Below are 56,531 nucleotides of genomic sequence, written 5' to 3'. Positions count from 1 at the left end.
GTTCGTGGGCGGGGTGTGCGCCACGGACGCCGTACGCGCGCAGGGCCTTCGCCTGCTCGGCACCGGCCGGGCCACGCTGCTGCGCATCACGCCCGAGGCGGAGGAGCCGCACGAGGAGGAGGGGCTGGTCGCGGTGGGCCAGCCGTGCCTGTCCGGCGGCACGCTGGAGATCTTCCTGGAGGCGGTGCTGCCGCCGGTGCTCGTCCAGGTGCACGGCGACAGCCCCATCGCGCGGGCCCTCGCCGCCGTCGGCCGGGCCATGGGCTACCAGGTGGAGGCGGGCGGCGACCCGGCGGCGCCGATCGCCGACGGCGCCGACGCCGTGCTCGTGGCCAGCCACGGCGCCGGCGAGGAGCCGGTGCTGCGGGCGGCGCTGGCCAGGGGCGTGCCGTACGTGGCGCTGATCGCCAGCCGGGCGCGCGGCGCGGCCGTCCTCGCCCGGGTGGAGGGCGGCGAACGGGTACGGGTCCCGGCAGGTCTGGACATCGGGGCCAGAACGCCGGGGGAGGTGGCCGTCTCGGTCTACGCCGAGCTCATCAAATTACGCTGACCTGGGTATTTGGAGACGCGGCCACCGGGGTAGGCCAAGGAGGGTCAAGCCGCAGTCTCGGGGAAGCCCCCTCTTGCTCGCGGAGAGCGAAGGGACATTCATGCTCACGCAAACGGCCGGCCAGGAGCCACCGCTCGCCGACGACCGCCCGGTGTCGCAGCCGGGGAGCCTGGAGAGGGGGATCGACATCCTCCTCGCGCTGAGCGGGGCGTCGCGGCCGGTCAGCCTCGCGCAGCTCTGCCGCAGCACCGGCCTGCCCAAGTCCACCGCCCACCGCATACTCGGCGTGCTGTGCGGGCGGGGGCTGGCCAGGCGGGCGGGCACCGGCTACCTGCCGGGCGACCTGCTGGAGGTGCTCGCGGGCGGGCCGGCGCGCGGGCCCGGAGCGCGGCGGGCGGTGCTGCCCTACCTGCTCTACCTGTACGAGACCACCCGGCAGACGGTGAACCTGGCGGTGCCCTCCGGCCTGGAGGTCCGCTACGTCGAGCGGCTGTACGGCCACGACCGGGTCGTCTCCCCCTCCGACGCCACGGACCGCGCGCCGCTGCACTGCACGGCGACCGGCAAGACACTGCTGGCCTTCGACGCCGGGCTGCGGCAGGAGTTCCTGGCGCGCGGCGCGTTCGAGCGGCTGACCGGCCGCACCGTCACCACGCTGGCGGGGCTGGAGCGGGAGCTGGCCCAGGTGCGGCGGCACGGGGTGGCGTACGCGCGGGAGGAGTTCGCCGAGGGCGTGTCGTGCGTGGCCGCCCCGGTGTTCGGGCCGGCGTTCGGCTCGCCGGGCGGACGGATCCGCATGGCCGTGGGCGTGGCCGCGCCCGCGTACGGCGTGCCTCTGGGGCGGCTCGCCATCGCGGTGCGCGGGGCGGCGCAGGCGATCTCGGCGGCGCTGCTCGGCGAGCAGACGTCCCGTTGACCGGAACGCCGCGGGGCCCCGCGGCCCGAAGCGTTCCACTGACCGAGACCCCGCGTTGCGGCGGGCCGGGCGGCGCGATCACATGAGCGGCATGGACCTCCTTCCCGCTCCGGCCACCCCGGAGGCGCCCGCGGTCCGCCGGGCACGAGCCCGCACGGCCCCGGACCCGCGGGCGCCGGTGGAACGTTCCACCGGACGGGAGGGCGCGCGTGCCTAGGGGGCTGCCCAGGGCGGGCGCGCTGCAGAGCCTGCGGCTCTCGGCCGCGCTCGTCCCGCCGTGGGCGCCGCACACACTCCCCGGACGCGACCTGCTGCGGGCCCGTCCCCTGCTGGCCGGTCTGGAGTCCCGCTACGGCGGCCGTCCCGTGCTCGTCCGCGGCCGGCGCGGCCCCGCCCTGCTGGTGCTGTCCAGGCGCGACGCGCTGCGCGTGCTGGACGAGGAGCGCGACGTCTACGCCGCCGGCGTGGAGGCCGGGCTGGAGGCCTGCATGGAGGAGCGGCCCTTCGGGCTGCCCGCCGACGTGCTGCGCCCGGCGTTCATCGAGATCGCCCGCGGCGAGGCGGCCGAGCTGACCAGCGGCGTGGTGGACTTCGCCCGGCTCGACGCGCGCTGGCAGCGCGTGGCCCGCCGCTGCGTCTACGGCGACGGCGCGGCCGGCGACGAGGAGCTGACCCGGCTGCTGACCGGCCTCACGCGGGCCGGCCGGCGGCGCGCCAGGCGGCGCAGGGAGCTGCTGTCCGGCCGCTACGACACCCGCATCCTCGACCATCTGCGCAGGGGCGAGCCCGGCAGCCTCGCCGGGCTGATCGCCGAGACCTCCGGCGAGGCCGAGTCGCGGGGGCTCATGCAGGCCGCCTACTGGCTGATGGGGCTCGGCGTCGTCTCGGCGGCGCTGATGCAGACGCTCGCGCTGCTGTCCACGCACCCGGCGCACCGCAAGGCGGCCCGCGCCGACCCCGAGCACCTGCGGGCCTGCCTGCGCGAGGCGCTGCGCCTGTGGCCGCCGGTGCCGGCGCTGTCCCGCGTCACCGCCGCCGCGACCCACTGGTACGGCACCACCCTGCCCGCCGGCACCCCCGTGCTCGTCCCGCTGGCGGTGCACCAGCGCAGCGCGCGGCTGCCGTACGCCGACTCCTTCGCGCCGGAGATCTGGCTCAACGGCACCGCCGCCGACGAGTGGTGGGCCCGTCCCGGCTGCGACGCCATGCACCTGACGCTGGCCGTCGGCACCGCGTTCCTGGCCGCCGTGCTGCGGGAGGCCAAACCCAAGCCGATCGGGCGGCTGTTGTCCCCGCACCGCCCGATCCCCCACTCCGTCGACCTCGCCCGGCTGCGCGTACGGATGCGCCAGACGCGCCGCAAGCCCGGCCGCTCCTGAGGCCATGCCTGCTCAGCGCCAGTGGCCTACGGAGGGCCCCTTCCTCCGTTAGAGTCTGGGGTACGAAACGGCATGCCGGGCGGAGGTTCGGTTCGGTTTGGGACGGGATGACCACGGCGAGAGGACGGCGACTTTGGGGCGCTCCGCAGGCACTCCGCTGAAGCCGGAAGACCCGCCGGCGATCGGTTCCTACGAGCTGGTCAGCCGTCTCGGCTCCGGCGGCATGGGGGTCGTCTACCTCGCCAAGGCCGCCGACGGCTCCAGGGTGGCGCTCAAGGCCATCCGGCGCGACTACACCGCCGACCCGGTCTACCGGGCGCGCTTCCACGAAGAGGTGTCCAACGCGCGCAAGGTGGCCTCGTTCTGCACGGCGCGGGTGCTCGACCACGGCGAGGACCGCGGCGTGCTCTACCTCGTCACCGAGTTCATCGACGGCATCTCGCTGGAGGACCACCTCATCGAGCACGGCGCGCTGTCGCCGTCGGTGCTGCACGCCGCCGCCGTCGGCGTCGCCGCCGCGCTCACCGCCATCCACGCCGCCGGGCTCGTGCACCGCGACCTCAAACCGGCCAACGTCATGCTGACCCTGGCCGGGCCGCGCGTCATCGACTTCGGGCTGGCCCGCTCGACGCACGTCAACGCCCGGCACACCAACGCCGGCATGGTCATGGGCACGCCCGGCTGGATCGCTCCCGAGCAGGTCTTCGAGGGCCGGACCAGCCCGGCGGGCGACGTGTTCGCGTGGGGGTCGCTGATCGCGTACGCGGGGCTGGGCGGGCATCCGTTCGGCGAGGGGGACGCCTACGTGATGGCGGCGCGGGCCCGTACCGCGCCGCCCGACCTGCGGGGCCTGCCCGCGCCGCTCGACCGGCTGGTGGCGGCGGCCATCCACCCCGACCCGTCGCGGCGGCCGACGGCTCGGCAACTGCTGCTGGAGCTGGTGGAGGCCGCCGACGAGCCCGCCGCGCAGCTCGCGGCCACCAAGCACCTGACGAACGCCTGGAACGCCTCGGAGTTCGCTCCCCTCACCCAGCCCCCCGGCCCCCAGGGACCTGGCGGGCAAGGGCCCGGCGTCGTGCCGCCGGCGGAACGCACCGGGCCGACGCCTGGCATGCAGCCGCCGCCCGCCGAGCGCACCGGGCCCACTCCCGGAAGCAGCCGGGGGCCCCACGTGCCTCCTCAGGGCGCTCCGATCCCCCAGAACGCCCAGATCCCGCCGCAGGGATCCCCGATGCAGCAGAGGCCGCCGGCGGGTTCGCCGCACCCCGGCGCCGCCATGCCGCCCGGGGCGCCCGCACACCCCGGCGCGTCCGCGCACCCTGGGGCCGCCGTGCCGCCGGTGCCGCCGGCTGAGCGGAGCGGGCCGGTGCCCGGGGGGATGGTGCCGCCGCATCAGACGGGGCAGATGCCGCTCCCCCGTCATCCCCGTGGCAACCCGGGGCCGCCACCGCATCACGCGACCACCGGGCAGGGGCCGTTGCCGGGATACCCGCCACCCCGCAGGAAGCGGAGCCTCGCCACCGGCTGCCTGACCGCGCTGGTGGTGGCGGCCGTCCTGGTGGTGCTGGTCCTGGCCGCTCTCGCGTGGCTGTTCCGCGGCCCGGACGCCGGCGCCGACGGTCAGGTGCAGGACGGCAAGCTGCGCTTCTCCGTGACCGGCACGACGTGCCAGAAACCGGCGAAGGCGGCCACGAAGCGCACCTGCCGGGTCGGCGTCCAGGTGGCCAACGTGGGCCCCGACGCCCGCGTCCTCTACCCGGGCCAGCAGAAGCTGGTCGCCGAGGACGACGACCTGCACGGCGGGGTCAAGCTGCTCGACGCCGCAGGCAAGGAGATCACCCCGATCCGGATCGAGTCGGGCGGGGCGTTCACCGGGACGCTGGTGTTCGACCTGCCGAAGAAGAGCAAGCCCGTCGGCCTGGAGGTCCACGACTCGGGCCTCAGCTCCGGCGCCCGCATCACGCTCGTCTGAGAGGCGGTCAGAACCCCTCGGACGGGGAGACCCGACCCTCCAGGGGGGCGCCTTCGGCGAAGCGGCGCACGTTGTCCTCGACCCGCTCGGCCAGCCCGCGCCAGTAGGCGGCGCGCGGGTTCGCGGTGTGCGGCGTGATGAGGACGTTGTCCAGCGTCCAGAGCGGGTGCCCGTCGGGCAGCGGCTCGGGGTCGGTGACGTCGAGTGCGGCCCCGCCGATGCGGCCCTCGCGGAGCGCGTCCACCAGGTCGGCGGTGACGACGAGGCCGCCGCGGGCGACGTTCACCAGCCAGGCGCCGGGGCGCATGAGCGCGAACTCGCGCGCCCCGAACATGCCGCGGGTGCGGGGCGTGAGCGGCGCGGCGACCACAACGTAGTCGGCTTCGGGCAGCGCCTCACGGAAGCGGTCGCGGGGCAGGATCCGGGCCGCGCCGGGCGCGTCGCCGCGGTCGGTGACGGCGATCACCGGGCAGCCGAACGGCTCCAGCAGCCGCACGAGCGCCCGCCCGATGCCGCCGTGGCCGACGATGGCGACGGTCGAGCCGGCGAACACCGCCGAGCCGTTCGGGCTCCAGCTCGTGGCCCTCGCGTACCGGGGCAGCTCGCGGGCGGCGGCCAGCATGAGCGCGAGCGCGTGCTCGGCGACCTGGGGGCCGTACGAGCCGGTGGCGGCGGTGAAGACCGGCTCGTCGGTGATCACCCCGGCGGCGGCCAGCCGCTCGACGCCCGCGCTCGGCAGCTGCACCCAGCGGATGCGCTCGCCGAGCATGCCGCGCAGCTCGCCGGGGTCGCCGCTGCCGTAGTAGACGAGCGCCTCGGCCTCCTCCAGCGGCACGACGCGACCGCCGCCGCGGCGGACGGCCTCGACGAGTGCGGGCACGGGCTCGGGGCCGACGTGGACGGCGACGGTCATCGGAATACCTCCTGGTCGTACGCGGACGGGCTCAGCGGTGCACGGTCTCGCCCGAGGCGGCGAACGCGGCCAGCGCCCGGTCCAGGCCCTCCCGGTCGGGCAGCCCGGAGTTGTCGTCGGCGCACTGCACGACCAGCGCCGCCACGGCCGCCGCCTCGCGCAGGCACACCTCGTACGGCTCCCCGTGCAGCAGCCCCGACAGGAACCCGGCCGCGAACGCGTCCCCGGCCCCGACCGGATCGGTGACGGGCACCGGGAACGCCTCCTGCCGCAGCCCGGCGCAGCTCGCCGACTTGTCGCGGTGCTTGACCACGACCAGTCCCGGCAGCGCGGCGGGGTCCACGCCGAGCAGCTCCAGCTCGTCCTCGCCGGCGAACACCACGTCGGCGCGGGCCAGGAGCGGCGCGACGCGCTCGCGCCACCGTTCGGGCGGGCCGAGCTTGAGCCGTACGTTCGGGTCGAAGGAGACCGTGGCGCCCGCCTCGCGGGCCAGGTCGAGCAGGCGGAGCGTGGCCAGGTGCGCCGAGCCGGACAACATCGGCGTGATGCCGGTGACGTGGACGAGCCGAGCGCCGCTCACCATCTCGGGCGTCAGCTCGCCGGGGTCGAGGCGGGAGGCGGCCGAGCCCGCGCGGTAGTAGTGGACGTCGATGGCCCTGGCCGGATGGCTGTCGCGCAGCAGCAGCCCGGTGGGGGCTTCGGGGTCGACGACGGCGTGCCGGGTGTCGATGCCCTCGGCGCGCAGCATGGCCAGCACCGACCTGCCGGCCGGGTCCGCGCCGACCCGGCCGAGCCAGCGGACCTCGTGGCCGAGCCTGGCCAGCCCGGCCGCGACGTTGGACTCGGCGCCGGCGATCGAGCGGCGGAAGGAGGTGGCGCGCTCCAGGGGGATGCCGGGCTCGGCCAGCATGAGCAGCATCGCCTCGCCGCAGACCACGACGCTCACGGGTGGGCCCGCGCGGATGACCGGTGAATCATGCGTCCCAATCGTAGTACGAAATCACTTTTGCCCAATCGGGTAAGCCTGTCATCCAGATTGCTCCGTCGCCCGTCTACCCTGAGCAACTTTCGGGTCGGGAACGGGGCTAGAGCGCGTGAGGCGTCCATTCATCATTCTGCTGGCCGCCAACGCCCTCTCCGTCACCGGGACCATGCTGTGCGTCCTCGCCGTGCCGTGGTTCGTGCTGGAGACCACGGGCAGCGCGGCGCTCACCGGGCTGGCGGCGTTCTCGACCACGCTGCCCGTGGTGGTCGCGGCGGCGTTCGGCGGGACGCTGGTGGACCGGCTGGGGTTCCACCGGTCGAGCATGCTGTCGGACCTGATCAGCGGGCTGGTCGTGCTGGCCGTGCCGCTGCTGGCGCAGGGGTCCGGGCTGTCGTACCCGCTGCTGCTGGCGCTGCTGTTCCTGCGCTGGCTGACGGCCACGCCGGGCGAGACCGCGCGCAAGGCGATGCTGCCGGAGCTGGCGGCGCTGGGGCAGGTGCGGATCGAACGGGCGGCGGCGGCCTACGACGGGGTCTACCGAGGGGCCGCGATGGTGGGCGCGCCGCTCGCCGGGGTGCTGATCCTCTGGCTCGGCACGCACGCGCTGCTCGTCGTGGACGGTGTCACGTTCCTGCTGTCGGCGGCCCTGGTGGGCATGCTGCCACGGGCCGTTCCCGGCGGCCAGGCACGGCCCGGCGGCGGCGAGGGGTATCTGCGGGGGCTGCGGACCGGGCTCGCCTTCCTGTGGCGTGACCGGCTGCAGCTCAGCGCCACCGGCATGCTCGTGGTGGTGAACATGCTGGACACGGGCGTCACGCAGGTGCTGCTGGCGCTCTACGCCAGGGACGTGGCGGGCGATCCGCGAGCTTTTGGCCTGCTGGCCGGGTCGGTGGCGGCGGGCGCGCTGGCCGGGACCGTCGCCTACGCTGCCGCCGGCGACCGGCTGCCCCGGCGGCTGACGTACGGGGTGGCGTTCTTGCTGGCCGGGGTGCCACGGGTGCTGGTGCTGGCGCTGGACGTGCCGTTCCCGGTCGCCGTCGGGGTGGCGCTGGCCTCGGGCTTCGCGGCGGGGGCGATCAACCCCATCCTGGGCGTGCTGCAGTACGACCGGATCCCGCCCGTGCTGCGGGCCCGGGTCATCGGGGCGATGACCGCCGCCGCCTACGCGGCCATGCCGGTGGGCGGGCTGCTGGCCGGGGCGCTGACGGAGCTGGCCGGGCTCCGCGCCGCCCTGCTCGCCTTCGCCTGCGTCTATCTGCTGATCTCGCTGCCGCCGTTCGTCGGCAGGGCCTGGCGCGAGCTCGGCTGACCCGGACGCGGGCCGGTCGCCGCCGCCCGCTCCAGCAGCAGTCTCTCGGTGATCGGCGACTCGTGGGTGCCGGGCACGGCGCACGCGTGCGCCCCCGCGACGGCCCCGAGCCTGACGCACTCCTCCAGCGGCCGGCCGCGCAGCGTGCCGTACAGGAAGCCGGAGACGAACGCGTCGCCCGCGCCGTTGCTGTCGGCGACCGGCCCCGGCAGCGGCTCGGCGGGGAAGGCCCGCACCTCGCCGGAGTCGCGGGTCAGCACGAGGCAGCCGTCGGCGCCGCGGGTGCAGACGACGGTGCGGGCGCGGCCCCCGGCCAGGATGCCGCGCATCGCCGCCGCCGGGTCGGGCAGCGCCACGGCCGACAGGAACACCAGGTCGGAGCGGAGGGCGAAGTCCTTGTGGTAGTCGTCGGCGCCGTTCCAGTCGTGCAGGTCGGTGGAGATCGGCACGCCGTGGAGGTCGTCGTAGACGTGGCGGCAGAAGTCGGTGATGGAGACGTGCACGTGGCGGGCGCGCACGCCGGCGTAGGTCTCCTTCGGCAGGCGCTCCCCCGGCGTGTCCTTGGGGTCGAAGAAGGAGGTGCGCCGGCCGTCGGGGCCGACGAGCAGCACGCTCCTGCGGGTGCCGGCCTCGGCCGTGCCGTAGGAGCAGGCGAGCTCGCGCAGCGCGTGCCGGACCAGCGCGCCCTGCGGGTCGTCGCCGATCAGGTCGGCGAAGGCGACGTCGAGGCCGAGGGCGTGGCAGCCGAGCGCCACGCCCGCCCCGGTGTTGCCGATGCGGTCGACGACCGGCGGCACGTGGTAGGTGTCGCGGTAGGGAAGCGGCAGCTCCGGGACGTACACGGTGGTGTCGACGCCGGCGCCGCCCAGGACGAGGACGTCGCGCGTCACCGGTTGACCAGCGGGCCGGAGCCGGTGGAGCCGCGGACGACGAGCTCGGGCTGGAAGATCAGCTCGACGTGCTTGGCGGGCGCGCCGTTGACCTCCTCCAGCAGCGTCTGCACCGCCGCCGAGGCCATCGCTCCTATCGGTTTGCGCACCGTCGTCAGCGGCGGGTCGGTGAACGCGATGAGCGGCGAGTCGTCGAACCCGACCACCGACACCTCGCCGGGCACCGCCAGCCCCTTCTCCCTGCAGGCGCGGATCGCGCCCAGTGCCATGAGGTCGCTGGCGCACACGATGCCGGTGCAGCCGCGCGCCAGCAGTTGCGTGGCCGCCGCCTGCCCGCCCTCCACCGAGAACAGCGAGTGCGCGATCAGGTCGTCGACGTCGGTCGCGCCGAGAAGCTGGGCCATCGTCTGCTTGTAACCCTCGATCTTCCTGATGACCGGCACGAACCTGCGCGGGCCGAGCGCCAGCCCGATGCGCTCGTGCCCGAGGTCGACCAGGTGCTGCACGGACAGCCGGACCGCCATGCGGTCGTCGGGCGAGATGAAGGGCGCGTCGATGTGCTCGCTGTAGCCGTCGACCAGCACGATCGGCAGGCCGCGGTCGGTGAGGCGGGTGTAGCGGTCCATCCTCGCGGTGGCGTCGGCGTGCAGCCCGGAGACGAACACGATGCCGCTCACCCCGCGGTCGACCAGCAGCTCGGTGAACTCGTCCTCGGGCGCGCCGCCGGGGAGCTGGGTGCACAGCACCGGCGTGTAGGCGTGCTGGGTCAGCGCCTTCTCGATGGCCTGCGCGAACGCGGGGAAGATCGGGTTGTCCAGCTCGGGCGTGACCAGGCCGACCAGCCCGTTGCTGCGCTGGCGCAGGCGGGGCGGGCGTTCGTAGCCCATGAGGTCGAGGGCGGTCATGACCGCCTGGCGGGTGGTCGCGGAGACCCCTGGCTTGCCGTTGAGCACCCGGCTGACGGTGGCCTCGCTCACCCCGGCCTGGGCGGCGATGTCGGCAAGGCGAGCGTGACCATTCATGTGAACTACTTTACTTTCCACCCTGCCGCCGAATCCGCTGCTCCGGGGACACGCGAGACGGGCGCGCACCCGTCTCCCCCCTGCGTCCCGACCATGAAAGCCGTTTCCGCAACTTTACGCAAGTCCTTTGCAGGCACCAGCAATCCGGAAATCTCGGCCTTCGGACGCCCAAAACCCCCGACCAAAACGCCCCTGAAGGAGATTCTTTATGTCAAGGGTGGACATCTAGCGTTAAGGCGCGATGTACTACCTCATCAATCCGTCTCGTCACAGGTGACACGCGCGCAAGGTGCAGGCCCATGAGCTCGGTCGTTCTCGACAGCGTGACCAAGGTGTATCCGGGCGACTACCTGGCCGTCGACCGGCTGAACCTACGGGCCGAAGACGGTGAGTTCCTCGTCCTGCTGGGCCCGTCGGGCTGCGGCAAGTCCACGCTGTTACGGATGATCGCCGGCCTGGAGGCCATCACCGAAGGGGATCTGTGGCTGGACGGCCAGCTCGCCAACCACCTGCCACCGCGTGACCGCGACGTCGCCATGGTCTTCCAGAACGGCGCCCTCTACCCCCACCGCACCGTACGCGGCAACATGGCCTTCCCCCTGGAGATCGCCAAGTCCGACCCGGCCCTCGTGCGCGAGCGCGTGACGGAGCTGTCGAAGGTGCTGCACATCAACGAGACGCTGGACCGCCGCCCCGGCACCCTGTCCGGCGGCCAGCGGCAGCGCGTAGCGATGGGCCGGGCGATCGTCCGGCAGCCGAAGTTGTTCCTCATGGACGAGCCGCTGTCCAACCTGGACGCGGGCATGCGCACCGAGCTGCGCATGGAGATCTCCGCGCTGGTCAGGTCGCTCGGCGTCACCACCATCTACGTGACCCACGACCAGGTGGAGGCCCTGACGCTGGCCGACCGCATCGCGATCCTGAATCGCGGCGTCCTGCAGGACGTCGGAACCCCGGCCCAGATTTACAACGATCCAGCCACCGCCTTCGTGGCCGCCTTCCTCAACTCCCAGCAGTTGAACCTGTTGGCGGCCACTGTCAGGACGCCCCAGAACCAGTATGTGCTGCTCGACTTCGGCCCGCACCGGCTCACGATGCCCTGGAGCGATCCCAGGGCGTACGCCATCTCGCAGCACACCGGCGGGCACGTCCTGGTCGGCATGCGGCCCGACGGGCTCGCGCCGGTGCCGGAGTCGTACGAGGGGCCGTCGTTCTTCGGGCGGGTGCGGGCGCTGGAGTATCACGGGCACGAGTGGCTGGCGTACCTGGAGTGCGGCATGCCCGCCGTGCCGGTGCCCGAGCCGCCGGACCCCAGGCGGCGGGCCCCGGGCGCCAAGAACGGCTCCGGCGGGCTGTCGGGCCTGATGCGCCGCATGTTCGCCCCCGTGCAGGAGGAGGAGCCCCAGGAGCAGGAGCGCGTCGGCAGCGGCATCCACCGCCGCGCGGACCTCATCGTCCGCCTCGGCAACCGCCCGGTCTGGCGCGCGGGCGACGCCGCCAAGGTCGCGGTGGACCTCTCCCGCATCATGATCTTCCGGCCGGACGGCGCCCGCATCGACCCGCCCCGCCGCTGACGCCGCCAGGTCCGCCGGGTCAGAGGCTCCAGCGAGGGCCGTCCGGGGTGTCCTCGATCTGTACGCCGCCGGCCCGCATGGCCTCGCGCAGCGCGTCGGCGACGTCGTAGCGGCCCTGCTCGCGCAGCGCGGCGCGGAGCGCGAGCAGCGACTCCACCAGGTGACCGAGGCTCGTCGAGCGGCGGCCGGAGTCGGCGGCCAGCTCGCCGAGGCGGGCGATGAGCAGCCGCATCAGCTCGCGCGCCTGGTCGACGCCGCCGGCGTCCTCCTCGGTGTCGGCGGCCCACTTGACGATCTCGGCCTCCAGGTCGAGGACCACCTGCGCGGCCGCCACGAGGTCGGGCTCCGCCTCCGCCGCGCGGAAGCGCTCCTCGCCGGTGCGGATCGTCTCCTCCAGCGTCACCTCGGCGGGCACGGCGGCCCGCTCGGCGGGAGCGGGCGGCAGGGGGGCGCCCCCCACGCCCGAGGCCAGCCGGCGGAGCTCGGCGAGGTCGGTGCGGGTGCCCGCCGGCAGCACCGCCGCCGACCCCGGCAGCCGCACGGTGAGCCCGCCCCGCCCGGCGACGCGCACGCTCCCGCTCTCCAGATCGATGACGAGCGCGGTGTGCTCGTCGAGGCCGAGCACGGCGGTGCCCTCGGGCAGCTCGCGCTCCATCCGCGACAGCCGCCGCTCGCCGAGGTAGCAGTAGCGGGTGTCGTGGGTGCCGCCCTCGGCGTTGTCGAAGTGCGGGATGACGACGGCTCGCAGCCCGAGCGGCTCCAGCAGGTCGATGCCCTCGCGCCAGTGGGGCTCGGCGCCCACCTTGTAGATCTCGTAGACGGGGACGGTGGCCAGGCCCGCCGTGCAGGCCGCCGCCGAGGCGAGCACGGTCACCCCCTGCCGGGCGCGCACCCGTGCCCGCAGGTCGCCGGCCACGCCGGACTCGGCCCAGCGCTCCAGCGCGTAGGTCGGGCTCCCCGGCCCCGAGAACACCCAGTCGGCCCCCGCGATGCCCGTGCCCACCTCGACCTGAAGCCCCACGCTGTGGGCGAAGTAGCGGCGGGCGCGGGCGGAGATGTCCGCGCGATTCTCCTGGAAGGCGTAGGGGGTGTCGAGCAGCACCGCCCGCGCCCCGGGGCGCAGCTCCCGCGTGGCGGCGCGGTGGACCTCGACCATGGTCGGGCTCGTCTCGCCCGACCCCATCAGCACCAGCACACCTGGCATGGTTGTTCGGCCCCTCTCTGTCGCACGCCCCTTCGACTACAGCCGGGCTCGCCGCGCGGTTCAAGAGCGAACGCCACCTGCGTGCCGCCCGTAGTTGCGCATGGATTGCAGTAAGTTGGTGGCGATGACGGCAGGACACGTGGTCTCGGTTGAGACGCTCATGCTACGCGTGGGCACCGACAATCGCTGGTCGTACCGGCACGCCATGACCAGCCCGCGCGCCGGGGAGACCCCCGACGAGGCGGCGCGGCGGCTGTCGGGGGTGCGCGGCGACGATCCCGGCGTCGTGCTGCACTCCACGAGCTGGCGCTACGAGCCGGACGGCCGGGTCGTGCTCACGTACGCGGTGTGCCCGGATCCCGCCCCCTGGCTGCCCGCCGAACGCGTGCCCGCCCTGGAGATCGCCCGGGGCGCCGCGCCCGCGACGCCGTCGCCGGAGCGTCTCGCACTGGTCAACGTGGTCGCGCACGCCATCAGGCACCTGGCCTTCCTCGCCGACGAGGATCCGGTGGTGGCCCGGACGCTGGCCCGCCATCCGCGCCTCGGACGGGCCCTATCCGGCCCGCCCGGCGGGGCCGCCGCCCCGGAGCCCGCCGCGACCGGCGCCTGAGACGGCCCGCGCGACCCGGCGGCCCCACGCCTGACCGGGCCGTTCGACGAAGTGGTAGGCGAGGGCGCTCGCCCCCAGCACCAGCACCAGGGCGAGCGCCGCCATCGCCGCCTGCCACGCCGGCTCGGCGTCCCGCAGATCGCCCGAGAGCTGCGTGAAGTACTTCAGCAGCGGATGGTGGACCAGGTAGAGCGAGTAGCTGACCAGGCCCAGCCAGACGAGCGGCCGGGGCAGCCGCCGCCCGCGCAGCGCCATGCCGCCCGCGAACGTGCCGCCCGCCAGCGCGATCGTCGTCACCCAGACGTCGGCCTCCACCCACCACCAGCCGGTCTCGATCGCCTGCAACGGCGCCAGCACGACCAGCGCCGTCGTCACCGCCACCGGCCACAGCGGGCCCGTGCCCTGCTCCCAGCGGCGGATCGCGGTCCCCGCGAACATGACCGCCACCACCGCCACGCCGAGCCACGGGATGCGGCTGCTCAGCACCAGCGCGGCCAGCGCGGTCACGGCCAGCACGCAGGCCGCCGCGGTACGGGCCCGCCCCCACAGCACGCACGCCAGCCCGGCCACGAACACGACGGCCGTGACGTACGCCGGCCAGCCGCCACGGAGCAGGGGCCCGCCGACCACCAGGCCCACGACGACGGCCCCCACGCCGAACACCATCGCGAGCGTCCCGCTCCCCCGGTGCGCGCCGGCCAGGAACAACGCGGTGACCACGAGGTAGAACACCATCTCGTACGACAGCGTCCACATGGTGTCGACCACCCCGCCCACGCCGACCACGTCGAGCAGCATCGTGGCGTGCGCCGCGACCGCGCTCCCGTCGCGCGGCACCTCGGCGCGCACCGGCACCCACCAGGCGAGCGCCAGCACGAGCGCGGTCACCGCCAGGTAGAGCGGGTAGAGGCGGAAGAACCGGCTGATCCAGAAGGCCCGCACGTCGCCGTGCCGCTCCAGCGACGTGGGGATGATGTAGCCGCTGACCAGGAAGAACACCAGGATGCCGTAGACGCCGAGACTGAACCAGAAGGGCCGCAGGTCCGGCAGGAACCACGGCAGCAGATGCTCGGCCACCACGGCCATCGCGCCGATGCCGCGCAGGGCGTCGAGCCAGGCCAGCCGGGCGCCGGGACCGGACGCGCCAGGGCCCGCAGGGCTGCCGGGGTCGCTGGGCACGAGGGGAGCGGTGGCTGCGGACACCCGCACCAACTTACCCGTACGGCCGCCGGTGATGCCGCCTCCTCTTCTCACTCGCTCCGGTGGCCGGTGAGCGAGGCGTGGTGGTCGGCGCCGTCCGGGCCGTAGGGGTCGGTGTGGACGGTCGCGGCGCGCAGGCGGGGCAGTTCGTGGATGAGGCGGTGCTCGGCCTCGACCGCCACCGCGTGCGCGTCCACGACCGACATGTCATGGGCGACCAGGATCTCCACCTCGGCGTGCAGGGCGTGGCCGATCCAGCGCAGCCGTACCGAGCCGACCTGCCGCACGCCGCGCACCCGGGCGAGGATGCCCTCCGCCGCGTCCACCAGCGCGGGGTCCACGGCGTCCATGAGGCGGTGGTAGATCTCGCGGGCGGCGTCGCGCAGGACGAAGCAGATGGCGACGGTGATCAGCAGGCCGACGACGGGGTCGGCGATCGGGAAGCCGAGCGCGGCGCCGCCCGCGCCGAGCAGCACGGCGAGCGAGGTGAAGCCGTCGGTCCTGGCGTGCAGGCCGTCGGCGACCAGGGCGGCCGAGCCGATCTCCCTGCCGACCCTGATCCGGTAGCGGGCCACCCACTCGTTGCCCGCGAAGCCGGCCACCGCGGCGGCGGCCACCCAGCCGAGGGCGCGGATGTCCTGGGGGTTGAGCAGGCGCTGGACGGCCTCGTACCCGGCGAGGGCGGCGGAGACGGCGATGACCACGACGATGACGATGCCCGCCAGGTCCTCGGCGCGGCCGTAGCCGTAGGTGAAGCGGCGGGTGGCGGCGCGGCGGCCGACCGAGAACGCGATGGCCAGCGGTACGGCGGTGAGGGCGTCGGCGAGGTTGTGCAGGGTGTCGCCGAGCAGCGCCACCGAGCCGGAGGCCACGACGATGACCGCCTGGACGGCGGCGGTGACCATCAGCACGGCGAAGGAGACGGCGAGGGCCCGCATGCCGCGGCTGCTGGTCTCCAGGGCGGTGTCGGTCCGGCCGGCGCTGTCGTGGCTGTGCGGCGTCACGACGTGCGCGATGCTCCTCGCCAGCCTCCTGATCCCGCCGCCGTGACCATGACCGTGACCATGCCCGTGGCCGTGGCCATGGTCATGGTCATTGTCATCGTCGTGGCCGGAGTTCCGCTGGTGAGCCATGGCATCCCTCGCTCGCGCAGGTCGTCCCTGGGCACCAGGATAGGTACCCGGCCCCGGCACGGCCGAGGCTCACCGCCGGGCGGTCACCAGCCGATGCTGCCCTTGCCCGACACCAGCGCGCGGGCGATCACCAGCCGCTGCACGTCGTTGGTGCCCTCGCCGATCGCCATCAGCGGCGCGTCCCGGTAGAGCCGTTCGACCACGAACTCCTGCGAGTAGCCGTAGCCGCCGTGGATGCGCATCGACTCCAGTGACGCCTTCAGCGCCACCTCGGAGGCGAAGTACTTCGCCATCCCGGCCTCCATGTCCACCCGCCGGCCGTCGTCGGCCCGGGACGCGGCCCAGTACGTCAGCAGCCGCGCCGCCTGGATCTCGGTGGCCAGGTCGGCGAGCTTGAGCTGGACGGCCTGGAAGTCGGCGATGGGCTGCCCGAACGCGGTGCGCTGCCGGGCGTAGCTCAGCGCGGCGTCGTAGGCGGCCTGCGCGACGCCGACGGCGCGGGCGGCGATGTTGACCCGGCCGATCTCGAGCCCGCCGAGCACCTGCTGCATGCCGCGCCCCTCGACGCCGCCGAGGAGGGCGGAGACCGGCACCCGTACCTCGTCGAGCACGACCTCGCAGGTCTCGGTGCCCTTGTAACCGAGCTTGGGCAGGTCGCGGCTGACGCTGAAGCCGGGCGACGACGGGTCCACGAGCAGCACCGACATGCCCTTGTGGGCGGGCTCGGTGATGGAGGTCTTGACGAGGACGGGCAGCGGGTCGGCGTGGCGGGCGTTGGTGATCCAGGTCTTGGTGCCGGTCACCACGTAGTGGTCGCCGTCGCGGACCGCGCGGGTCTGGATGCCCTGGAGGTCGGTGCCGGCGCCGGGCTCGGTGAGGGCGATGGCGGTGCGCCGGGCGCCGGTGGCGAGGTCCTTGAGGTAGAGCCGCCGCTGCTCCTCGGTGCCGTGCCGGTTGATCATCCAGCAGGCGAGCGAGTGGGAGCCGATGGTGCCGGCCACGCCCATCCAGCCGCGCGCGATCTCCTCGAAGACCAGCGCGAACGACACCATGTCGGCGCCCATGCCGCCGTACTCCTCGGGCACGGACAGGCCGAACAGGCCCATCTGCTTCATCTTGTCGACGATCTCGGCCGGGTATCTGCCGGAGTGCTCCCACTCGACGGCCACCGGCACGATCTCCTTGTCCACGAACGCGCGCAGCGTCTCGCGGAACGCCTTCTGCTCGTCGGTCAGCTCGAAATCCATGTGCCTCGATCCCCGGTCCGCTTGCTGATCAGGCAGCTCACGTTAATAAGGTGGCACTTACCGGGTCAATGTCCTACGAGACGGTCCGGGCGGCGAGCTTGGCGACGACGTCCACGATGCGGACGGCGCGTTCGATCTCCGCGCGGTGGAAGACCGGCCCTGCGGCGGCGCGCGCCACGACGAGGTGCACGCCGTGGTCGAGCACCGGCAGCAGCATCAGCCGCAGCTCGCGGGCGTCCACGGCGACGGCCCGGGGCGGCGGCGCCGGCAGCTCGAAGCTTTCGGGGGCGGCCAGCGAGGCGTGCCGCACCATGCCGTCCGCCACCGCCAGCGACCACTCCGCCCCGCACAGCCCCGGCAGCGCGTCCACCAGGGTGGCGAGGCCGCGGCCCGGCTCGGCCACGACGTGCGAGAGCAGGTCGTAGTCGAGCGCCGATCCCGGCACCTCCTTGGTGGTCCACACCCCTTCGACGCGCACTCCGGGCACCACCGACAGCCGCTCGCCGGCCTCGGCCGGGGTCACCTGCCCGGGCCAGGAGACGGTGAAGTCGTCCACGGCCCGCCCGGCCTCCCTTTCGAGCACGGTGACCTGCAGGATGTCGGCTCCGAGCGTGCCCAGTGCCTTGGCCACCCGGCCGAGCCCGCCCGGCCGGTCCGGCAGGGACACCCTCAGTCGCAGCAGCATGCCGCCCCCTTTCCCGAGCTCTCACAGTGCCGTGGAAAGGTTTCCAGCATGTTCCACGGAAATGTCGTACATGCTGCGGTTCTATCCCTAGATGCGGGTTTAAGTCCGGATTATCAACCACGGTCTGCCCATGGTGAGCTGGAGTTTTCGCAGATCGCGAACCAAGAAGGCAAGGTCAGGCGAACACGTCCTGCTGGTAACGGCCGTCCGCCTCCAGCCCGGCCAGCCAGCCGGCGCCGTCCGCGCCGGTGCGCTCCCGGTGCAGGTCCAGCAGGGCCTGCCGGACGGCGGGGGCCATCCGGAGGCCGTCGCCGCAGACGTACACGTGCGCACCCCGCTCCAGCAGCTCCCACACCTCCTCGCCGTGCGCGGCGAGCGCGTCCTGGACGTACCGGTACGGATGCCCGGCGACCGCCGAGAACGCGGTGTGCACGCTCACCTCCGGCCGCTCCGCCCAGGCCGCGAGCTCGTCCCGGTACAGCAGGTCGTGCTCGGGGTGCCGGCACCCGGCGAACACCAGGGCCCGGCCGGTGGCGGCCGACAGCGCCCGCTCCTCCAGGAAGCCGCGCAGCGGCGCGAAGCCGGTGCCGGGCCCCACGAGGATCACCGGCGTGGCCGGGTCGGCGGGCAGCCGGAACGCGGGCGCGGGCACCCGTACGTAGCCGTAGAAGACCTCGCCCTCCCGCAGCCCGGCCAGGTAAGCCGAGCAGGTCCCCTGGTAGGTGCCGCTCCCCGACCAGGCGGGCCCCGCGACGAGCCCGACCGTGAGCCGCACCAGCGACGGGTCGGCCAGCGGCGAGGAGGAGACCGAGTAGTAGCGTGGCCTGATCGGCCCGGCCAGCTCCAGGAACACCGGCAGCGGCAGCTCGATCGCGGGGAAGCGGTCGAGCAGCGCCAGCGGCGACAGGCGCTTGGCGAGGACCTCCTCGGCGTAGTTCGCGGTCAGCTCGGCGAGCTGGCGGCTGGTGAACGGGCATGCGGTGTGGGCGGACAGCGCCTCCAGGTCGGCCCGGGTGGCGACCTCCTGCAGCTCGGCGAACTCGCTCAGCAGCAGCCCGGCGGTCACCGGCGTGTCCACGGGCAGGTGCGTGGCGCCGGAGGCGCGCAGCCGCAGGACCTGCTCGCGGGGGACGCGCAGGCAGCGCAGCGCCCATTCGACCAGCTCGGGGTCGTTCTTGGCGAAGACGGCCACATGGTCGCCCGCCTCGTACGTGACGCCCTCGGGCAGCCTCGCCACGATGGAGCGCACGCCGGGGCGGGGCGCCTCGGCCGAGAAGTCCCAGAGCCCGGTGGGGTCGCCGGTCAGCTCCTCGTTGGCGACGACGGTCAGCGGGACGGCCCGCTCGGAGACGACCGACGGCCGGACCTCGGCCTCGCTCAGCACCTCCATCGTGTAGCGGGGGCCGGTCGCGGCGGCGCCGGCGCCGTACTCCTCGGCGAGTGCCGCCCACAGCCGCGCGGTCCAGGCGGACACGTCGCCGTCGAAGTCGCCGTCGGTGTCGGCCTCGCCCCGCTCGACCAGCGGCGCCGCGCCGGCGGCGGTCAGCTTCTCGAAGGCGCGGCGCGGGAACGCCTGGTAGGTCGGCCACTGGGTGTTGCCGCAGCCGAGCACCGCGAGGCGCACCCCGGACAGGTCCGGCAGCGTGTCGAGGGCGTCGAAGCGCTGGGCGTTGTCGGGGGCCTTGCCGTTGTAGGAGGAGGCGACCACGATCAGCAGGCCCTCGCGCGGCGGGTCGAGCTCGTCGAGCGTGGTCAGTGTGGTGGCGAACCCGGCCCGCCCGGCCCGCTCGGCCAGCCGCTCGGCGAGGTCGGCGCTGGTGCCGAGGTTGGAGCCGTAGGCGACGGTGAGCGGCACCCCGGCGACCGCCACGTCCCGCTCCTCCTCGGGCGAGGCGTCGGCGGCGGCGTCGGGGAGCGCCACGACGGCCCGCTCGTGGGCGCGCCGCTCGCGCACCCGCAGGGTGAACCCGTCGGGCTTGAGGGTGAGGGTCTGCTTGATCTTCATCCGGTACGCGTCCGGGTCGGACAGCGCGAAGCGCCGCAGGATCATCGCCAGCGCCAGCCGGGCCTCGGTGAGCGCGAACTGACGGCCGATGCAGGCCCGCTCGCCGTTGCCGAACGGCTTGTAAGCGGCCGGGTGGTGGTTCCTGCGCTGCTCGGGCAGCCAGCGGTCGATGTCGAACTCGTCCGGCCGCTCCCACGCCCCGGGGTGGCGGTGCAGGACCGGCAGCAGCACGCCCACGCCCTGGTCCTTGGGGATCGGGTAGCCGCCGATCTCGGTGTCCTCGATCGCGCTCACGCCGAAGGCGGGGATCGGCGACCAGAGCCGCAGCGTCTCCTCCAGGATGCGGGGGATGACGTCGAGCTTCATGATCGTCTCGTAGGTGGGCGGCTCGTCGCCGGGCAGCAGCCGGTCCACCTCGTCGTACGCGCGGGCCAGCGCGTGGGGCTCGCGCAGCAGGTTGTACAGCGCGAAGGAGAGCAGGCCGCTGGTGGTCTCGTGGCCGGCGATGAGGAAGGTGAGCACCTGGTTGCGGATGTTCTCGTCGGACAGCCGGGCGCCGGTCCGCGGGTCGGCGGCCTCCAGCATGAGCCCGAGCAGGTCGCCGGACGCGCCGCCACCTCCGGCCCTGCGGGCCTTGATGACGTCGTCGACCAGGGCCCGCATGGTGGCGATGTCGCGCCGGTATGCCTCCTCGTGCCGGCGCTTGAGCCGGGTGACGAACGGGAGCTGCTGGTTGCGCAGCATGGCCTCGGTGAGCGCGCCGCCCATGGCCTGGAGGAACGGGTGCAGCTCGGGCGAGTTGAAGGAGTCGAAGCGGTGGCCGAACCCGGTGAGCGAGATCGTGTCGAGCGTGAGCCTGGTCATGTCGTCGGCGACGGGCAGGTCCTGGCCCTGCCGGGCCGCCCACGAGGCGACGAGCTGGTCCGCGACCTCCAGGAACTGCGGAAAGTACGCCTTCATCGAGCGCTGGCTGAAGGCGGGCAGCAGGATGCGGTGCGCCTGCCCCCAGACCGGCTCGTGCTGCTCGGCGGTGAACAGGCCGTCGCCGCCGAACTCGCGCACGATCGACAGCGGCGGCCTGATGCGCTTGACGAAGCGGCTCTCGTCGCACACCTCGGCCACCAGGTCGGGGTCGAAGACCATCACGATCGTCCGGCCGGCGACCTCCAGACGGAAGACGCCCTCGTCCTGGTAGCGGGCCGCCACCTCGACGAAGTGCTCGGTCGGCGCGTGCGCGGGGATCTGCAGCGTGTTGCCGAGGAGGGGCAGCCCTTGCGGGGCGGGGATCGTCCGTGCCATCACGTGCTCCAGAAGGTAGCCATACACCGTATGGCACACGCTACCATACGGTGTATGGCTGTGAGCGCGCGCAGAGGCACCCCGCTGAGCATCGACGAGATCAGCGCCGCGGCGCTGCGACTGGTGGACGCGGGCGGCGTCGAGGCGTTGTCCATGCGCAAGCTGGCCGCCGAGCTCGCCGTCAACCCGATGTCGCTCTACCACCACGTGGAGAGCAAGGACGCGCTGCTGGAGCTCGTCTGCGCCACGGCGGCGCGCCGGATGAGCCTGCCGACCGACGACGACCGGTCGTGGCAGGAGCAGCTGCGCGCCCTGGCGTTCGCCTACCACCGGCACGCGCGGGAGCACCCCGCCCTGTGGATCTACGTGCACGCCCATCCGCAGATGGTCGCCAACCGGCAGATGTCACTGTGGCAGCTGCTGGAGCGCATCCTGCGGCTGGCGGGAGTGCCCGAGGACGAGCTGCGGCGCACGAGCGACGTGTTGTACGCGTTCGTGTCGGGGATCATCCTGTCCGAGCTGCAGGGTCACCTGCCCGACGACCCAGAGGAGACCGGGCGCAGCCTGAACACCGCGATCGAGCTCATCGTCAGAGGGCTGGAAGGCGGCGCGGCGGGCTGATCAGCCGGCCGCCTCCCACACGGAGTCGAAGGCGGCCCCGGGGATCTCGGTGAGATCCCAGATCTCCAGCGGCTGGTCGGTGAGGAAGCCCTGCTCGTCCTGCAGGTGCTCCCACCAGTAGCGGCGGGCGGCGCGGTCGGGGCCGACCTCGACCTGCCGGATCGCCCACTGCTCGCCGTCGCCGCCCTCGACGCTCTCGAACAGCCACACCCGGCCGGCCTCGTCGGCGGTGTGCCAGTAGCGGCGCGGGCCCTCGGCCTCGGCGAGCTGCCGGACCAGCGGCCGGCGAAGATCAGGAGCTACCACTCGCCCATGCTAGCGGCCGTTCTGGTAGGCGCCCGCGTCCGGCGAGCCGTCCAGCTCGCGGCCCAGGAGGTCCTTGGGGCGGCCCGCGATGCCGCCGAACCAGGTGGTGGTGAGCGGCAGGGCGCGGCCGATGGCCGGGGAGCCGGGCTGCAGCCGCAGGTCGGTGCGGGAGACGAACTTGGGGTCGGCGACGACGGACTTCGGCCCGAGCTTGAACTTGGTGCGTCCCCGGTAGACGCTGCCGTCCTCGTCGGCGCCCTTGCCGTCCTCCCAGCCCGCCTGGCCGCCGACGGCGATGACGTTGTTGCGGAGCTTGAGAATCCCCGGCGAGCAGCCGTCGTGGCAGGACCAGCCGAGGGTGTCCTTGCCGGGCAGGTAGACCGAGTTGTGCACCGCGATGGTGCCCTTGACCGGGCCGACGACGTGGTGGGGGCCGCGGGTGACGAGGAAGGAGGCCCGGTTGTGGGAGGAGGTCACGACGTTGAAGGCGAAGACGTTGCCGGTGGCGGTCCTGCCCTTGCGCGCGCCGAGCTCGGTGAAGGTCTCGTTGTCGCGGGAGATGTTGTGGGTGATGAGGTTGCGGTCGCCGTTGTAGATCTCGACGGCGGCGCCGTCAGTGCCGTAGTCGGCGCTCTTGGCGTAGCTGCCGGAGATGGTGTTGCCGGTGATGACGTTGTCGTCGCCGTTGAGCAGCACGCCGAAGGCGCCGGAGTCGTTGTCGCCGCCCGCGTCGTTGACGCTCATGCGGTTGTTGCCGCTGATCACGCTGTCGCGGACGGTGTTGCGCGAGCCGGTGATCTGCACGCCCGCGACGTTGTGCTCGGCCCGTACGCCGGAGAGCTGGTTGCCGCGGCCGGCGAGGCGGAAGCCGGCCCAGCGGCAGTGGGAGGCGCGCAGGTTGCTGACCCGCCAGTTGTCGCCGCTGATGATCACGCAGTCGTCCTCGGAGCCGGTGATCCTGGCGACCTTGCCCTTGCCGTAGGACTTGACGGAGATCGGCCGGGCCGCGGTGCCGTCGGCGGTCAGCCGGAGCGGGCCGTTGAAGGAGCTGCCGCGCTTGATCAGGACCGTGTCGCCGGGCTTGAGGTCGGCGACGTTGACCGCGTGGAGCGTCCTCCACGCGGTGCGCGCGCTGGTGCCCTCGGCCGAGTCGTCACCCGCTTTGGAGTCGACGTAGTAGGTGGTGCCCGCTTGGGCCGAGGCCGCCGTCGCGGGAAGGGCGGCAGGCAGGAGCGAGGCCATGACGGCTACGGACAGCAACCTCATTGGAGCACACCACTATCTAATTGAAACGGCAAGTAACAAACGCCACCGTAGCGTGTTCAGTGTGTGACACGCCACACGCTGAGTGACGGCGCGTCGCCGGGGATCTCGTCGCCGTCGGCCGCGTCGTGCACGCCCTCCATCCGTACGCCTACCGGCAGCGGCTCGCCGGGAGCCCGGCGCGCGGCCACCACCAGCGTCTCCTCCTCCGTCTCGCGGGCGAAGACCAGGCAGTCGGCGTCGGCGTGCAGCCAGCGCAGCCCGCCGTGGCGCAGCGCGGGCTCGGCGCGGCGCAGGCCGAGCAGCGCCCGGTATCCGGCGAGGGTGGAGAGGTCCTGGTCGGCGGGCCGGTTCCAGGGCATCGGGGTGCGCGAGTGCTCGCCGTTGACACCCGTCAGGCCGAACTCGCTGCCGGCGAAGACCATGGGCGTGCCGGGCAGCGTGGCCTGCAGGCCGAGGGCGAGCAGGTGGCGCTCGCGCGAGCCGGTGACGGTGCGGATGCGCGGCGAGTCGTGGGAGTCGAGCAGCTGCCAGGAGTGCACGAGCGAGCGCCACGACATGTGGGCGGCGAAGGTCGTGAAGGTGGCGAGCGTGGCGTGCCCGTCGCGCTCCGGCACGCCGCCCGGCACGCCGAGGAAGTGGTCGAGGTCCAGGTCGGGGCCGCGCAGCCAGGCCCAGACCGGGCGGGTGAAGCCGCCGTAGTTCATGGTGCCGTGCCAGCCGCCGCGGTCGAGGTCACCGCTCGCGTCGTGGTTGTGCTCGGCGATGAGGGCCGCGTCGGGGCCGAGCGCGGCCCGCAGGTACGCGGCGGCGTCGTGCGCGTGGTCGTCGGCGCCGCGCCGCCCGGTCATGTTGGCGACGTCCACGCGCCAGCCGTCGAGCGGGCCGAGCCAGCGGGTCAGGACCGCGGCCATCCCCTCGCGTACGCGCGGGCTGTTCCAGTTGAGCTTGGGCAGCGTCTTGACGCCCCACCAGGACTCGTAGTCGCCGGTGTCGGGGTCGAAGTAGAACATCTCGCGCTCGGGCGCGTCCACGTCGGAGACGGCGGCGGTGAACCACTCGTGGGTGTCGCCGCAGTGGTTGGTGGTGACGTCGCCGAGCAGGCGCATGCCGCGGGCGTGCAGCGCGTCCGCCAGGCGGTGCAGCGCCGCGTCGCCGCCGAGCAGCGGGTCGACCCGGTCGAAGGTGGCGGCGTCGTAGCGGTGGTTGGAGCGGGCCGGGAAGATCGGCGTCAGGTAGACGGTGTCGGCGCCGAGGCTCTCGACGTGGTCGAGCCGGCGTACGACGCCGTCGAGGTCACCGCCGTAGAACTGCTCGGCGGTGCCGGGTCCCGAGGGGATGACGGGGTCGGCGTCCCAGTCGCGTGGCAGCGCCCAATCGGGCAGGTCACGCGTCGGGCGGGAGCGCTCGAAGCGGTCGGGGAAGATCTGGTAGACGATCGAGTCCCGCATCCAGCGCGGCGGCGGCTCGTGGCAGACCAGCCGGAAGTCGGTGGCGTCGGTGACGTCGTGCCGGACGAGGCCGGCGGCGGTCAGCCACGCCTGGCCCCGCCCGGTGGCCAGCAGGAACCGGTAGGGCGTGACCGGGTTGACGGCGGTGATCTCGGCCCGCCACCAGACGTCACCGCGGCCGAGGCCGGGGACCCGCCTGGCGGCGGGCGCGGCCTCGGCGTAGCGGGGCTCGCCGTCGTGGACGGCCCGTACGCGCACGCCGGTGACGCCCGCGGCCCGCGGCGCGCGCAGCCAGAGCGTCACCCGCGCGCCGAGCGCGGGCTCCTGGTCGGGGACGTACAGGGCCGAGCCGTCGTGATGCGGCTCCTCGACGTAGCGCAATGCATCTATCCCTTGACTGCGCCGGCGGTCAGGCCGGAGACGATGTACTTCTGCAACCAGAGGAACACACCGACGGTCGGAATGGCGGTGAGCAGCGTGCCCGCGGCGAACATGCCGAAGTTCGCGTTGCGGTGGTCGCCGGCGATCATGCCGTACATGCCGACCGCGAGGGTCTTGCTGCCGGGGTCGCGCAGGAACACGTTGGCCATGAGGAACTCGCTCATCGTGCCGATGAAGGCCAGCAGCGCGGTGACCGCGAGGATCGGGGTGACCAGCGGCATGATGACGCGCCAGAAGATCTGCGCGTGCGTGGCGCCGTCCACGGTGGCGGCCTCGTCGAGCTCCTTCGGCACGGTGTCGAGGAAGCCCTTCATCAGCCAGGTGTTCACGCCGAGCGCGCCGCCCAGGTAGAGCAGCAGCAGGCCCCACGCGGTGTTGAAGCCGAACGCCGGGTAGAGCTCGGTGACCTCGGTGAAGATCATGAAGATCGTCACGATGGCCAGGAACTGCGGGAACATCTGGATGAGCAGCAGCGCCAGCAGCCCGACGCGGCGGCCCGCGAAGCGCATGCGGCTGAAGGCGTAGGCGGCGAACATCGACAGCAGCAGGCTCGCGAACGACGAGGCCAGCGCGATGAACACCGAGTTGAAGAACCAGCGCCCGAACGGATAGGTGTCCGAGGTGAGCAGGTTCACGAAGTTGCCCAGGCCGGCGCCGGACGGCAGCAGGTCGGTCGAGGCCAGCGTGCCCAGCGGGTTGATGGCCGCCGACACCACGAACAGGATGGGGAACAGCGCGAACGCGCAGACGACGAGCACGAACACGTGCCTGAGTGCGAGCCTCACGCGTAGACCTCCTCCTGCTTGCGGGTGCGCCGGAAGGCCACCGCGGAGACGAGCGCCACGATCGCGAAGATGAACACCGAGATGGCCGCGGCGAACCCGAACTGCGCCCCGCCCGCGCCGAACGCCAGCCGGAAGGTGTAGGTGATGAGCAGGTCGGTGGCGCCGACCTGCGGGCTCGCCGCCGGGAACGGCCCGCCCTCGGTGGTGAGCGCGATGGCGTTGAAGTTGTTGAAGTTGAACGCGAACGACGAGATCAGCAGCGGCGTCAGCGCGACCAGCAGCAGCGGCAGCGTCACCCGCCGGAAGGCCCGCCACGGGGTCGCCCCGTCGATGGCCGCCGCCTCGGTCAGCTCGCGCGGGATGGCCTGCAGCGCGCCGGTGGTGACGAGGAACATGTACGGGAAGCCGAGCCACAGGTTGACCAGGATCACCGCGAGCCGCGCGGTGCCGGGCTCGCCCAGCCAGTCCACGTGCACGCCGAGAAGCTGGTTGACCAGGCCGAAGTCGCGGTTGAACATGTCCCGCCAGACCAGCAGCATGGCGAAGGCCGGCATCGCGTACGGCAGGATCAGCGCGATCCGGTAGAACCGGGTGCCGCGCATGCGCGGGTGGTGCAGCGCCAGCGCGACCGCCATGCCGATGCCGAACGTGCCGAGCGCCGAGACCAGCGCGAAGACCAGGTTCCAGCCGAGCACGCCCAGGAAGTAGCCGGAGATCGTGGGGTCGGTCAGGGCGCGGGCGAAGTTGGCGAAGCCGACGTTCACCTGCCAGCCCTGCGCCAGGTGGTCGCCCTTGGCGTTGACGAAGTAGCCCTGCTCCTCGTCGGCCGTCCAGGGGCCGCCTTCGCCGCGCACACAGTCGCAGGCCGCGTCGTACGCGAGCGCGGCCCGGCCCTCGACGGCCCGGCTGAGGCCGTTGGCCTTGATCAGGCCGCCGGAGGTGGGCACGGCGAGGGCGGAGACCTCGGCGGCGCGGGCGGCGGCCTCGGGGGCCTTGAGCACGGTCAGGCCGGGCGCGGCGACGACCTTGCCGGTGATGCCGAGCTCGGCCCCGGTCAGCGGGGTCAGCCCGTCGGGGGTCCCGAGTGAGACCTGCTTGGTCTTCGGGTCGACCAGCAGGAACACCAGCTCCTCGCCGCGCAGGGCGGGGGTCAGGGCGTACTCGGGAGAGCCGGGGGCCTGGCGCACCGAGCCGGTCTCGATCGCGGTGACCGCCTCGGCCTTGCTGCCCCGGTGCCCGTCGCCGAAGTTGGTGAACGCGGTGGTCGCCGTGTAGACGACGGGGAACACCTGGAAGGCGACGAGGAAGACGGTGCCGGGGACGAGGTACTTCGCCGGGACGAAGCGCCGGGTCAGGTAGAGGAAGGCGATGCCCGCCGCTGCGGCGCACAGCACCCCGAGCGCGACCCACGACCCGGTGGCGACCAGCGGCGGCACGGCGTACAGCAGGATCGCGGCGGTCACGGCGAGCACCGCGATCCGGCTCACCACGAACGCCGTGGTGATCTCCCTGCGGGGCCTGGCGGGCGGCGTCCCCGCCGCCCGCCCGGTCTCGCGCACGTCGAGTGCCACGGCGTCAGTTGTTCTTGAGCGCGCCGTCGACGGCCTTCTGCGCGGCCGCGGCGGCCGCGGCCGCGTCGCCGCCCTTGACCGCCGCGTTCTCGGCGATGCCGAACGGCTCCCAGATGGCGGCCATCTCGGGGATGGCGGGCATCGGCATGCCGTCCTTGCCGGCGTCCATGAACTTCACGGCGTCCGGGTCCTCGGCCTGGACCTGCTGGAGCGCGGCCGACAGCGCCGGGGGCCGCGGGTCGGCCTTGTAGAGCGCCATGGCGACGTCCACGTTGGTCACGTAGTTGGCGACGAACTCCTGGGCCAGGGCCTTGCTCTTGCCCTTGGAGGCGACGAAGAAGGTCTGGACGCCGACGAACGGGGTGGCGGGCTTGCCGCCCTCGAACGCCGGGACGGGGCTGATGTCGTAGGCGACGCCGGCCTTCTTGACGTCGGCGATCGCCCACGGGCCGGAGACGAGGTAGGCGCACTTGCCGGCGGCGAAGTTGACGATGTAGTTCTCGTTGGTGATCGACGTGCGCAGCGCGCCGTCGCCCTTCTCGCCGAGGTCCTTGAGCTTCTCGAACGCCTTGACCGAGTCGTCCGCGCCGAGCAGCACCGTCTTGGGGTCGGGGTCGCCGCTGGAGGTGGCGCCGAACAGCGCGCCGCCGGCCGAGGCGAAGATCGGGTAGACGTGGAAGGCGTCGCCCTTCTGGCCGACGGGCAGGCAGAGCACCTCCTTGACCTTGCCGTCCGCCTTGAGCTTCTTGCCCTTGGCGATCAGGTCCTCGATGCTGGCGGGGGCGTCGGGGGCGAGCTTGGTGTTGCGGATGAGGGCGATGTTCTCCACGGCGTAGGGGGCGCCGTAGACCTGGCCGTTGAAGGTGACGGCCTGCAGGGCCTTGGCGGAGAAGGCGGCCTTCTGCTCCTCGGTCAGCGTGACCGGGTCGATGGCGCCGTTCTGCACGAGGTTGCCGATCCAGTCGTGCGCGCCGATCATGATGTCGGGGCCGCTGCCCTGCTGGGAGGCGGTGAGGAAGGTCATCTGGTTGTCCTTGGAGATCTCCTTCACCTCCACCGTCACGCCGTTCTCCTTGCCGAACGCCTCGGCGAAGGGCTGCAACGGCTGGACCCGGCTGGGGTCGGCCCAGATGACGAGCGTGCCGCCGCTCGCGGCCGCCGTGGCAGGGGCGGACGCGCCGGACGAGGCGGTGGGGGTGGCCGGCTCTGCGCCGCCGCAGCCCGTGGCGGCGAGGGCGAGGGTAGCGAGGGCGGCCACACCCAGAGCACGCTTGCGCATGAGACCTCCTGAGGTCACGCAGAAACAGCGGCGCGCTGCCGGCGCGCCGCCGCGAGAAAGCCTGAACGTTTCCAGGAAGTTAGCGGCTCTTTGCAAGAATTGGAAGGTCTTGCGAAAGAGCGTTACCAAACCCGCACGACGCTTCTGAAACTTGCGGAAAGTTACGCTTGACCCAGAACCGGCGAACAGGACATCCTTCACCAGAACATCACAGGACCACTCGGTCCCCCGGGGGAAGGACGACCATGCTGCTCGGCAACGACGACTGGTGGCGGGACGCCGTCGTTTACCAGGTGTACCCACGGAGCTTCGCCGACGCGAACGGCGACGGCACCGGCGACCTCCAGGGCGTGCGCGGCCGCCTGGACTACCTCGCCCGCCTCGGCGTGGACGCGATCTGGCTCAGCCCGTTCTACACCTCGCCGCTCGCCGACGGCGGATACGACGTGGCCGACTACCGCGACGTGGACCCGCGCTTCGGCACCCTCGCCGACTTCGACGCGCTCGTCGCCGAGGCCCACGGCAAGGACATCAGGGTCATCGTGGACCTGGTGCCGAACCACTCCTCCGACCAGCACCCCTGGTTCCAGGCCGGCCTGCGCGACCGCTACATCTTCCGCGACGAGCCCAACGACTGGGAGTCGATCTTCGGCGGCCCGGCGTGGACGCGGGTCGAGGACGGCCAGTGGTACCTGCACCTGTTCGCGCCCGAACAGCCCGACCTCAACTGGGACCACCCCGAGGTGCGCGCCGAGTTCCGCGACATCCTGCGCTTCTGGCTGGAGCGCGGCGTGGACGGCTTCCGCGTGGACGTCGCGCACGGCATGGTCAAGGCCGCCGGCCTGCCGGACGTCGGGGCGAAGGACGGCCCGCAGGCCGAGATGCTCGGCGACGAGCAGGTGCCCTACTTCGACCAGGACGGCGTGCACGACATCTACCGCGAGTGGCGGCCGATCCTCGACTCCTACCCGGGCGGCCGGATGGCGGTGGCCGAGGCGTGGGTCTCCTCCCCCGAGCGCCTGGCCCGCTACATCGGCCCGGACGAGCTGCACCAGGCGTTCAACTTCGAGTTCATGATGGCCGACTTCCACGCCAAGTCGTTCCGTACGGTCATCGAGAAGTCGCTGGCCGAGGCCGAGCTGGTCGGCGCGCCCACCACCTGGGTGCTGTCCAACCACGACAAGCCGCGCCACGTCACCCGCCACGGAAGCCTGGCCCGCGCCCGCGCGGCCACCCTGCTCATGCTGGCCCTGCCCGGCTCGGCCTACCTCTACAACGGCGAGGAGCTGGGCCTGCCCGAGGTCCTCGACCTGCCGGACGAGCTGCGCCAGGACCCGGCGTTCCTGCGCCGGGGCGAGAGCCGCGACGGCTGCCGGGTGCCGATCCCGTGGACCTCCGGGCCCGGCTGCGGCTGGCGCGACCCGTGGCTGCCGATCCCGCCGGAGTGGACGGCGCTGTCGGCCGAGGTCCAGGAGGACGACCCCGGCTCGACGCTCAACCTCTACCGGGCCGCGCTGCGCCTGCGCAGGCGGCATCCGGCGCTCGGCGGCGGCACGCTGTCCTGGCTGGACTCCCCCGAGGACGTCCTGGCCGTCGAACGGCACCCCGGCCTGGTCGTGGTGCTCAACACCGGCGAGGGTCCGGTGCCGCCGGGTGTCGCGGGCGAGGTGCTGCTGTCCAGCGGCCCGCTGGCGGCCGACGGGTCGATCCCGCCCGACACCGCCGTCTGGATCCAGCGGTCCGGCTCCGTCGCTGGTGATTGATAGCGGATGCTTTGGGGGATCTTTTCCCTCTCGCGGCATCTGTGAGCAGTAACGCTCGGTAATGTCGTGGGATGTCGGCGGTGTTCCGGTCGATCTGGGGCAGATCCCTGCGGGGACGGGTGACCCTGATCGCCACGATCGTGGCGGCCCTCGTGCTCCTGCCCATGGGCGTCGCGGGCGTCCTCGTCGCCCGCACGCTGGTCGAGTCGTCCGTCTTCGCCGACACCCGCGACACCGCCCAGCGGGTGGCGTACGAGATGCGCTCCGGCGGCCTGCCCCAGGGCTCCGCAATCCCGCTGCCCAACCCGTCGGTCGACCTCATCCAGGTCATCAGCGCCGACGGACGGACGCTCGCCACCAGCGACGCCGCTCGTACGCTGCCGCCGCTCACCGACCTGCGCCCCACGCAGCAGGACCCGGAGATCGACGTGTTCAACTGCCTGCCGACCGAGTGCGTGCACCTGTCGGCGATCCGGGTGAACGTCTCCCCCGAGTCGCCGGTCGTCCTCGCCGGGCGCAGCACCCCGGACGTGCTGGCCACGCGCACCCTGGAGTTCATCGTCTTCGCCGAGGTCGCGGTGCTGGTCGCGCTGGCCGGGTGGGCGACCTGGCTCATCACCGGGCGGGCGCTGCGTCCGGTGGCCATCATGCGCGCGCAGCTCGACGCGGTGCACAGCGGCGACCTCAGCAGCCGCGTCACCGAGCCGCCGGGTGAGGACGAGGTGGCCCAGCTCGCCCGCTCGATCAACGGCACGCTGACCCGTCTGGAACGTTCCGCCGAGCAGCAGCGCCAGTTCGCCTCCGACGCCTCCCACGAGCTGCGCACCCCGATCGCCGGGCTGCGCGCCCAGCTGGAGAGCGCCCAGCTCTACCCGGACGACACCGACCTGCGCTCGCTGGTGAGCAGCTCCCTGCGCGACACCGACCGGCTGGAGGCCATCATCACCGACCTGCTCCTGCTGGCCAGGATCGGCTCCCAGGTGGACGCGGCCAAGGAGCGGGTGGACCTGGCCACCCTGGTCCGTCAGGAGCTGGGCCGGCGCAGCGACAAACTGCCGGTCCACGCCGACCTGGCCGCCGGCGTCGAGGTGGACGGCGTGCGGCTGCAGCTCGCCCGCGTGCTGACGAACCTGCTGGACAACGCCCAGCGGCACGCCGAGACCCACGTCCAGGTGCGGGTGACGCGCAAGAACGGCACGGCGGTGCTGTCGGTGGAGAACGACGGCCAGGAGATCCCCGAGGCCGAGCGGGAGCGCATCTTCGAGCGATTCACCCGCCTGGACGCCTCCCGCAGCCGCGACGCCGGCGGCACCGGCCTCGGCCTCGCCATCGCCCGCGACGTGGCGCTCGCGCACGGCGGCCAGATCTCCGCGGAGGACTTCCCGGGTGGTGCCCGGTTCGTCCTGAAACTTCCGGCGGCTACGTGATTTCCGCCGTTCCGATAGTGGATCATTGGTTCATGACGGAGCAGGCGCCGCAGGGCGTAGACCCCCACATCCCCAACGCGGCCCGCATGTACGACTACTTCCTGGGCGGCAAGGACAACTTCAAGGCCGACCGCGACCTCGGTGACATGGTGCTCGGCGTCATGCCCGAAGTCCGCGAGGGCACCAGGGAGAACCGCGCGTTCATCGGCCGCATGGTCCGCTACCTGTGCGAGCAGGGCATCACGCAGTTCCTCGACCTGGGCTCGGGCCTGCCGACGCAGGAGAACGTGCACGAGGTCGCCCACCGGATCGTCCCCGAGGCCCGCGTGGTCTACGTCGACAACGACCCCGTGGTGGCCACGCACGGCCGGGCGCTGCTGGCCGACCCCAACCGGGTGGCCATGGTGCTGGGCGACGCGCGCCGGCCGGAGGAGATCCTGTCCGACCCCGAGGTGCGCGGCCTGCTCGACTTCTCCCGGCCCGTGGCCGTGCTCATGATGTTCATCCTGCACTTCGTGCCGGACGAGGAGGACCCGCAGGGCTTCGTGGCCGCCTACCGGGAGGCGCTGGCGCCGGGCAGCTACCTCGCCATCTCCCACATGGGCAACGACGTGGCGACCGAGCGGGCGGACCGCATCGCCGGGTTCTACCGGCAGTCGGGGATGCCGTTCACGCCGCGTCCCGGCAAGGACATCGAGGCCTTCTTCGGCGACTTCGAGCTGATCCCGCCGGGTCTCGCCAACGGGCTCGGCCCGGCCGTGTGGCCGTTCGCCGACCCCGCCCATCCGACGATCGTGGACGAGGAGACGGCCCGCATGGGCTACGCGGGCATCGCCCGCAAGCTGCGCTGAGAGCGCCCTCCTCCATGAGCGCCCGACCGGCTCGCGGCTGACCGGCCGGGAGCCGGTCCGAGGCGAAGGACTGGGCACTCAGGCCCGCGGGCCGAACCCGACGGCCGGCAGGATGGCCTGGTCGACGATGGCCTCAAGCGTCTCGTCCGTGGGCGGGGCGCCCTTGTCGATCAGGTGCTTGGTCACCAGCGCCTCGCCGATGTCGGCCACGACCGGTGTGATCAGCTCGGTGCTGAAGTGGCGCCGGTCGGCGGTCAGTGGTCGCTGACCTGCTACCTGCTGCAGTCGGTGATCTTCGTGGCGGTGTTCGCGCCGTACTTCGGGGTCTCAGCACCCGGGTCGGCGACGCCGCCGCGTCCGGCGTCGCGGTGCTGACCTGGCTCGCCACGGTGGTCCTCGCCGCCCTCCTGTCGGCGGGCGGCCGGAGGGGTCCGGCGGAGGCGCTGCTCCGGCGGCTCACTTATGGCCGCCGCTGACGCGCTGTTCCCAGGGCCTCCTCCTTCTCGTAGGTTTTCGTCATGCCATTCGCGACGTTTCGACGTTCCTGGGCCGCATACGCCGGCGCGGCGGTCGTCCTGGTGGCGGCAGGGGCCGTGTTCGCCGTGCACGCGCAGACGAACGAGACCGTCCCTGCGGCCGCCGGCAGTTCCGAGCACGACGGCCGCACGGCCGGGGACATCACCCCTTCGCCGGCCAAGCCGTCAGGAGATCCCTGCGAAGCCGCCGAGGGCGAACACGAAGCGTGCGCGAACGGGAAGCCGCGGCGACACGAGCGGAAGGACTTCATGGCGGACTGCGTCGCCGCCGACGCCGTCGGGCTCTGGCCGAACACGTGCGCCAAGGCGGCGGAGCCGGTGGCGGAGAAGTTCTCGGCCTGCCGATCCGCGCGGAAGTCGCTGCTACGGTGCGAGAACGCCGCCGTGTACGAAGCGTGCGTCTATCGCGGTGGCGGAGCGCTCTGCGGGGACGCCGAGCCGGTCTATCAGGCGTGCCGCACGCGTGGTGCCACGGACATCGCGCGGAGGTTCTGCATCGAGGGCACCATCGAATACCAGAACTGCCGGCATGCCTTCGGGGTCACGGTGAGCGGCGACGTCTGCGTGCCGGCCACGGCCGCCTACGAGACCTGCCGGGCGCGTTCGTCGATCCGTGCCTGCCAGGGCGTGCGGGACGAATACGCGCGCACGCATTACCGCTGACCGCGCCCGGGGCAACGCGCCGGCGGGCCCGGGCCACGTGGCCCGGGCCCGCCAAGTGGGCCGCCGGTCAGGCGGGGGCCATCTCCCGCTCCCCGGGTTCGGGGCGGTCCCGGGTGGTCCCGCCCTCGTTCTCGTCCTCGTCGATGAGGGTGGACTCGTCGAACGGGGCCCGCCCGGACAGCACCTCGTCGGCGCGCTCCCGGTCGAAGTCGCCGGTCCAGGTGCCGACGAGGACCGTCGCCACGGCGTTGCCCGCGAAGTTGGTCAGCGCCCGTGCCTCGGACATGAAGCGGTCGATGCCGACGATGAGGCCGACGCCGTCCACCAGCTCGGGCCGGTGCGCCTGCAGGCCGCCGGCCAGGGTGGCGAGCCCCGCGCCCGTCACGCCCGCTGCGCCCTTGGAGGCGATCATCATGAACAGCAGCAGCGCCACCTGCTCACCGAGCTCCAGCGGCGAGCCGGTCGCGGTGGCGATGAACAGCGTGGCCATGGTGAGGTAGATGGCGGTGCCGTCGAGGTTGAAGGAGTAGCCGGTCGGCACGGTGATGCCCGCGACGGTCCGGCTGACGCCGAGGTGCTCCATCTTGGCGATGAGCCGCGGCAGCGCGGTCTCCGAGGAGGACGTCGAGAGGATCAGCAGGAACTCGCGGCCGAGGTAGCGCAGCAGCGACCACAGGTTGATCCGGGCGACCAGCCACAGCAACGGGCCGAGCACCACGCCGACGAAGAGCACGCAGGTGGTGTAGAAGGCGATCATGATGATCGCGAGGCTCTTGAGCGCCTCGATGCCGGTGGCGCCCACGACGGCCGCGATCGCGCCGAACGCGCCCACGGGCGCGACCCACATGACCATGGCGAGGATGCGGAAGACGAGCCGCTGCAGGTGCTCCACGCCGCGTAGGATCGGCTTGCCCCGCTCCCGCATGGCCTGGAGCGCGAAGCCGGTCAGCAGCGCCACCAGCAGCGCCTGCAGCACCGACCCCGAGGTCAGTGACGACAGCAGCGTGTCGGGGATGATGCCGAGCAAGAAGTCGACGGTGCCGCTCTCGGCGCCCTTGGCCGCCTCCGCCTCGGCCGCCTGCCGGGCGGTGTCGGTGAGCCGCAGCCCCTCGCCCGGGTGGATGACGTTGCCCACGACCAGGCCGATGAGCAGGGCCACCGTGGACATCACCAGGAAGTAGCCGAGCGCGAGGCCGCCGACCTTTCCGACCTTGGCGGCCTGGCTCACCGAGCCGACGCCGAGCACGATCGTGCAGAAGATGATCGGCCCGATCAGCATCTTGATGAGGGCGACGAACCCGGTGCCGAGGGGTTTCAGCGCCTGACCGGCCTCCGGCCAGACGAAGCCGACCAGGATCCCGAGCAGGACCGCCCCGATGACGGCCAGGTAGAGATAGCGTGTGCGATCGCGCATGGGGGGTTGTCTCCAGCCACTGCGGACGGACGTTCCAGTGGTGCGACTATGCGCGGCCTACGTGACCCAGGTCACCATTAAGTAAGTTACGTTCACGACTAAAAGCCGGAAAAAGGTGTTTTCACCATGCGTCGCTGGAGCCTCGCCGGCCAGATGCTGGTCCTGCAACTGCTCGTCGTCGCGGTCACCGCGACGGGCTGCGCCGTGCTCGCCCTGGTGCAGGCGCACCGGCTGCTCACCGACGACGCCGGGCACCGGGCCACGGCCGTGGCGGTCAGCGTGGCCGCCGCCCCCGAGGTCGCCGACGCCCTGGACGACCCCGATCCGAGCGCGCGGCTGCAGCCGTTCGCCGAGCGGGTGCGGCTGAGCACGGGCGTCGACTTCATCACCATCATGCGGCCGGACGGCACCCGCCTCAGCCATCCCCACCGCTCCGAGATCGGCAGGCGCTTCCTCGGCAACACCGGCCCGGCGCTGCGCGGTGAGACGTTCACCGAGACCTACACCGGCACGCTCGGCCCCTCCGAGCGGGCCGTCACCCCCGTCCTGTCGGGCGGCCGGGTGGTGGCCCTGGTCAGCGCCGGGATCACGGTGGACAGGATCAGCGCCATGCTGCGCGGCCAGTTCGGCTGGGGCGGCTTCATCGTGGCGCTCGCGCTCGGGCTGGGCGTGGCAGGCACCTGGCTGGTGACCGCCCGGCTGCGCCGCCAGACGCACGGACTCGGCCCTGTGGAGCTGGGCCGCATCCACGAGCACCACGACGCGGTCCTGCACGCCGTCCGCGAGGGCCTGCTGCTGGTCGGCGGCGACGGCAGGCTCACGCTGTGCAACGACGCCGCCCGACTGCTGCTCGGCCTGCCCGCCGGCGCCGAGGGCCGGCACGTGGACGAGCTGGGCCTGGCCGAGCTGACGGCCGCCGGCGAGGAGCGGGTCCACCTGGTCGGCGAGCGCGTCCTCGCGGTCAACAGCGCCGCGAGCCGGCTCGGCCGGGTGGTGACCGTACGCGACACGACCGAGCTGCAGGCGCTGACCGGCCAGCTCGACGCCGAGCGCGGCTTCGCCGAGTCGCTGCGCTCGGCCGCGCACGAGGCCGCCAACCGGCTGCACACCGTGATCACGCTGGTCGAGCTGGGCCGTACCGAGGAGGCCGTCGCGCTCGGCACCGCCGAGCTGCGCGCGGCGCAGGAGCTGACCGACCGCGTCATGGGCGCGGTCCGCGAGCCGGTGCTCGCGGCGCTGCTGCTCGGCAAGAGCGCCGAGGCCGCCGAGCGCGGCGTCGAGCTGGTGATCACGAACGAGTGCGGTGAGGACGAGCCGCTGGACGACTGGGGCCTGGACCCGCGCGCGCTGGTCACCATCGCCGGCAACCTCATCGACAACGCCATCGACGCTGGCAGCCGCGTCGAGGTGCGGCTCAGCTCCGACGGCGGCCGGGCCGTCATCCAGGTCTCCGACGACGGCCCCGGGCTCACCGGCCCGGCCGCCTTCGCCAGGGGCTGGACCACCAAGGGCGACGGCCGCGGCCTCGGCCTGGCCCTGGTCGGGCAGGCGGTGCGGCGGCTCGGCGGGGAGATCGAGGTGCGCGGGTCCGCGTTCACCGTCCGGCTGCCGATCCCGGAGCGGGTCCGATGACCCGCGCCGCGATCTCCGTCCTGGTCGTCGAGGACGAGGAGATCACCGCCGAGGCCAACCGCGTCTACGTCGAGCGGGTGCCCGGCTTCACGGTGGCCGGGGTGGCCCGCTCCGGCGGCGAGGCGCTGCGCTTCCTGCGCCGCCGCCCGGTGGACCTCGTCCTGCTCGACCTGTACCTGCCCGACCTGCACGGGCTGGAGGTGGTGCGGGCCATCCGGGCGGGCGGCCTGATGTGCGACGTCATCGCCGTCACCTCGGCCCGCGACCTCGCGATGGTGCGCTCGGCGGTGTCGCTGGGCGTCTCGCAGTACCTGCTCAAGCCGTTCACGTACGCCACGCTGCTGGAGAAGCTCACCCGCTACGCCCGGTTCAAGGACGAGGCCGGGGTCGCGGCCGGCCAGGGCGACGTGGACCGCGTGCTCGGCACCCTGCGCGGCAGCTCCGGCCTCCCCAAGGGGCTGTCCAGGGACACCCTGGACGCGGTCGCGGCCGAGCTGCGCGAGCGGCCGGACGGCCTGGCCGCGCAGGCGGTCGCCGACGCCAGCGGCGTGTCCCGCGTGACCGCCCGCCGCTACCTGGAACACCTGGTGGAGCTGGGTACGGCGGTCCGCATGCCGCAGTACGGCGGAGTGGGGCGGCCAGAGTTGCTCTACCGGATCCCCATGGAGCGTTAATGACCGTGACGCCGGGCGTTCAACCCGGACCTCTAGCTTCTGGTTGCCATCAGAAGCTTTGAGGAGAAACCGTTGCGAGTCTTGGCCGTAGTTCCCGCCCGCGGAGGTTCGGCGGGCGTCCCCCTGAAGAACCTCGCCCTGGTCGGGGGCGTGCCGCTGGTGACCCGGGCCGTCCGGGCCTGCCTGGCCGCCGAGCTCGTGGACCAGGTCGTGGTCAGCACCGACCACGACGGCATCGCCGCGACCGCCCGTGAGGCGGGCGCGCTGATCGTGGAGCGGCCCGCCGAGCTCAGCGGCGCGACCGCCTCCAGCGAGTCGGCCGTGCTGCACGCGCTCGACGCGCTCGGCGCGGACCCCGAGGTCGTCGTGCTCGTCCAGTGCACGAGCGCGTTCATCGACCCGGAGGACCTGTCGGCCGCCGTGCGGAAGGTCCTCGACGGCGAGGCCGACTCGGTGGTCTCCGGCCTGCCGACGCACGAGTTCCTCTGGACCGCCGCGGGCGCGGGCGTCAACCACGACCCCGCCGTCCGGCCGCGCCGGCAGGACCGCGAGCCCCAGTTCCGCGAGAACGGCGCGTTCTACGTCATGCGCGCCTCCGGCTTCCGCGAGCACGGCCACCGCTTCTTCGGCCGCACCGCGGTCCAGCCGGTCCCCGCGCAGCACGCCATCGAGGTGGACGAGCCGGGCGACCTGGAGCTGGTCCGGGCGCTGGCGCCGTTCATCGACCGGCCGGAGCCGATCGACGTGGACGCCGTCATCACCGACTTCGACGGCGTGCACACCGACGACCGCGCCTACGTCGACTCCGACGGCCGCGAGATGGTGCTGGTCAGCCGCTCCGACGGGATGGGCGTGTCGCTGCTGCGCCGCTCCGGCGTCAAGGTGCTGATCATGTCCACCGAGCACAACCCGGTGGTCGCCGCCCGCGCCCGCAAGCTCGGCGTGCCCGTGCTGCAGGGCCTGGCCGACAAGCGCACCGTGCTGCGCGACTGGCTGCACATCGAGGGCCTGGACCCCGCCCGGGTGGCCTACGTCGGCAACGACGTCAACGACCTGGGCCCGATGGCCGAGGTCGGCTGGCCGGTCGCCACCCCCGACGCCCATCCGCGGGTGCGCGCCGCCGCCCGCGTCGTGCTCACCCGTAACGGCGGCTCGGGCGCGGTGCGCGAGCTGTGCGACCGCGTGGTGGCCGCCCGGCCCGAGCCCCCGGCCCAGCCTGCCGCCGCGGTCCGGGCCCGCCCCCGCTTCGGCCCCGTCGCGATCGGCGACACGCTGGTGGGCGACGGCGAGCCCGTCTACGTCATCGGCGAGATCGGCATCAACCACAACGGCGACCTCGACATCGCCCGCCGGCTCATCGACGTGGCCGCCGACGCCGGCTGCCAGGCGGTCAAGTTCCAGAAGCGCACCCCCGCGATCTGCGTGCCCGAGGAGCAGAAGGGGCAGATCCGGCAGACGCCGTGGGGCGAGATGACGTACCTGGAGTACAAGGAGCGCACCGAGTTCGGCCGCGACGAGTACGCCGCCATCGCCGAGCACTGCGCCGAGCGCGGCCTGCACTGGTTCGCCTCGCCGTGGGACGTGCCCTCCGTCGAGTTCCTGGAGGAGATGGACGTCCTGGTGCACAAGGTGGCCTCGGCCGGCGTGGCCGACCACCAGCTCCTGCGCGCCCTCGCCGCCACCGGCAAGCCGGTCATCCTGTCCACCGGCATGTCCACGCTGTCGGAGATCGACGCGGCGGTGGAGATCCTCGGCACCGAACGCCTGATCATGATGCACGCGACCTCGACGTACCCGCTGCCGCCTGAGGAGGCGAACCTGCGCACGATCACCACGCTGAAGGAGCGCTACGGCGTGCCGGTCGGCTACTCCGGCCACGAGCGCGGGCTGCAGATCTCGCTGGCGGCCGTGACGCTCGGCGCGGTGTGCGTGGAGCGGCACATCACGCTCGACCGCACCATGTGGGGCTCCGACCACGCGGCCTCGCTGGAGCCCGCCGGGCTGGAGCACCTCGTACGCGACATCCGGATCATCGAGCAGGCCATGGGCGACGGCGTCAAGCGCGTCTTCCCCGGCGAGGAGGCCCCCAAGGCCCGCCTGCGCCGGGTCACCGCCTGACCCCCTGACCCTCGTCCCTGGAGAGACCCCCCCGTTGATCACTCTCTCGGTCGTCGTGCCGATCCGCGACGGTGAGCGCTACATCTCCGACGCGCTCACCGCGCTGGGCCGCAACGCCCGGCACGACTTCGAGTTCATCGTCGTCGACGACGGCTCCGTGGACGCCACCGCGGACATCGTCGACGACTTCCGCGCCGAGCTGCCCGGCCTGGCCGTCATCCGCCACGACGTCCCGGCCGGGCTGGCCGACGCGCGCAACGCGGGCCTCGCCGCCGCCTCCGGCCGGTACGTGACGTACCTGGACGGCGACGACTGGCTCGCCCCCGGCTACCTGCCCCGGCTGGTCGAGGCCGCCGACGGGCTCGGCTGCGACTTCTTACGCGTCGACCACGTCCAGGTCGAGGGCCGCAAACGGGTCGTGCACCGCGCCCCCATGGCGCGGAGGGGCGCGGTGCACGACCCCCGCGAGGCGATCCTGCCCGCGGACGCGCGCACGATGGTGGACTACCCCTACGCCTGGGCCGGGATCTACCGGCGCTCGCTGGGCGACCTGCTGCGCTTCCCTGGCTCGCTGCACACGGCCGAGGACCGGCCGTGGATCTGGCGGCTGCACCGGGAGGCGGCCTCGTTCGCCGTGGTGTCGATGGCCGGGGTGTTCTACCGCCGCCAGGTCGCCGGCTCGCTCACCCAGATCGGCGACGAGCGGCAACTGCACTTCTTCGACGCCTTCGAGCTGGTGCTCAAGGACCTGGAGCCGGAGTTCCTGCCGAAGGCCGTACGGACCTTCTGCGCCCTGCTCGCCCACCACCTGGAGCTCGGCGAGCGGTTCGCGCCGCCGCTGCGCGCCCGCTTCGAGGAGCGGGGCGCGCTGATGGCCTCCTCGCTGCCGGGCGAACTGGTGGCCGAGGCCGTGACGCGGATGCCCGCCGAGCGGGCGGCGCTGCTGCGCGCCCTGCTGCCCGGCCTGCCCCCCGACCCGTACGCCAGGATCCGGAGCGCCCCATGAAGGTCTTCTACGCCTCGACCCTGTTCGGCGCCATGACGCTGGCCGCCGCGATCGACGACGGCCGCTTCGGCGACGGGCGGCGGCTGCTCGTCGTGTCGAACAACGCGGCCGTCCCCGAGGTGGCGACGCCGCTGGAGGAGACGCCCGGTTTCGCGGCGCTGCGCCGGCGCTTCGACGAGGTGCGCTCGTGGAACGAGCTGATCGCGCCGCTGCATCCGTCCGACTGGCGGGCGCGGGTGATCGAGGTGCCGATGACGGAGCGCCTGATCCGCTCCCACTGGGGCCTGGACGACGTCGAGGAGCTGGTGCTGGAGTCGATCGCGGTGCCGCCCGCCCGGACGATCGCCGGGCTGGTGCGCGACTGCCCGATCACCGTCTACGCCGACGGGCTCATGAGCTACGGCCCCACCCGCGACCCGCTCCCCTCCGAGATCCACCGCCGCGTCACCCGCCTGCTCCACCTGGACCTGGTGCCGGGGCTGACGCCGCTGCTGCTCAGCGAGTACGGCGTGCCGGCGGAGACGCTGCCCGGCGAGAGCTTCCTCGCCGCCGTGGCCGAGGTGGCCGAGGCGCCCGGGTCCGCCGCCCCCGCCGTGCCGCCCGGCGTGGCGGTCGTCCTCGGCCAGTACCTGTCGGCGCTGGAGTTGCTGAGCGCCGAGGAGGAGGCCGGGCTGCACGAGGGGATGCTCGCGGCGCTGGCCGCCCGCGGCCACGACCACGTGCTGTTCAAGCCGCACCCGGCGGCCGGCCGGCGGCACGCCCGGCTCCTGCGCGCCGCGGCCGGGCGGCTCGGGGTGCGGCTGACGGTGGCCGGGGAGAAGGTCCCCGCCGAGGTGTGCTTCGCGGCGCTGCGGCCCGAGCTGGTCGTGGGCTGCTTCTCGACCGGGCTGATGACCGCGCGGCGCTACTTCGGGCTGCCGGTCGCCTCGTACGGGACGGAGCTGGTGCTGGAGCGCCTGACCCCGTACGAGAACAGCAACCGCGTCCCGCTCACCGTCGTGGACGCGCTGCTGCCCCGGCTGACGGCGGACGGCGGCGTCGAGGAGCCGCCGCCGGTGGACCTGGCCGGGCTGGTGCGCGCGGTCGGCTACTGCATGCAGGCCGAGGCGTATCCCGGGCTGCGGCCTGAGCGGATCGACTTCGACGCCCGCTACTTCAAGCGCCGGCGTCTGGAGGTGCTGGACCTCCTGGACCGGCCGGCGCCGTCCAGGCCGTCGACGCTGGACCGGCTCCGGCGGCGCCTCCGGCCGCTCGGCTGAACACCCGGATCCCCCTCCGGCCGCTCGGCCGAGCGCCGCCCGCCTCCCGACGCTCAGCCGAGCGCGGTCAGGTAGCGGCGCATGCGCCGCCTCGCCTTGTATCCCGCCCGCAGCATCGACGGGTGCACCTCCACCCGCAGCCGGGCCCGCCGCCGCGCCGCCGCGTGCTCGGGGCCGTCCAGCAGGGACGTCGCCGGCCGGCCCGGCCCCGCGGACACCAGCCCGGCCAGCAGCGCGGCCCAGTCGTCCCGTTCGGCCGGATGGAAGTAGTTGGCCGCGCACCAGGCGGGCGAGGCCGCGCGGAAGCCGCCGGCGGCCAGGTCGTCGAGCGTGCCGAGCAGGCCGCTGCCCTCGAACACCACGTTGATCATCTCGGCGCTGACGCCGAAGTCGGTCAGCACCAGCGACGGCACGCCCAGCGCGATCGCCTCCAGCGCCGCCGTCGAACTGACGGTGACGAACCCGGCCGCCTGCGCGAGCTGCTCGTGCATCGGCCCGGCGGCGAAGCGCAGCCGCCCCGGCTCGCCCATCTCGCGCCAGAGCCGCTGGTAGTGGTGGCGTTCGCGGTGCGTCTGCCGTTCGTCCTCCAGGGCGCGCAGCTTGACCACGACGTCCAGGTCCGGCCGGCGCCGGGCCAGCTCGGCCAGGGCGTGCAGGATCCGCTCGCGCTGCTCGCGCCCGCGCGGCACCTTGGCCTGGGTGGCGAAGACCACCCGGTCGCCGCCCGCCGGGGCCGTGCCCGCGCGCAGGAACGGCAGCCGGGCCAGCCCGACCGCCCCTCCCCCGCCGAGCCGCCCGGCGATCTCGCCGAACTCGGCCACCTCACGCTCGCTGTGCACCACGAACAGGTCGCAGCCGCTGCGGTAGATCCACGCCTTCTCCGTCGCCGGCACCGAGATGCCCGGCAGCCCGCTGACGAACACCGGCCGGGGCCGCAGCCCGTCCAGCACGCCGGAGACGAGCACGTCCACCACCGGCCCCGTGCAGGCCACGAGGATCACGTCGGGCCGGGTGCGCTCGGCCAGCCGGCGCACCGACCGCGCCGACAGCACCGGCGGCGCCGGCCGGCCGCGCCCGCTCACCGCGGCGGCGATCTGCTCGGGCGAGGGCGCGATCGGCGTCCGGACCACCACCAGGTCCGCCGAAGAGCCCTCGGGCAGGTCGTCGAGCAGGCAGGCCGCCCACTTCAGGTACGAGTCGGAGTCGGCCACCGCCAACACGTTCAACCAGGCACTCCTGTCAGATGCGAGCGCAGGGCGGGCGCCGCCCTGCTGGTCCACCAGTCGTCAGGCACGTCCACGGGCTCGACGGCGACACCGCGCGGGCCGAGCAGGACCCGCAGCGAGGTGACGGCGGTCGAGGGCAGGCTGAGCACCCGCTGATCGGGGCGCAGGCCGCGCAGGGTCAGCTCGGCGGGCGCGCCGGCGTCGTGCACGGTGACGCCGGGCAGCTCCCCGATCAGCGCGACGTCCACCGGGTCCTCGCGGCGGTGCGGGTAGTAGGCGAGCGGCTCGCGGGCGGCCAGGTCGGTCAGCCAGCGCAGGTAGCGGCCACGGTGCACCAGGCCGTTGCGGACGAGCGAGGTGCCGAGCACGACCGTGCGCTCGGCGGGGCCGTACGGGCTCGGCGGCTGGGCGCGCAGCCAGGCGAAGTCGTGCCGGACCAGCTCGACTCCGGCGGCGCGGACGGACTCGGCGAGCTTGTCGTCCACGTCGAGCGCGGTGAAGACCGAGACCCGGCTGAGGCGCAGCCGCAGCGCGGCGGCCAGGCCGAGGGCGGCGCGCGGCACGGACGGCTCGGCGCGGGCGCGCAGCAGCGGGCGTGACGGCCCGGCCGCCAGCAGCTCCAGCAGGCGCAGCGTGGCGAGGCCGTCGTCCACGATGACGACCCGGCCGGGCCACGACGCCAGCCAGCGCACCTGCACCCTGCCGGAGAAGGCGTCGCCGACCGCGAGGACCCGGCGCGGCATGCGCTCGCGCGGCTCGCCCAGCACCAGCCCGCCGGGCGGCCCGAGTGAGCGCAGCTCCGCACGGGTGGCCTTCAGCGCGCGCAGCCCGGCGCGCGGCACGACCGTGGTCACGGGGCCGAGGAGTCCCGCGTGGTGGGCCTCGACGGCGCACAGCATCTGGAGCGGTGACTCCACCCAGGCCGACGCCTGTCCGACCACTCCCCGCCCCTCCCGGCCGATGGGCCTCCCAGCAGGGTGATGGCCCGTCAATGACCCCGTTAAGTTACCCCCGCCGCCTTAAGCCGCCAGGAACGCGGCGTGAACAATGGAGGCTATGAATTCGCTCATGCTCAACACCGACGGCGTGCAGATCCCGCAGCTCGGGTTCGGCGTCTGGCAGGTCCCCGACGAGGAGACCGAGCAGGCCGTGCGCACCGCGCTGGAGGCCGGCTACCGGCACATCGACACGGCCGCCGCCTACGGCAACGAGGAGGGCGTGGGCCGGGCCGTGCGCGCCGCCGGGCTGCCGCGCGAGAAGGTGTTCATCACCACCAAGCTGTGGAACGGCGACCACGGCCGCGCCGAGCAAGCCTTCGACGAGAGCCTGGCCCGGCTGGGCCTCGACTACGTGGACCTCTTCCTCATCCACTGGCCGGCGCCGCGGCAGGACAAGTACGTCCAGGCGTGGAAGGGCCTGGAGAAGATCTACCGGGACGGCCGCGCCAGGGCGATCGGGGTGTGCAACTTCACCGTGGGCACCCTCACCAGGCTGATGGAGGAGACGGGCATCACGCCGTCGATCAACCAGATCGAGCTCCATCCCTACCTGCAGCAGCGCGAGATGCGCGAGTTCCACGAGGCCAACGGCATCCTGACCGAGGCGTGGAGCCCGCTCGGCCAGGGCAAGGGCCTGCTGGACGATCCGGCGCTCGCGGTGCTGTCGGAGAAGTCCGGCAGGACGCCCGCCCAGCTCGTGCTCCGCTGGCATCTGCAGCTCGGCAACGTGGTGATCCCGAAGTCGGTCACCCCGGCGCGCATCAAGGAGAACATCGACGTGTTCTCCTTCATCCTCGACACCGAGGACATGGCCGCCATCGGAGCGCTCAACCGGGGCAAACGCCTCGGGCCCGACCCCGAGACGTTCAACGCCGCCTGAACCCTCTACGATCTCGCCTTGTGCGAGATTTTGCGTGGGGCATAGCGGCGACCGGCGGCATCGCTCAGACCGTGGGGGCGGCCATCGCCGCCGAGCCGGGCATGCGGGTGGCCGCCGTCGGCTCCCGTGACCTCGGGCGGGCGCGGGCGCTGGCCGCGACGCTCGGCGCGGAGTCGGCGTACGGCTCCTACGAGCACCTGTGCGCCGACCCGGCCGTGGACGCGATCTACGTCGCCACGCCCCACGCGCAGCACCTGCCGGTGGCCGCGGCGGCCATCGCGAACGGCAAGGCCGTGCTGTGCGAGAAGCCGCTCGCGGCGAGCATGGCGGACGCCGAGACGATGGTGCGGCTGGCGCGCGAGGCGGGCGTCTTCCTCATGGAGGCCATGTGGATGCGGTTCAACCCGCTGATCCGCATGATCGCGGGCGACGAGCGCTTCGGGGAGATCCGCTCGGTGCAGGCGTCCTTCGGCTTCGCCCATCCCTATGACGAGGCGCACCGGCTGTGGGCTCCCGAGCTGGGCGGCGGCGCGCTGCTCGACCTCGGCATCTATCCGTTCGGGCTGGCGCAGCTCCTGCTCGGCATGCCCGAGAGCCTGCGCGTCACCGGGTCGCTCGCGCCCAACGGCGTGGACGCCGAGGCGGCGGGGCTGCTGACGTACTCCGGGGGGCGGCACGCCGTGGTGGCGACGTCGTTGCTCGCGCACTACCCCAACTCCGCCCACGTGGTCGGCACGGGCATGCGGGCGGAGATTCCCGCGGCGTTCTGGGCGCCGGAGCGGATCGTGCTGTCGGCGCCCGGCATGGAGCCCGAGGAGCACCTGCTGGATCCGGCGGACAACGGCTACGCGGGCGAGGTGCGCGAGGTGCGTGCCGCGGTGGCCGAGGGCAGGACCGAGTCGGCGATCATGCCGCTTGACGAGTCCCTTGCCATGATGGGGCTGCTGGCCGACGCCCGGCAACAGCTGTCCTGACCAGGCTTTTATGGATTTGTAATCTCCTTGCCGTGTGTATTACCTTATGGTGCACCTCAGGGCATATGTCCGCTTTGTCGGGCTATGTCTGACCATCGCAAGTGAAAGCACATCACAGGATCGTCCTGTGACCGCTGAATCCGCCACGCGCGGAACCGGGGACCCACGTCCTTTGGGGTGAATCGGCACCACGTGCCGTAGGGCAGCTTCCACGCCCGAACCCGTCAGCTAACCCGGTAAGCGGCATGGAAGCAAGGAGTAACCCCCTCGATGGCCAAGCGCCCCTTCACCGCTGCCCGAAAGCTGAAGATCACCTACGCCGTCCTCGGCACCGCCGTGGCCGCCGCCGCACTCGGCCCGCAGGCCGCGCACGCCGAGACCGCCTCGGCCGCCACGCAGCACGGCAGCACCGTCAGCAGCAACACGAACAACCCGGGCGACCGCGCCGCCCAGCGCACCCGCGCCGAGGAGAACAAGATCCAGGTCACCGCCGACCAGGTGCTGTCCGTGGCCCGTTCCCAGCTGGGCGTCACCGAGAACTCCGCCGGCGGCGGCACCCCGTACCAGCGGTGGTACGCCGACTCGCAGCGGGCCGCGGAGACCATCGCCCGCGACGGCGGCACCCCCGCCGGCTACCTCAACGCCCCCTGGTGCGCGATGTTCGTCTCCTGGGTCGGCGAGAAGACCGGCGCCCGCCCGCAGATCGGCTGGGACGCCTGGACCGTCGCCCACGCCAAGTGGTTCAAGGACAACAGCCGCTTCGGCACCCTCGCCAAGCCCGGCTCCGTCGTCTTTTTCGCCTGGAACGGCAGCAAGAGCCTCGACTCCATCAACCACGTCGGGTTCGTCGTGAAGGACAACCAGAACGGCACCATCTCCACCATCGAGGGCAACACCGGCAACGGCAAGGTGGAGGAGCGCGTCCGGCCGAAGTGGCAGGTCGTCGGCTACGGCTACCCCGAGTACGCCGCCTGACCCCCCTCCGCCCGAACACCTCCTGACCTGACCGCACGTACGAGCGCGCGTCCCTGTCGCCCGGGGACGCGCGCTCGTCGCGTGTACGGCCCCCGCCCGCGTCAGGGGGCGGGCTCCTCCAGCAGCCGCAGGCTCTCGCGGGCCCACGCGGCGCGGGCCTCCGCGACGGCGATCTGGCCCGAGAAGACGTGCGCCTTCAGCGCGGCGATGCGGTCGTGCTCGGCCGCCGGGCGGTTCTTCAGCCGCTCCTTCAGCAGGGGCGTGTCCTTGGCCAGCAGCGCCTCCCGGTGCGCCCGCCACTCGGCGGCGAGCTGCTCCTGCTCGGCGATGAACGCCTTGAGCACCGGCGCCGCCCGGTCCGGCTCGATCATGTCGAAGAACAGCGCCTGCAGGAAGAACGCGTCCCGCGCCGGCGGCGGCGTGTGGGAGGTGCCGAGCCAGGCGCGCAGCTCCGCCAGGCCGCGTTCGGTGATGGAGTAGACGGTCCGGCTCAGCCTGGTGCCCCGGATCTCCTTCTGGCCCTCGATGAGCCCGGCCTGCTCCATCTGGCGCAGCGTGGGATAGATCTGGCTCTGCGGCGCCGACCACACCCAGCGCGGGGCGGCCTCGAAGAAGCGGGTGAGCTCGTACCCGTTCATGGGGCGCGCCTCCAGGACGCCGAGCAGCGCGTGCTGAAGCGACATGCACTCCAGCATAGGGAGAGCATGATCCGTTCCTCTAGAACAGGTATGGAGATACATGTATTGTCCTCCCTGTCTTCGAGAACGATCTCGCGAGGAGGGCGGGCCGCGTGCGCACGGCTGAAGCCGGACCATCACCGGCAGAACACTTACCGGGAGAACGGTTACGGACCGAGCTGGCCCTCGCCGGGCGGGCGCTGGCCGCGGCGGGACTGGTGACCGCGTTCGGCCACGTCTCCGCCCGGACCGGCGACGACCGGCTGCTGATGACCCCGCCGGTCCCCCTCGGCACCCTCACCGCCGCGTCCCCGTACGCCGAGCTCCCCCTCGACGCCACCGACCTGCCCGGCGGGGCGCCGCGCGAGGCGTGGATCCACGTCGAGATCGCCCGCGTCCGCCCCGGAATCGGCGCGATCTGCCGGGCGCAGCCACCCACCGCCACCGCCCTCGCCGCCGCCGGCGTGCCCATCCGGCCGCTGCACGGGCAGGGGGCCTTCCTCGGGCCCGAGGTGCCCGTGCTCGACGACGCCGTGCTCGTCCGCGACCGGGCCCGCGGCCGGGCGCTCGCCGAACGGCTCGGCGACTCCCCCGCCCTGGTCATGCGGGGCAACGGCGCGGTCACCGTCGGCGCGGACGTCGGCGAGGCCGTCGCCCTCATGTGGGTGCTGGAGGCCAGCGCCCGCATGAACGCCACCGCCGCCGCGGCCGGCACCCCCGTCCCCCTCACGCCCGCCGAACAGCAGGCGTGGCGGGCCGTCGCGCCCGAACTCCTTGCCCGCATCTGGTCCCACCTCCGGGAGTCGTCATGATCGAGTTGACGGACATCGCCTACGTCCGCTCCGGCGCCGCCGACCTGGACACCGCCGTGCGCTTCGCGGTCGACGTCGTCGGCATGGAGCTCACCGCCCAGGAGGACGGCGTCGCCTACCTCCGCGCCGACCAGCGCCACCACTGCCTCGCCCTGGTCGAGGGCGAGTCCGGCGTCATCAGCTCCGGCTTCACCGTCCGCGACGAGGACGCGCTGGCCGCCGCCGAGACCGAGCTGGAGAAGGCGGGCGTCGCCGTCGCGCGGGGCGGCGCCGAGGAGGCCCGCTCGCGCCGGGTCCGCGACTTCCTCGCCTTCGACGACCCCTTCGGCAACCGGATCGACCTCGTCATCGACCAGGTGACGCTCACCGCCCCCGTACGGCACGGCCGCGAGGCCGGCATCACCGAGTTCGGCCACCTGTGCCTGGACGCCCCCGACGTGCGCGAGGCGTACCGCTTCTGGAACGGCCTGTTCAACGCCCGTGTCTCCGACTGGATCGGCGACTGGGCCTGCCTCATGCGCATCGACCAGGTCCACCACAAGCTCGCCGTGTTCCAGGGCAGCCGGCCGGGCCTGTGCCACATCAACTTCCAGGTGGACTCGCTCGACGACGTCATGCGCAACTGGCACTTCCTGGAGGCGAACGGCGTCGAGATCGAGATGGGCCCCGGCCGCCACCCCCAGTCCACGGCCGTCTTCGTCTACTTCAAGGGCCCCGAGGGCATCACGTACGAGTACTCGTGGGGCGTACGCCTCATCACCGACGAGGACGCCTGGCGCCCCCGCTACTTCGACCCGGCCGAGCCGGGCTCGATCGACATGTGGCAGGGCCCCACGCGCCGCGTCCACACCCAGCCGCAGATCCGCCGTCCCCTGCCGGGGCGGCCCGCCACGGGAAGCGAGGGCTGACATGCCCCTGGTCGAGGTGTCCCTGTCGGAAGGACGCGACCCGGCCACGATCCGGGCGCTCATCCACGAGCTGCACGCCGCCGTGGAGCGGGCGGTCGGCTCGCCGGCCCAGAGCATCCGGGTGATCGTCAGGGAGGTGCCGCGTACGCACTGGGCGGCCGGCGACCAGACGCTCGCCGAACGCGACGAGATCAGCAAGGGCGGTTGACGTGGAGTTCTTCGGGCACGTGATCGACGGCGCCGAGGTCGCCTCGGCGGGCGGCGAGACCTTCGCCAGCGTCGACCCCTACACCCGCGAGCCGTGGGCCGAGGTCGCGCTCGGCGGCCCGGCCGAGGTGGACCTGGCCGTCGCGGCGGCGCGGCGCGCGTTCGACGAGGGGCCCTGGCCGCGCATGGGCCGCGCCGAGCGCGGGCGGCTGCTGCACCGCCTGGCGGACCTCATCCTGGCGAACGCCGACCGGCTCGGCCTGGCCGACACCCGCGACATGGGCAAGCCGATCACCCAGAGCCGCGGCAACGACGTGCCCCGCGCCGCCGACAACTTCCGCTTCTTCGCCGACCACGCCCGCCTCACCCCGGCCGAGGCCCTGCCGATGGACTCCGGCCACCACGCCTACACCCGCTACGAGCCGGTCGGCGTGGCCGCCGCCGTCGCGCCGTGGAACTTCCCGCTCATGCTGGAGACCTGGAAGATCGCGCCCGCGCTGGCCTGGGGCAACACGGTCGTGCTCAAGCCCGCCGAGGACACGCCCGCCTCCGCGACCATCCTCGCCCGGCTCGCCCTGGAGGCGGGCCTGCCGCCCGGCGTGCTCAACGTCGTGCACGGCTATGGCCCGGACTCGGCCGGCCAGGCGCTCACCGAGCATCCCGGCGTGGACCGCATCACGTTCACCGGCGAGTCGGCGACCGGCCGCGTCATCTCGGCCGCCGCCGCCCGCAACCTCGTCCCGGTCAGCCTGGAGCTCGGCGGCAAGGGCGGCAACGCCGTCTTCGCCGACGCCGACCTGGACAACGCGGTGAGCTGGTCGCTGCGCGCGATCTTCACCAACGCCGGGCAGGTCTGCCTGGCCGGCTCCCGCCTGTACGTCCAGCGCCCGGTGTTCGAGGAGTTCCTGGCCCGCTTCACCGCCGCCGCCGGGGCCATGCGGCTGGGCGACCCCAAGCTGGACAGCACCGAGATCGGGCCCCTGGCCTCCGAGACCCACTACCGCAAGGTGCGGGGCTACGTCGAGAGCGTCGCCGACGAGGGCGGCGCCGTGCACGCGGGCGGGCTCGGCGACGGCTGGTTCGTCCGGCCGACGATCGTCACCGGCCTGCCCGCCACCGCCCGCCACCAGCGGGAGGAGATCTTCGGCCCGGTGGTGACGGTCACGCCGTTCGACACCGAGGACGAGGTCGTGGCGCTCATGAACGGCACCCGCTACGGGCTCAACGCCATGCTGTTCACCGAGAGCCTGTCGCGGGCGCACCGCGTCTCGGCCCGGCTGCGGGCGGGCACGGTCTGGGTCAACTGCTTCTTCATCCGCGACCTGCGCGCGCCGTTCGGCGGGGCGGGCGACTCGGGCGTGGGGCGCGAGGGCGGCACGTTCAGCCGCGAGTTCTTCACCGAGCCGAAGGCCGTCGTCATGCAGATCGACTGAACACGACACGTGTACGACAATCGGTGGCCGCCTGTCGATCCGGCCCCCCGCCGTTCGACGCATCGGCGACGGACCGTACGCGTGAAAGAGGGAACCGACCGTGAAGTTCATGATCGTGGGCAAGGGCAACGCCGCGACCGAGGCCGGGGAGCTGCCTCCCCAGGAGCTCGTGGACGCCATGCACGCCTACAACGAGGCGCTGGCCAAGGCCGGGGTGCTGCTGGCCGCCGAGGGGCTGCTCCCCAGCTCCAAGGGGGCGCAGATCGCCTACAGCGGGGGGCGGGCGAGCGTGATCGACGGGCCGTTCGCCGAGTCCAAGGAGCTGATCGCCGGGTTCTGGCTGATCCAGGTGAAGTCGCGGGAGGAGGCGATCGAGTGGGCGCTGCGGGTGCCGGTGCCGCCCGGCCACGACGGCATCGGGCTCGACGTGTGGCGCGTCTTCGACGCCTCCGACGTGCCTGACGAGACGCTGCCGGAGGAGGAGCGCGAGCGCGAGCGGGCGTTGCGCGTACGCCTGCGCGGCGACGACCTGGACGCCTGACCCGGCCCGCCCGCCCCGTCGCGGCTTGCGGGTGCGGCGGGGCGCTGGTGGGATGGCCGGATGACGACGGACGCGGGCGCGCACCCCATCACCAGCGGCGATCCGCACCGCACCGTGGAGGCGGTGTGGCGGATCGAGGCCCCCCGGCTCATCGCCGGGCTCGCCGGGCTGGTCCGCGACGTCGGCCTGGCCGAGGAGCTGGCGCAGGACGCGCTGGTCGCCGCGCTGGAGCAGTGGCCCGGGTCAGGGGTGCCGGACAACCCGGGCGCCTGGCTCATGACGGTCGCCAAGCGCCGCGCGATCGACCTGATCCGCAGGAACGAGCGGCTGCGCCACAACCTCGCCGAGCTCGGCCACCGGCTGGAGACCGGAGCGGGCGAGGAGGAGCGCCCCGAGCCGGACGAGATCGAGGACGACCTGCTGCGGCTGGTGTTCACGGCCTGCCATCCGGCGCTGTCGATGGAGTCGCGGGTGGCGCTCACCCTGCGCGTGCTCGGCGGCCTGACCACCGACGAGATCGCCCGCGCGTTCCTGGTCCCGGAGCCGACGGTCGCGCAGCGCATCGTCCGCGCCAAACGCACTCTCGCCGGCAAGGGCGTCCCGTTCGAGGTGCCCGGGGGCGGCGAGCTGGCCGGGCGGCTGGCCGCCGTCCTGGAGGTCATCTACCTGATCTTCAACGAGGGCTACTCGGCCACGGCGGGCGACGACTGGCTGCGGCCCGCGCTGTGCGAGGACGCCCTGCGCCTCGGCCGCGTCCTGGCCGGGCTGATGCCGGGCGAGCCCGAGGTGCACGGCCTGGTGGCGCTCATGGAGCTGCACGCGTCGCGCTCGGCGGCCCGCGTGGGCCCGTCCGGCGAGCCGATCCTGCTGCTGGAGCAGGACCGCACCCGCTGGGACCGCCTGCTCATCGGCCGCGGCCTGGCCGCGCTGCGCCGGGCCGAGAGCCTGGCCGGCGGCGCGCCCGGCCCGTACGCGCTGCAGGCCGCCATCGCCGCCTGCCACGCCCGCGCCGTCGTCGCCGGCGACACCGACTGGGTACGCATCGCCGCGCTCTACGAGGAGCTGGCCAAGCTCCTGCGCTCCCCCGTGGTCGAGCTCAACCGGGCGGTGGCGCTGTCGATGGCGTACGGCCCGGAGGCGGGCCTCGGCCTGCTCGACCAGATCGCCGGCGAGCCCGCACTGAAGGGCTACCACCTGCTGCCGAGCGTCCGCGGCGACCTGCTGTTCAAGCTGGGCCGCCGTGAGGAGGCGCGGGCCGAGTTCGAGCGGGCGGCGGCGCTGACCCGCAACGGCCGCGAGCGCGCCCTGCTGGAGTCCCGCGCCGCCGCCTGCTGACCCGCGCGGCGCGGGCCTACGGCCGGCCGACCCCCATGTACTCGGGCCTACGGCCGGCCGACCCCCATGTAGGTGAACCCGAGCGCCCGCATCGCGGCCGGGTCGAGCAGGTTGCGCCCGTCGTAGAGGACCGGGCGCCGCATCGCCCCGGCGACCGCCGCCCAGTCGACCTCCTTGAGCTGCGGCCACTCGGTGACCACGATCGCGGCGTCGGCCCCGGCCATGGCCAGCTCCGGCGTCGGGTGGCGGGTCGTGGACGCCCACGGCTCGGCCGCGCCGGGCCGGGCCATCGGGTCCCAGCAGCGCACCTCGGCCCCCTCGGCGAGCAGCCGCGAGGCCAGCACGGTGCTGGGCGCCTCGCGCATGTCGTCGGTGCCCGGCTTGAACGTCAGCCCGAGCAGCGTCACCCGCGCCCCGGCCAGGGTGCCCAGCTCGTCGTTGAGCTGCTGGATGGCCCGCCGCTTCTGCAGGTTGTTGACGTCGATGACGGCCGACAGCAGTTGCAGGTGGTAGCCGGTGTTGCTGGCGAGCTGGCGCAGCGCCTCGGAGTCCTTGGGGAAGCAGGAGCCGCCCCAGCCGATGCCGGCCCGCAGGAAGTGAGGGCCGAGCCGATGGTCGAGGCCGACGGCGTGGGCGACCTCCGTGACGTCCGCGCCGGTCTTCTCGCAGAGCGTGGCGATCTCGTTGATGAAGCTGATCTTGGTGGCGAGCAGGGCGTTGGAGGCCAGCTTCACCATCTCGGCCGAGCGCACGTCCATCGTCACGACCGGCCCCTCCACCCCCCGGTGCAGGTCGGCGACGAGCCGCGCGACCGTCTCGTCCGAGGCGCCGACGACGACCCGGTCGGGGTGCAGGAAGTCGTGGACGGCCGTGCCCTCGGCGGTGAACTCGGGGTTGGAGGCGTAGCCGACGTGCCCGAGGCCGCTCTCGTCGAGGACGGCGCGGACGCGCGAGCCGGTGCCGACCGGCACGGTCGACTTCACCACGACCGCTTTCAGGTCCTGCGCGCCCGCGAGCGAGCGCACCACCGACCACACGCGCGACAGGTCCGCGTCACCGGAGGCGGAGGGCGGGGTGTCCACGCACACGTACGCGACCTCGGCGCCGTCCAGCGCCTCCTCGAGGTCCAGGGTGAACGACAGCCGCTCCTTGTTGCGCGCGATCAGGTCGCCGAGCCCCGGCTCGTAGATCGGCACGTCGCCGACCCGGAGCAGCCTGACCTTCTCGGGATCGATGTCCCTGACCACCACCCGGTGCCCGAGCTCGGCGAAGCAGGCGCCGGTCACCAGCCCGATGTACCCGGCACCGAAGACCGCCACCCGACGTTCCGGCTTGTCACCCATGACCGACCATCCGTTCGCGACTCCATCAGCACGACATCCCGCGCGCGCGGGATTGTTCACCTTAACGGCCTCCCAGGGTCGTCACGGATCCGAGGGGGGCCAAGGGCCCGCGGGACGGGCCCACGAGGCTCCTCCCCCGGTGCGCGGCACGCCGCACAGTGAGGCTCGGCCGGGATGTGCGCCGCGCCCATGGGGTCCGGGAAGGGCTTTCTACAGTTTCCAGCACGTCGGAGGAGGCCGACGCCCCCGGGGGCAAGGCGACGGGCTCTCCACAAGCGTCCAGCCGCGCACCGAGAAACGGGAAAGCCCATGCACATCAGGAAATACGGGCAGGTCAGGAAGACAGGGATGGCCGTCGGCGCCGCCGCCGCGGTCCTCGCGTTCAGCACCGCGTGCGTCGCGCCCGGGTCGGAGACCGGCCCGGCGAGCACCACGGCCGCCTCGCAGGCCGCTCAGGGCGACGACGCGCAGAAGCGGATCGCCTTCTTCGGCTTCGCCCGCGCGAACGCGTTCGCCGTCGCCACCTGGAACGGCATCGAGGAGTACGCCAAGGCCAACAACGCCACGGCCGAGTTCTTCGACCCGAACTTCGACGCCCAGACGCAGGTCCAGCAGATCCAGGACGCGGTCACCAGCAAGCGGTTCGACGTGTTCATCGTGCAGGCCAACGACGGCGCGTCCGTGGTGCCGGCGCTCCGGCAGGCCGTCGCGGCCGGGATCACGGTGGTGGCCGAGTTCACGCCGGTCGGGACCGCGTACGACACGGCCGACTCGCAGGTCCCCGGCGTGGTCACGCTCGTGGACGTGCCCACCGACAACGGCAAGAAGCTCGGCGAGCTCGGCGTCGAGGCGTGCCGCAGCAAGAACCTCGACCCCTGCAAGGTGGCGTACCTGGAGGGCATGAAGTCGCTGCCCCTGGACAACGCCCGCACCGAGGCCGCGGTCAAGGCACTGGAGGCGGCCGACGGCGTCGAGCTGGTCTCCAGGGTGGAGGGCGGCTACACGCGGGAGGGCGGGCGCAAGGCCATGCAGGACGTGCTGCAGGCCCAGCCGGACGTCAACGTCGTCATCGGCAGCTCCCAGGCGATCGCCGGCGCGGAGAGCGTGGTCAAGGGCAAGGGCGTGCTGCTCATCGGCAACGGCGGCTCCCGCCAGGCGGTCAAGGCCGTCCAGGACGGGCGCTGGTTCGCCACCTACTACCTGCCGGAGAAGAGCGCCGGCGCCAAGGCCGCCGAGCTCGGCCTGGCCAAGGCCCGAGGCCAGCAGGTGGAGGAGTCCAACAGCGAGACCGTGCTCGCGCCGAACGACGGCAAGGGCACCAAGGAGGCGCTGGCCGGCGTCGCCGGCGAGTACGACGAGTAGGAGGAGCCGCCGGTGAGGATCGACCTTGAGGGGTTCGGCAAGTCCTACGGCGGCGTGCCCGTCCTGCAGGACGTGTCGTTCACCCTGCACGGCGGCCGGGTGCACGGCCTGCTCGGCGAGAACGGCGCGGGCAAGTCCACGCTGCTCAAGGCGGTGTGCGGGGCGGTGGCCCCGGACACCGGCCGCATCCTGCTGGACGGCCGGCCCATCACGGTCGGCTCGCCCAGGGACGCGCTGCGGCACGGGTTCACGCTCATCTCGCAGGAGCTGGCCCTGGTGCCGGCCATGACCGTGCTGGACAACGTGTACCTCGGGCGCTGGCGCAACCGCCTCGGCTGGCGCGACCGCCGCGCCGACCGGCGGCGCTTCGCCGAGCTGAGCGAGCGGACCGGGTTCGAGCTGGACCCGTCCGCGCTGGTCAGGGATCTGCCGATCGCCGCGCAGCAGCAGGTCGAGGTGCTGCGCGCGCTGGCCTCGGGCGCGTCGGTCATCGGCATGGACGAGCCGACCGCGCTGCTGACCCAGAACGAGACCGAGCGCCTGATGGAGGTCATCAGGCGCCTCGCCGCCGACGGCGCGGCCGTGGTGCTCATCTCGCACTTCCTGGAGGAGGTGCTGTCGGTCTGCGACGACGTCACCGTGCTGCGCGACGGCCGGCACATCAAGACCGGCCCGGCCGCGGAGCAGACGCCGCAGAGCCTGGTCGGTGACATGGTGGGCCGGCCGGTCGAGCTGCTCTACCCCGAGCCGCGGCCGGTGCGCGAGGACGCTCCGGTGCTGCTCAGCGCCCGCGGCCTGCGCCGCGGCAGCGCCGTACGGGACGTGTCGCTGGACATCCGCGCGGGCGAGATCGTCGGCATCGCCGGCCTGGTGGGCAGCGGACGCTCCGAGACGCTGCGCGCGATCT

The 56,531-nt window shown here is 73.2% G+C and carries 52 protein-coding genes and 1 riboswitch (2 of these 53 only partly in view); of the genes, 30 read left to right on the top strand and 22 right to left on the bottom strand.

The window, feature by feature from the left end; translation table 11 throughout:
* The 4 genes from BMW85_RS43330 to BMW85_RS43315 form a co-directional block, all read left to right on the top strand.
* Positions 1-550, top strand: the 3' portion of a protein-coding gene (locus BMW85_RS43330; RefSeq protein ID WP_218156194.1) for an XdhC family protein. 200 nt of this gene lie to the left of the window's left edge; 550 of the gene's 750 nt are visible here — the last part of the coding sequence; its start codon lies off the left edge, out of view; the stop codon is at positions 548-550.
* A 100-nt stretch (positions 551-650) separates the two neighbouring features.
* Positions 651-1,466 carry an IclR family transcriptional regulator gene (locus BMW85_RS43325; RefSeq protein WP_091093293.1) on the top strand — a complete coding sequence of 272 codons (816 nt, stop codon included), beginning with the start codon at positions 651-653 and terminating at the stop codon, positions 1,464-1,466.
* A 209-nt stretch (positions 1,467-1,675) separates the two neighbouring features.
* Positions 1,676-2,845, top strand: coding sequence for a cytochrome P450 (locus tag BMW85_RS43320; protein WP_091093291.1), 1,170 nt, complete (start codon positions 1,676-1,678; stop codon positions 2,843-2,845).
* 133 nt (positions 2,846-2,978) lie between these two features.
* Entirely contained in the window at positions 2,979-4,817 is a 1,839-nt protein-coding gene (locus tag BMW85_RS43315) for a serine/threonine-protein kinase (protein ID WP_091093289.1), read from the top strand.
* 7 nt (positions 4,818-4,824) lie between these two features.
* Here BMW85_RS43315 and BMW85_RS43310 read toward each other — a convergent pair whose 3' ends face one another.
* Positions 4,825-5,730, bottom strand: coding sequence for a D-isomer specific 2-hydroxyacid dehydrogenase family protein (locus BMW85_RS43310; protein WP_091093288.1), 906 nt, complete (start codon positions 5,728-5,730; stop codon positions 4,825-4,827).
* A gap of 31 nt (positions 5,731-5,761) precedes the next feature.
* Positions 5,762-6,676 (bottom strand): sugar kinase, encoded by a 915-nt coding sequence (locus tag BMW85_RS43305; RefSeq protein ID WP_177241176.1) that lies wholly within the window; start codon positions 6,674-6,676, stop codon positions 5,762-5,764.
* 148 nt (positions 6,677-6,824) lie between these two features.
* On the opposite strand from BMW85_RS43305, the gene BMW85_RS43300 reads away from it, so the two are divergent.
* Positions 6,825-8,024 carry an MFS transporter gene (locus BMW85_RS43300; protein ID WP_091093284.1) on the top strand — a complete coding sequence of 400 codons (1,200 nt, stop codon included), beginning with the start codon at positions 6,825-6,827 and terminating at the stop codon, positions 8,022-8,024.
* On the opposite strand, the gene BMW85_RS43295 is transcribed toward BMW85_RS43300, so the two are convergent.
* Positions 7,967-8,914 (bottom strand): carbohydrate kinase family protein, encoded by a 948-nt coding sequence (locus tag BMW85_RS43295; RefSeq protein WP_091093283.1) that lies wholly within the window; start codon positions 8,912-8,914, stop codon positions 7,967-7,969. The two genes, BMW85_RS43300 and BMW85_RS43295, sit on opposite strands and share 58 nt — an antisense overlap.
* Positions 8,911-9,936, bottom strand: a complete 1,026-nt coding sequence (locus BMW85_RS43290) for a LacI family DNA-binding transcriptional regulator (RefSeq protein WP_091093281.1) — start codon at positions 9,934-9,936, stop codon at positions 8,911-8,913. Before BMW85_RS43290 ends, BMW85_RS43295 begins: the two co-directional genes overlap by 4 nt.
* A 299-nt stretch (positions 9,937-10,235) precedes the next feature.
* Here BMW85_RS43290 and BMW85_RS43285 point away from each other — a divergent pair, with 299 nt between their 5' ends.
* Positions 10,236-11,510: an ABC transporter ATP-binding protein gene (locus tag BMW85_RS43285; RefSeq protein ID WP_091093280.1), complete on the top strand. Its 1,275-nt coding sequence runs from the start codon at positions 10,236-10,238 to the stop codon at positions 11,508-11,510.
* A gap of 19 nt (positions 11,511-11,529) precedes the next feature.
* Here the strand turns inward: BMW85_RS43285 and BMW85_RS43280 are convergent, their stop codons facing one another.
* On the bottom strand, positions 11,530-12,714 hold the full coding sequence (locus BMW85_RS43280) for a hypothetical protein (protein WP_143082607.1): 1,185 nt from the start codon (positions 12,712-12,714) through the stop codon (positions 11,530-11,532).
* 124 nt (positions 12,715-12,838) lie between these two features.
* Here BMW85_RS43280 and BMW85_RS43275 point away from each other — a divergent pair, with 124 nt between their 5' ends.
* Positions 12,839-13,324, top strand: coding sequence for an NUDIX hydrolase (locus BMW85_RS43275; protein WP_143082606.1), 486 nt, complete (start codon positions 12,839-12,841; stop codon positions 13,322-13,324).
* Here the strand turns inward: BMW85_RS43275 and BMW85_RS43270 are convergent.
* The 5 genes from BMW85_RS43270 to BMW85_RS43250 all read right to left on the bottom strand — a co-directional run bounded on the left by BMW85_RS43270 (position 13,268) and on the right by BMW85_RS43250 (position 20,893).
* Positions 13,268-14,527, bottom strand: a complete 1,260-nt coding sequence (locus tag BMW85_RS43270; RefSeq protein ID WP_245775418.1) for an acyltransferase family protein — start codon at positions 14,525-14,527, stop codon at positions 13,268-13,270. The genes BMW85_RS43275 and BMW85_RS43270 overlap by 57 nt on opposite strands.
* A 47-nt stretch (positions 14,528-14,574) precedes the next feature.
* Positions 14,575-15,528, bottom strand: coding sequence for a cation diffusion facilitator family transporter (locus BMW85_RS43265; protein ID WP_091093273.1), 954 nt, complete (start codon positions 15,526-15,528; stop codon positions 14,575-14,577).
* Between the two features lie 212 nt (positions 15,529-15,740).
* Positions 15,741-16,904: an acyl-CoA dehydrogenase family protein gene (locus BMW85_RS43260; protein WP_091093272.1), complete on the bottom strand. Its 1,164-nt coding sequence runs from the start codon at positions 16,902-16,904 to the stop codon at positions 15,741-15,743.
* A gap of 73 nt (positions 16,905-16,977) precedes the next feature.
* Positions 16,978-17,589, bottom strand: coding sequence for an ACT domain-containing protein (locus tag BMW85_RS43255; RefSeq protein WP_091093270.1), 612 nt, complete (start codon positions 17,587-17,589; stop codon positions 16,978-16,980).
* A gap of 175 nt (positions 17,590-17,764) precedes the next feature.
* Positions 17,765-20,893, bottom strand: coding sequence for a bifunctional cytochrome P450/NADPH--P450 reductase (locus BMW85_RS43250; RefSeq protein ID WP_091093268.1), 3,129 nt, complete (start codon positions 20,891-20,893; stop codon positions 17,765-17,767).
* A 60-nt stretch (positions 20,894-20,953) separates the two neighbouring features.
* Here BMW85_RS43250 and BMW85_RS43245 point away from each other — a divergent pair, with 60 nt between their 5' ends.
* Positions 20,954-21,514, top strand: coding sequence for a TetR/AcrR family transcriptional regulator (locus BMW85_RS43245; protein ID WP_177241174.1), 561 nt, complete (start codon positions 20,954-20,956; stop codon positions 21,512-21,514).
* Here the strand turns inward: BMW85_RS43245 and BMW85_RS43240 are convergent, their stop codons facing one another.
* From BMW85_RS43240 to BMW85_RS43215, 6 genes are read right to left on the bottom strand one after another with little or no spacing between them, the layout of a single operon-like run.
* Entirely contained in the window at positions 21,515-21,820 is a 306-nt protein-coding gene (locus BMW85_RS43240) for a hypothetical protein (protein WP_091093265.1), read from the bottom strand.
* Between the two features lie 9 nt (positions 21,821-21,829).
* Positions 21,830-23,086, bottom strand: a complete 1,257-nt coding sequence (locus BMW85_RS43235) for a NosD domain-containing protein (RefSeq protein WP_245775417.1) — start codon at positions 23,084-23,086, stop codon at positions 21,830-21,832.
* A gap of 56 nt (positions 23,087-23,142) precedes the next feature.
* A complete protein-coding gene (locus BMW85_RS43230) occupies positions 23,143-24,915 on the bottom strand; it encodes a glycoside hydrolase family 13 protein (protein WP_091093262.1) in 1,773 nt (590 codons plus the stop codon).
* Positions 24,916-24,920: 5 nt separating this feature from the next.
* Entirely contained in the window at positions 24,921-25,760 is an 840-nt protein-coding gene (locus BMW85_RS43225; RefSeq protein ID WP_091093260.1) for a sugar ABC transporter permease, read from the bottom strand.
* Positions 25,757-27,331: an ABC transporter permease subunit gene (locus BMW85_RS43220; RefSeq protein ID WP_091093258.1), complete on the bottom strand. Its 1,575-nt coding sequence runs from the start codon at positions 27,329-27,331 to the stop codon at positions 25,757-25,759. The genes BMW85_RS43225 and BMW85_RS43220 overlap by 4 nt, the downstream gene beginning before the upstream one ends.
* Positions 27,332-27,335: 4 nt before the next feature.
* The gene (locus BMW85_RS43215; protein ID WP_091093257.1) at positions 27,336-28,610 is read right to left on the bottom strand and encodes a sugar ABC transporter substrate-binding protein; all 1,275 of its coding nucleotides are present in this window, start codon (positions 28,608-28,610) and stop codon (positions 27,336-27,338) included.
* A 245-nt stretch (positions 28,611-28,855) separates the two neighbouring features.
* Between BMW85_RS43215 and BMW85_RS43210 the strand changes: the two genes are divergently transcribed.
* The 3 genes from BMW85_RS43210 to BMW85_RS43200 all read left to right on the top strand — a co-directional run bounded on the left by BMW85_RS43210 (position 28,856) and on the right by BMW85_RS43200 (position 32,651).
* On the top strand, positions 28,856-30,373 hold the full coding sequence (locus BMW85_RS43210) for a glycoside hydrolase family 13 protein (protein WP_091093255.1): 1,518 nt from the start codon (positions 28,856-28,858) through the stop codon (positions 30,371-30,373).
* A 71-nt stretch (positions 30,374-30,444) separates the two neighbouring features.
* Positions 30,445-31,800 carry a sensor histidine kinase gene (locus BMW85_RS43205; RefSeq protein ID WP_091093253.1) on the top strand — a complete coding sequence of 452 codons (1,356 nt, stop codon included), beginning with the start codon at positions 30,445-30,447 and terminating at the stop codon, positions 31,798-31,800.
* A gap of 32 nt (positions 31,801-31,832) precedes the next feature.
* Positions 31,833-32,651, top strand: coding sequence for an SAM-dependent methyltransferase (locus BMW85_RS43200; RefSeq protein ID WP_091093252.1), 819 nt, complete (start codon positions 31,833-31,835; stop codon positions 32,649-32,651).
* 78 nt (positions 32,652-32,729) lie between these two features.
* Here the strand turns inward: BMW85_RS43200 and BMW85_RS52215 are convergent, their stop codons facing one another.
* Positions 32,730-32,861, bottom strand: coding sequence for a hypothetical protein (locus tag BMW85_RS52215; RefSeq protein ID WP_281249691.1), 132 nt, complete (start codon positions 32,859-32,861; stop codon positions 32,730-32,732).
* A 27-nt stretch (positions 32,862-32,888) separates the two neighbouring features.
* Here BMW85_RS52215 and BMW85_RS51705 point away from each other — a divergent pair, with 27 nt between their 5' ends.
* From BMW85_RS51705 to BMW85_RS43185, 3 genes are read left to right on the top strand one after another with little or no spacing between them, the layout of a single operon-like run.
* Positions 32,889-33,026 (top strand): DUF418 domain-containing protein, encoded by a 138-nt coding sequence (locus BMW85_RS51705; protein WP_245775416.1) that lies wholly within the window; start codon positions 32,889-32,891, stop codon positions 33,024-33,026.
* Positions 33,020-33,127, top strand: coding sequence for a DUF418 domain-containing protein (locus BMW85_RS51700; RefSeq protein ID WP_245775415.1), 108 nt, complete (start codon positions 33,020-33,022; stop codon positions 33,125-33,127). Before BMW85_RS51705 ends, BMW85_RS51700 begins: the two co-directional genes overlap by 7 nt.
* A gap of 42 nt (positions 33,128-33,169) precedes the next feature.
* Entirely contained in the window at positions 33,170-33,850 is a 681-nt protein-coding gene (locus BMW85_RS43185) for a hypothetical protein (RefSeq protein WP_143082605.1), read from the top strand.
* Positions 33,851-33,917: 67 nt separating this feature from the next.
* On the opposite strand, the gene BMW85_RS43180 is transcribed toward BMW85_RS43185, so the two are convergent.
* On the bottom strand, positions 33,918-35,264 hold the full coding sequence (locus BMW85_RS43180) for a cation:dicarboxylate symporter family transporter (protein WP_091093248.1): 1,347 nt from the start codon (positions 35,262-35,264) through the stop codon (positions 33,918-33,920).
* A gap of 126 nt (positions 35,265-35,390) precedes the next feature.
* Between BMW85_RS43180 and BMW85_RS43175 the strand changes: the two genes are divergently transcribed.
* The 5 genes from BMW85_RS43175 to BMW85_RS43155 all read left to right on the top strand — a co-directional run bounded on the left by BMW85_RS43175 (position 35,391) and on the right by BMW85_RS43155 (position 41,953).
* Positions 35,391-36,896: a sensor histidine kinase gene (locus BMW85_RS43175; RefSeq protein ID WP_091093246.1), complete on the top strand. Its 1,506-nt coding sequence runs from the start codon at positions 35,391-35,393 to the stop codon at positions 36,894-36,896.
* Entirely contained in the window at positions 36,893-37,570 is a 678-nt protein-coding gene (locus tag BMW85_RS43170; RefSeq protein ID WP_091093244.1) for a response regulator, read from the top strand. The genes BMW85_RS43175 and BMW85_RS43170 overlap by 4 nt, the downstream gene beginning before the upstream one ends.
* A 72-nt stretch (positions 37,571-37,642) precedes the next feature.
* The gene (locus BMW85_RS43165; RefSeq protein ID WP_091093243.1) at positions 37,643-39,688 is read left to right on the top strand and encodes an N-acetylneuraminate synthase family protein; all 2,046 of its coding nucleotides are present in this window, start codon (positions 37,643-37,645) and stop codon (positions 39,686-39,688) included.
* Between the two features lie 34 nt (positions 39,689-39,722).
* Positions 39,723-40,694 (top strand): glycosyltransferase family 2 protein, encoded by a 972-nt coding sequence (locus BMW85_RS43160; protein ID WP_091093241.1) that lies wholly within the window; start codon positions 39,723-39,725, stop codon positions 40,692-40,694.
* Positions 40,691-41,953 carry a polysialyltransferase family glycosyltransferase gene (locus BMW85_RS43155; RefSeq protein WP_091093240.1) on the top strand — a complete coding sequence of 421 codons (1,263 nt, stop codon included), beginning with the start codon at positions 40,691-40,693 and terminating at the stop codon, positions 41,951-41,953. Before BMW85_RS43160 ends, BMW85_RS43155 begins: the two co-directional genes overlap by 4 nt.
* Before the next feature lie 53 nt (positions 41,954-42,006).
* On the opposite strand, the gene BMW85_RS43150 is transcribed toward BMW85_RS43155, so the two are convergent.
* Together BMW85_RS43150 and BMW85_RS43145 are read right to left on the bottom strand one after the other, a co-directional pair.
* Positions 42,007-43,173, bottom strand: coding sequence for a DUF6716 putative glycosyltransferase (locus BMW85_RS43150; protein ID WP_245775427.1), 1,167 nt, complete (start codon positions 43,171-43,173; stop codon positions 42,007-42,009).
* A gap of 2 nt (positions 43,174-43,175) precedes the next feature.
* A complete protein-coding gene (locus BMW85_RS43145; RefSeq protein ID WP_091093237.1) occupies positions 43,176-44,120 on the bottom strand; it encodes a hypothetical protein in 945 nt (314 codons plus the stop codon).
* Between the two features lie 115 nt (positions 44,121-44,235).
* Between BMW85_RS43145 and BMW85_RS43140 the strand changes: the two genes are divergently transcribed.
* The 3 genes from BMW85_RS43140 (at position 44,236) to BMW85_RS43130 (ending at position 47,006) form a co-directional block, all read left to right on the top strand.
* Positions 44,236-45,057 (top strand): aldo/keto reductase, encoded by an 822-nt coding sequence (locus BMW85_RS43140; RefSeq protein WP_091093235.1) that lies wholly within the window; start codon positions 44,236-44,238, stop codon positions 45,055-45,057.
* A gap of 20 nt (positions 45,058-45,077) precedes the next feature.
* Positions 45,078-46,031: a Gfo/Idh/MocA family protein gene (locus BMW85_RS43135; RefSeq protein WP_218156192.1), complete on the top strand. Its 954-nt coding sequence runs from the start codon at positions 45,078-45,080 to the stop codon at positions 46,029-46,031.
* 122 nt (positions 46,032-46,153) lie between these two features.
* Positions 46,154-46,289, top strand: a riboswitch (cyclic di-AMP (ydaO/yuaA leader).
* A gap of 12 nt (positions 46,290-46,301) precedes the next feature.
* On the top strand, positions 46,302-47,006 hold the full coding sequence (locus BMW85_RS43130; protein ID WP_091093234.1) for a C40 family peptidase: 705 nt from the start codon (positions 46,302-46,304) through the stop codon (positions 47,004-47,006).
* Positions 47,007-47,107: 101 nt separating this feature from the next.
* Here the strand turns inward: BMW85_RS43130 and BMW85_RS43125 are convergent, their stop codons facing one another.
* A complete protein-coding gene (locus BMW85_RS43125; RefSeq protein ID WP_245775414.1) occupies positions 47,108-47,689 on the bottom strand; it encodes a PadR family transcriptional regulator in 582 nt (193 codons plus the stop codon).
* Between the two features lie 107 nt (positions 47,690-47,796).
* Here BMW85_RS43125 and BMW85_RS43120 point away from each other — a divergent pair, with 107 nt between their 5' ends.
* The 6 genes from BMW85_RS43120 to BMW85_RS43095 all read left to right on the top strand — a co-directional run bounded on the left by BMW85_RS43120 (position 47,797) and on the right by BMW85_RS43095 (position 52,919).
* Entirely contained in the window at positions 47,797-48,495 is a 699-nt protein-coding gene (locus tag BMW85_RS43120) for a class II aldolase/adducin family protein (RefSeq protein WP_245775413.1), read from the top strand.
* Positions 48,492-49,403, top strand: a complete 912-nt coding sequence (locus BMW85_RS43115; RefSeq protein WP_091093230.1) for a VOC family protein — start codon at positions 48,492-48,494, stop codon at positions 49,401-49,403. The genes BMW85_RS43120 and BMW85_RS43115 overlap by 4 nt, the downstream gene beginning before the upstream one ends.
* A 1-nt stretch (position 49,404) precedes the next feature.
* Positions 49,405-49,611, top strand: coding sequence for a tautomerase family protein (locus BMW85_RS43110; protein ID WP_091093229.1), 207 nt, complete (start codon positions 49,405-49,407; stop codon positions 49,609-49,611).
* A gap of 1 nt (position 49,612) precedes the next feature.
* Positions 49,613-51,043, top strand: coding sequence for an aldehyde dehydrogenase (locus BMW85_RS43105; RefSeq protein WP_091093227.1), 1,431 nt, complete (start codon positions 49,613-49,615; stop codon positions 51,041-51,043).
* Between the two features lie 109 nt (positions 51,044-51,152).
* A complete protein-coding gene (locus BMW85_RS43100; protein WP_245775426.1) occupies positions 51,153-51,584 on the top strand; it encodes a YciI family protein in 432 nt (143 codons plus the stop codon).
* A 60-nt stretch (positions 51,585-51,644) separates the two neighbouring features.
* Positions 51,645-52,919 carry an RNA polymerase sigma factor gene (locus BMW85_RS43095; RefSeq protein WP_091093223.1) on the top strand — a complete coding sequence of 425 codons (1,275 nt, stop codon included), beginning with the start codon at positions 51,645-51,647 and terminating at the stop codon, positions 52,917-52,919.
* Between the two features lie 47 nt (positions 52,920-52,966).
* Here BMW85_RS43095 and BMW85_RS43090 read toward each other — a convergent pair whose 3' ends face one another.
* Positions 52,967-54,262: a UDP-glucose dehydrogenase family protein gene (locus tag BMW85_RS43090; protein WP_091093222.1), complete on the bottom strand. Its 1,296-nt coding sequence runs from the start codon at positions 54,260-54,262 to the stop codon at positions 52,967-52,969.
* A gap of 309 nt (positions 54,263-54,571) precedes the next feature.
* Here BMW85_RS43090 and BMW85_RS43085 point away from each other — a divergent pair, with 309 nt between their 5' ends.
* The gene (locus BMW85_RS43085; protein ID WP_245775412.1) at positions 54,572-55,624 is read left to right on the top strand and encodes a sugar ABC transporter substrate-binding protein; all 1,053 of its coding nucleotides are present in this window, start codon (positions 54,572-54,574) and stop codon (positions 55,622-55,624) included.
* 12 nt (positions 55,625-55,636) lie between these two features.
* Positions 55,637-56,531, top strand: the 5' portion of a protein-coding gene (locus tag BMW85_RS43080; protein WP_091093218.1) for a sugar ABC transporter ATP-binding protein. The gene runs 620 nt beyond the window's last position; 895 of the gene's 1,515 nt are visible here — the first part of the coding sequence; its start codon is at positions 55,637-55,639; its stop codon lies off the right edge, out of view.

The sequence above is a fragment of the Nonomuraea wenchangensis genome, from assembly GCF_900111685.1.
GTDB lineage: Bacteria > Actinomycetota > Actinomycetes > Streptosporangiales > Streptosporangiaceae > Nonomuraea > Nonomuraea wenchangensis.
This window is presented reverse-complemented; position numbering and strand designations above follow the sequence as displayed.

What these genes read in the sequence shown, in the direction of transcription:
- BMW85_RS43275 (WP_143082606.1), top strand. Translation starts at nt 12,839, where the DNA reads ATGACGGCAGGACACGTGGTCTCGGTTGAGACGCTCATGCTACGCGTG.
- BMW85_RS43175 (WP_091093246.1), top strand. Translation starts at nt 35,391, where the DNA reads ATGCGTCGCTGGAGCCTCGCCGGCCAGATGCTGGTCCTGCAACTGCTC.
- BMW85_RS43140 (WP_091093235.1), top strand. Translation starts at nt 44,236, where the DNA reads ATGAATTCGCTCATGCTCAACACCGACGGCGTGCAGATCCCGCAGCTC.
- BMW85_RS43125 (WP_245775414.1), bottom strand. Translation starts at nt 47,689, where the DNA reads ATGTCGCTTCAGCACGCGCTGCTCGGCGTCCTGGAGGCGCGCCCCATG.
- BMW85_RS43130 (WP_091093234.1), top strand. Translation starts at nt 46,302, where the DNA reads ATGGCCAAGCGCCCCTTCACCGCTGCCCGAAAGCTGAAGATCACCTAC.
- BMW85_RS43325 (WP_091093293.1), top strand. Translation starts at nt 651, where the DNA reads ATGCTCACGCAAACGGCCGGCCAGGAGCCACCGCTCGCCGACGACCGC.
- BMW85_RS43100 (WP_245775426.1), top strand. Translation starts at nt 51,153, where the DNA reads ATGATCGTGGGCAAGGGCAACGCCGCGACCGAGGCCGGGGAGCTGCCT.
- BMW85_RS43310 (WP_091093288.1), bottom strand. Translation starts at nt 5,730, where the DNA reads ATGACCGTCGCCGTCCACGTCGGCCCCGAGCCCGTGCCCGCACTCGTC.
- BMW85_RS43215 (WP_091093257.1), bottom strand. Translation starts at nt 28,610, where the DNA reads ATGCGCAAGCGTGCTCTGGGTGTGGCCGCCCTCGCTACCCTCGCCCTC.
- BMW85_RS43170 (WP_091093244.1), top strand. Translation starts at nt 36,893, where the DNA reads ATGACCCGCGCCGCGATCTCCGTCCTGGTCGTCGAGGACGAGGAGATC.
- BMW85_RS43115 (WP_091093230.1), top strand. Translation starts at nt 48,492, where the DNA reads ATGATCGAGTTGACGGACATCGCCTACGTCCGCTCCGGCGCCGCCGAC.
- BMW85_RS43290 (WP_091093281.1), bottom strand. Translation starts at nt 9,936, where the DNA reads ATGAATGGTCACGCTCGCCTTGCCGACATCGCCGCCCAGGCCGGGGTG.
- BMW85_RS43110 (WP_091093229.1), top strand. Translation starts at nt 49,405, where the DNA reads ATGCCCCTGGTCGAGGTGTCCCTGTCGGAAGGACGCGACCCGGCCACG.
- BMW85_RS43155 (WP_091093240.1), top strand. Translation starts at nt 40,691, where the DNA reads ATGAAGGTCTTCTACGCCTCGACCCTGTTCGGCGCCATGACGCTGGCC.
- BMW85_RS43180 (WP_091093248.1), bottom strand. Translation starts at nt 35,264, where the DNA reads ATGCGCGATCGCACACGCTATCTCTACCTGGCCGTCATCGGGGCGGTC.
- BMW85_RS43085 (WP_245775412.1), top strand. Translation starts at nt 54,572, where the DNA reads ATGCACATCAGGAAATACGGGCAGGTCAGGAAGACAGGGATGGCCGTC.
- BMW85_RS43095 (WP_091093223.1), top strand. Translation starts at nt 51,645, where the DNA reads ATGACGACGGACGCGGGCGCGCACCCCATCACCAGCGGCGATCCGCAC.
- BMW85_RS43285 (WP_091093280.1), top strand. Translation starts at nt 10,236, where the DNA reads ATGAGCTCGGTCGTTCTCGACAGCGTGACCAAGGTGTATCCGGGCGAC.
- BMW85_RS43250 (WP_091093268.1), bottom strand. Translation starts at nt 20,893, where the DNA reads ATGGCACGGACGATCCCCGCCCCGCAAGGGCTGCCCCTCCTCGGCAAC.
- BMW85_RS43210 (WP_091093255.1), top strand. Translation starts at nt 28,856, where the DNA reads ATGCTGCTCGGCAACGACGACTGGTGGCGGGACGCCGTCGTTTACCAG.
- BMW85_RS43185 (WP_143082605.1), top strand. Translation starts at nt 33,170, where the DNA reads ATGCCATTCGCGACGTTTCGACGTTCCTGGGCCGCATACGCCGGCGCG.
- BMW85_RS43090 (WP_091093222.1), bottom strand. Translation starts at nt 54,262, where the DNA reads ATGGGTGACAAGCCGGAACGTCGGGTGGCGGTCTTCGGTGCCGGGTAC.
- BMW85_RS43260 (WP_091093272.1), bottom strand. Translation starts at nt 16,904, where the DNA reads ATGGATTTCGAGCTGACCGACGAGCAGAAGGCGTTCCGCGAGACGCTG.
- BMW85_RS43205 (WP_091093253.1), top strand. Translation starts at nt 30,445, where the DNA reads ATGTCGGCGGTGTTCCGGTCGATCTGGGGCAGATCCCTGCGGGGACGG.
- BMW85_RS43280 (WP_143082607.1), bottom strand. Translation starts at nt 12,714, where the DNA reads ATGCCAGGTGTGCTGGTGCTGATGGGGTCGGGCGAGACGAGCCCGACC.
- BMW85_RS43200 (WP_091093252.1), top strand. Translation starts at nt 31,833, where the DNA reads ATGACGGAGCAGGCGCCGCAGGGCGTAGACCCCCACATCCCCAACGCG.
- BMW85_RS43255 (WP_091093270.1), bottom strand. Translation starts at nt 17,589, where the DNA reads ATGCTGCTGCGACTGAGGGTGTCCCTGCCGGACCGGCCGGGCGGGCTC.
- BMW85_RS43235 (WP_245775417.1), bottom strand. Translation starts at nt 23,086, where the DNA reads ATGAGGTTGCTGTCCGTAGCCGTCATGGCCTCGCTCCTGCCTGCCGCC.